49 protein-coding genes and 4 tRNA genes are annotated in these 50,680 nt (G+C 72.5%); 20 read left to right on the top strand and 33 right to left on the bottom strand.

Annotation, left to right across the window (positions count from 1 at the left end):
* Positions 1-84: 84 nt before the first annotated feature.
* The 9 genes from AB0N04_RS34405 to AB0N04_RS34365 all read right to left on the bottom strand — a co-directional run bounded on the left by AB0N04_RS34405 (position 85) and on the right by AB0N04_RS34365 (position 11,044).
* Entirely contained in the window at positions 85-720 is a 636-nt protein-coding gene (locus AB0N04_RS34405) for an XRE family transcriptional regulator (RefSeq protein WP_360222543.1), read from the bottom strand.
* Between the two features lie 98 nt (positions 721-818).
* Positions 819-2,552, bottom strand: a complete 1,734-nt coding sequence (locus AB0N04_RS34400; RefSeq protein WP_360222540.1) for a pyruvate dehydrogenase — start codon at positions 2,550-2,552, stop codon at positions 819-821.
* Between the two features lie 173 nt (positions 2,553-2,725).
* Positions 2,726-5,134, bottom strand: coding sequence for a glycosyl hydrolase family 65 protein (locus tag AB0N04_RS34395; RefSeq protein ID WP_360222537.1), 2,409 nt, complete (start codon positions 5,132-5,134; stop codon positions 2,726-2,728).
* Entirely contained in the window at positions 5,131-5,883 is a 753-nt protein-coding gene (locus AB0N04_RS34390) for a beta-phosphoglucomutase family hydrolase (protein ID WP_360222534.1), read from the bottom strand. Before AB0N04_RS34390 ends, AB0N04_RS34395 begins: the two co-directional genes overlap by 4 nt.
* Before the next feature lie 210 nt (positions 5,884-6,093).
* Entirely contained in the window at positions 6,094-6,894 is an 801-nt protein-coding gene (locus AB0N04_RS34385) for a VOC family protein (protein ID WP_360222531.1), read from the bottom strand.
* A gap of 214 nt (positions 6,895-7,108) precedes the next feature.
* Positions 7,109-7,558, bottom strand: a complete 450-nt coding sequence (locus tag AB0N04_RS34380) for an SRPBCC domain-containing protein (RefSeq protein ID WP_360222528.1) — start codon at positions 7,556-7,558, stop codon at positions 7,109-7,111.
* 133 nt (positions 7,559-7,691) lie between these two features.
* The gene (locus AB0N04_RS34375; protein WP_360222525.1) at positions 7,692-9,485 is read right to left on the bottom strand and encodes an LCP family protein; all 1,794 of its coding nucleotides are present in this window, start codon (positions 9,483-9,485) and stop codon (positions 7,692-7,694) included.
* A gap of 687 nt (positions 9,486-10,172) precedes the next feature.
* Positions 10,173-10,245 (bottom strand) — tRNA-Lys (locus AB0N04_RS34370).
* Positions 10,246-10,282: 37 nt separating this feature from the next.
* Complete coding sequence (locus tag AB0N04_RS34365; RefSeq protein ID WP_360222522.1) at positions 10,283-11,044, bottom strand: nucleotidyltransferase domain-containing protein; 762 nt, start codon at positions 11,042-11,044, stop codon at positions 10,283-10,285.
* A gap of 152 nt (positions 11,045-11,196) precedes the next feature.
* On the opposite strand from AB0N04_RS34365, the gene AB0N04_RS34360 reads away from it, so the two are divergent.
* A complete protein-coding gene (locus AB0N04_RS34360; protein WP_360222519.1) occupies positions 11,197-11,958 on the top strand; it encodes an SDR family oxidoreductase in 762 nt (253 codons plus the stop codon).
* 83 nt (positions 11,959-12,041) lie between these two features.
* Positions 12,042-12,737 (top strand): tyrosine-protein phosphatase, encoded by a 696-nt coding sequence (locus tag AB0N04_RS34355; RefSeq protein ID WP_360222516.1) that lies wholly within the window; start codon positions 12,042-12,044, stop codon positions 12,735-12,737.
* Positions 12,738-12,871: 134 nt separating this feature from the next.
* Here the strand turns inward: AB0N04_RS34355 and AB0N04_RS34350 are convergent, their stop codons facing one another.
* Both AB0N04_RS34350 and AB0N04_RS34345 read right to left on the bottom strand, forming a co-directional pair.
* Positions 12,872-13,333: an RICIN domain-containing protein gene (locus AB0N04_RS34350; protein ID WP_360222513.1), complete on the bottom strand. Its 462-nt coding sequence runs from the start codon at positions 13,331-13,333 to the stop codon at positions 12,872-12,874.
* Positions 13,326-14,492: a low temperature requirement protein A gene (locus AB0N04_RS34345; RefSeq protein WP_360222510.1), complete on the bottom strand. Its 1,167-nt coding sequence runs from the start codon at positions 14,490-14,492 to the stop codon at positions 13,326-13,328. The genes AB0N04_RS34350 and AB0N04_RS34345 overlap by 8 nt, the downstream gene beginning before the upstream one ends.
* Positions 14,493-14,704: 212 nt before the next feature.
* On the opposite strand from AB0N04_RS34345, the gene AB0N04_RS34340 reads away from it, so the two are divergent.
* Together AB0N04_RS34340 and AB0N04_RS34335 are read left to right on the top strand one after the other, a co-directional pair.
* A complete protein-coding gene (locus AB0N04_RS34340) occupies positions 14,705-15,799 on the top strand; it encodes a hypothetical protein (protein WP_360222507.1) in 1,095 nt (364 codons plus the stop codon).
* Positions 15,800-15,978: 179 nt separating this feature from the next.
* Complete coding sequence (locus AB0N04_RS34335; RefSeq protein WP_363365641.1) at positions 15,979-16,314, top strand: hypothetical protein; 336 nt, start codon at positions 15,979-15,981, stop codon at positions 16,312-16,314.
* 67 nt (positions 16,315-16,381) lie between these two features.
* On the opposite strand, the gene AB0N04_RS34330 is transcribed toward AB0N04_RS34335, so the two are convergent.
* The 5 genes from AB0N04_RS34330 to crcB (AB0N04_RS34310) all read right to left on the bottom strand — a co-directional run bounded on the left by AB0N04_RS34330 (position 16,382) and on the right by crcB (AB0N04_RS34310) (position 22,260).
* Entirely contained in the window at positions 16,382-17,212 is an 831-nt protein-coding gene (locus AB0N04_RS34330) for a TIGR02452 family protein (protein ID WP_363365640.1), read from the bottom strand.
* 266 nt (positions 17,213-17,478) lie between these two features.
* Entirely contained in the window at positions 17,479-19,800 is a 2,322-nt protein-coding gene (locus AB0N04_RS34325) for a DEAD/DEAH box helicase (protein WP_360220460.1), read from the bottom strand.
* A 1,253-nt stretch (positions 19,801-21,053) separates the two neighbouring features.
* Entirely contained in the window at positions 21,054-21,428 is a 375-nt protein-coding gene (gene crcB / locus AB0N04_RS34320; RefSeq protein ID WP_360220457.1) for a fluoride efflux transporter CrcB, read from the bottom strand.
* Positions 21,425-21,775, bottom strand: coding sequence for a DUF190 domain-containing protein (locus AB0N04_RS34315; protein WP_360220454.1), 351 nt, complete (start codon positions 21,773-21,775; stop codon positions 21,425-21,427). Before AB0N04_RS34315 ends, crcB (AB0N04_RS34320) begins: the two co-directional genes overlap by 4 nt.
* Positions 21,772-22,260, bottom strand: a complete 489-nt coding sequence (gene crcB / locus AB0N04_RS34310; protein WP_360220451.1) for a fluoride efflux transporter CrcB — start codon at positions 22,258-22,260, stop codon at positions 21,772-21,774. The genes AB0N04_RS34315 and crcB (AB0N04_RS34310) overlap by 4 nt, the downstream gene beginning before the upstream one ends.
* Before the next feature lie 70 nt (positions 22,261-22,330).
* Between crcB (AB0N04_RS34310) and AB0N04_RS34305 the strand changes: the two genes are divergently transcribed.
* From AB0N04_RS34305 to AB0N04_RS34270, 8 genes are all read left to right on the top strand, one after another.
* Positions 22,331-22,672: a metallopeptidase family protein gene (locus AB0N04_RS34305; RefSeq protein ID WP_360220448.1), complete on the top strand. Its 342-nt coding sequence runs from the start codon at positions 22,331-22,333 to the stop codon at positions 22,670-22,672.
* A gap of 148 nt (positions 22,673-22,820) precedes the next feature.
* Positions 22,821-22,893 (top strand) — tRNA-Glu (locus AB0N04_RS34300).
* A 55-nt stretch (positions 22,894-22,948) separates the two neighbouring features.
* A tRNA-Asp gene (locus AB0N04_RS34295) sits at positions 22,949-23,022 on the top strand.
* A gap of 27 nt (positions 23,023-23,049) precedes the next feature.
* A tRNA-Phe gene (locus tag AB0N04_RS34290) sits at positions 23,050-23,126 on the top strand.
* Between the two features lie 233 nt (positions 23,127-23,359).
* Positions 23,360-24,181 carry a hypothetical protein gene (locus tag AB0N04_RS34285; RefSeq protein WP_360220445.1) on the top strand — a complete coding sequence of 274 codons (822 nt, stop codon included), beginning with the start codon at positions 23,360-23,362 and terminating at the stop codon, positions 24,179-24,181.
* Positions 24,178-24,888: an SMI1/KNR4 family protein gene (locus AB0N04_RS34280; RefSeq protein WP_360220443.1), complete on the top strand. Its 711-nt coding sequence runs from the start codon at positions 24,178-24,180 to the stop codon at positions 24,886-24,888. Before AB0N04_RS34285 ends, AB0N04_RS34280 begins: the two co-directional genes overlap by 4 nt.
* A 34-nt stretch (positions 24,889-24,922) precedes the next feature.
* A complete protein-coding gene (locus AB0N04_RS34275) occupies positions 24,923-26,107 on the top strand; it encodes an NADAR family protein (RefSeq protein WP_360220440.1) in 1,185 nt (394 codons plus the stop codon).
* Positions 26,104-27,060, top strand: a complete 957-nt coding sequence (locus tag AB0N04_RS34270; RefSeq protein ID WP_360220437.1) for a hypothetical protein — start codon at positions 26,104-26,106, stop codon at positions 27,058-27,060. Before AB0N04_RS34275 ends, AB0N04_RS34270 begins: the two co-directional genes overlap by 4 nt.
* Before the next feature lie 76 nt (positions 27,061-27,136).
* Here AB0N04_RS34270 and AB0N04_RS34265 read toward each other — a convergent pair whose 3' ends face one another.
* The 4 genes from AB0N04_RS34265 to AB0N04_RS34250 form a co-directional block, all read right to left on the bottom strand.
* Positions 27,137-27,892: a hypothetical protein gene (locus AB0N04_RS34265; protein ID WP_360220434.1), complete on the bottom strand. Its 756-nt coding sequence runs from the start codon at positions 27,890-27,892 to the stop codon at positions 27,137-27,139.
* Positions 27,893-28,026: 134 nt separating this feature from the next.
* The gene (locus AB0N04_RS34260) at positions 28,027-29,235 is read right to left on the bottom strand and encodes a site-specific integrase (RefSeq protein ID WP_360220431.1); all 1,209 of its coding nucleotides are present in this window, start codon (positions 29,233-29,235) and stop codon (positions 28,027-28,029) included.
* Positions 29,235-29,423: a helix-turn-helix domain-containing protein gene (locus AB0N04_RS34255; protein ID WP_030459204.1), complete on the bottom strand. Its 189-nt coding sequence runs from the start codon at positions 29,421-29,423 to the stop codon at positions 29,235-29,237. The genes AB0N04_RS34260 and AB0N04_RS34255 overlap by 1 nt, the downstream gene beginning before the upstream one ends.
* A gap of 658 nt (positions 29,424-30,081) precedes the next feature.
* A complete protein-coding gene (locus tag AB0N04_RS34250; RefSeq protein WP_037600953.1) occupies positions 30,082-30,714 on the bottom strand; it encodes a helix-turn-helix transcriptional regulator in 633 nt (210 codons plus the stop codon).
* A 622-nt stretch (positions 30,715-31,336) separates the two neighbouring features.
* Between AB0N04_RS34250 and AB0N04_RS34245 the strand changes: the two genes are divergently transcribed.
* From AB0N04_RS34245 to AB0N04_RS34225, 5 genes are all read left to right on the top strand, one after another.
* Positions 31,337-32,383, top strand: a complete 1,047-nt coding sequence (locus AB0N04_RS34245) for a hypothetical protein (RefSeq protein WP_360220428.1) — start codon at positions 31,337-31,339, stop codon at positions 32,381-32,383.
* An 80-nt stretch (positions 32,384-32,463) separates the two neighbouring features.
* On the top strand, positions 32,464-33,093 hold the full coding sequence (locus AB0N04_RS34240) for an ATP-binding protein (RefSeq protein WP_360220468.1): 630 nt from the start codon (positions 32,464-32,466) through the stop codon (positions 33,091-33,093).
* A 121-nt stretch (positions 33,094-33,214) separates the two neighbouring features.
* Positions 33,215-34,162 carry a DUF2637 domain-containing protein gene (locus AB0N04_RS34235; protein ID WP_360220425.1) on the top strand — a complete coding sequence of 316 codons (948 nt, stop codon included), beginning with the start codon at positions 33,215-33,217 and terminating at the stop codon, positions 34,160-34,162.
* Between the two features lie 449 nt (positions 34,163-34,611).
* Positions 34,612-35,184 carry a hypothetical protein gene (locus tag AB0N04_RS34230; RefSeq protein WP_360220422.1) on the top strand — a complete coding sequence of 191 codons (573 nt, stop codon included), beginning with the start codon at positions 34,612-34,614 and terminating at the stop codon, positions 35,182-35,184.
* On the top strand, positions 35,181-36,941 hold the full coding sequence (locus AB0N04_RS34225) for a relaxase/mobilization nuclease domain-containing protein (protein WP_360220419.1): 1,761 nt from the start codon (positions 35,181-35,183) through the stop codon (positions 36,939-36,941). Before AB0N04_RS34230 ends, AB0N04_RS34225 begins: the two co-directional genes overlap by 4 nt.
* A 677-nt stretch (positions 36,942-37,618) precedes the next feature.
* Here AB0N04_RS34225 and AB0N04_RS34220 read toward each other — a convergent pair.
* From AB0N04_RS34220 to AB0N04_RS34165, 12 genes are all read right to left on the bottom strand, one after another.
* The gene (locus AB0N04_RS34220) at positions 37,619-38,029 is read right to left on the bottom strand and encodes an NUDIX hydrolase (RefSeq protein WP_360220416.1); all 411 of its coding nucleotides are present in this window, start codon (positions 38,027-38,029) and stop codon (positions 37,619-37,621) included.
* 53 nt (positions 38,030-38,082) lie between these two features.
* The gene (locus AB0N04_RS34215) at positions 38,083-38,730 is read right to left on the bottom strand and encodes a Sua5/YciO/YrdC/YwlC family protein (RefSeq protein ID WP_360220413.1); all 648 of its coding nucleotides are present in this window, start codon (positions 38,728-38,730) and stop codon (positions 38,083-38,085) included.
* Positions 38,731-38,826: 96 nt separating this feature from the next.
* The gene (locus AB0N04_RS34210; protein ID WP_360220411.1) at positions 38,827-39,591 is read right to left on the bottom strand and encodes a phytanoyl-CoA dioxygenase family protein; all 765 of its coding nucleotides are present in this window, start codon (positions 39,589-39,591) and stop codon (positions 38,827-38,829) included.
* Complete coding sequence (locus AB0N04_RS34205; protein ID WP_360220408.1) at positions 39,572-40,408, bottom strand: creatininase family protein; 837 nt, start codon at positions 40,406-40,408, stop codon at positions 39,572-39,574. The genes AB0N04_RS34210 and AB0N04_RS34205 overlap by 20 nt, the downstream gene beginning before the upstream one ends.
* Complete coding sequence (locus AB0N04_RS34200; RefSeq protein WP_360220405.1) at positions 40,405-41,196, bottom strand: class I SAM-dependent methyltransferase; 792 nt, start codon at positions 41,194-41,196, stop codon at positions 40,405-40,407. Before AB0N04_RS34200 ends, AB0N04_RS34205 begins: the two co-directional genes overlap by 4 nt.
* Positions 41,193-41,855 (bottom strand): HAD family hydrolase, encoded by a 663-nt coding sequence (locus AB0N04_RS34195; RefSeq protein WP_360220403.1) that lies wholly within the window; start codon positions 41,853-41,855, stop codon positions 41,193-41,195. Before AB0N04_RS34195 ends, AB0N04_RS34200 begins: the two co-directional genes overlap by 4 nt.
* Positions 41,855-42,295 (bottom strand): hypothetical protein, encoded by a 441-nt coding sequence (locus tag AB0N04_RS34190; protein ID WP_360220401.1) that lies wholly within the window; start codon positions 42,293-42,295, stop codon positions 41,855-41,857. Before AB0N04_RS34190 ends, AB0N04_RS34195 begins: the two co-directional genes overlap by 1 nt.
* Positions 42,292-43,341 carry an enolase C-terminal domain-like protein gene (locus AB0N04_RS34185; RefSeq protein WP_360220398.1) on the bottom strand — a complete coding sequence of 350 codons (1,050 nt, stop codon included), beginning with the start codon at positions 43,339-43,341 and terminating at the stop codon, positions 42,292-42,294. The genes AB0N04_RS34190 and AB0N04_RS34185 overlap by 4 nt, the downstream gene beginning before the upstream one ends.
* Entirely contained in the window at positions 43,341-45,350 is a 2,010-nt protein-coding gene (locus tag AB0N04_RS34180) for a hypothetical protein (protein ID WP_360220395.1), read from the bottom strand. The genes AB0N04_RS34185 and AB0N04_RS34180 overlap by 1 nt, the downstream gene beginning before the upstream one ends.
* A 29-nt stretch (positions 45,351-45,379) precedes the next feature.
* Complete coding sequence (locus AB0N04_RS34175) at positions 45,380-46,375, bottom strand: hypothetical protein (protein ID WP_360220392.1); 996 nt, start codon at positions 46,373-46,375, stop codon at positions 45,380-45,382.
* A 414-nt stretch (positions 46,376-46,789) separates the two neighbouring features.
* Positions 46,790-47,017 (bottom strand): hypothetical protein, encoded by a 228-nt coding sequence (locus tag AB0N04_RS34170; RefSeq protein ID WP_360220389.1) that lies wholly within the window; start codon positions 47,015-47,017, stop codon positions 46,790-46,792.
* Complete coding sequence (locus AB0N04_RS34165; protein WP_360220386.1) at positions 47,014-47,571, bottom strand: ATP-binding protein; 558 nt, start codon at positions 47,569-47,571, stop codon at positions 47,014-47,016. The genes AB0N04_RS34170 and AB0N04_RS34165 overlap by 4 nt, the downstream gene beginning before the upstream one ends.
* A 135-nt stretch (positions 47,572-47,706) precedes the next feature.
* Between AB0N04_RS34165 and AB0N04_RS34160 the strand changes: the two genes are divergently transcribed.
* From AB0N04_RS34160 to AB0N04_RS34150, 3 genes are all read left to right on the top strand, one after another.
* Complete coding sequence (locus AB0N04_RS34160) at positions 47,707-48,933, top strand: helix-turn-helix transcriptional regulator (protein ID WP_360220383.1); 1,227 nt, start codon at positions 47,707-47,709, stop codon at positions 48,931-48,933.
* A gap of 28 nt (positions 48,934-48,961) precedes the next feature.
* On the top strand, positions 48,962-49,435 hold the full coding sequence (locus AB0N04_RS34155) for an NUDIX hydrolase (RefSeq protein WP_360220380.1): 474 nt from the start codon (positions 48,962-48,964) through the stop codon (positions 49,433-49,435).
* A gap of 121 nt (positions 49,436-49,556) precedes the next feature.
* On the top strand, positions 49,557-50,480 hold the full coding sequence (locus AB0N04_RS34150; protein ID WP_360220465.1) for a phosphorothioated DNA-binding restriction endonuclease: 924 nt from the start codon (positions 49,557-49,559) through the stop codon (positions 50,478-50,480).
* 20 nt (positions 50,481-50,500) lie between these two features.
* Here AB0N04_RS34150 and AB0N04_RS34145 read toward each other — a convergent pair.
* On the bottom strand, positions 50,501-50,680 hold a 180-nt coding region (locus tag AB0N04_RS34145; protein ID WP_360220377.1), incomplete at its 5' end, for a hypothetical protein.

Below are 50,680 nucleotides of genomic sequence, written 5' to 3'. Positions count from 1 at the left end.
CCGACGATTCCCAAAAAGGACAACCGAAGCGTCAGTCAGTGGGCGAGTCAGGACCTCAGGCGATGCCATGGCCAATCCTCACTGTCAGTGGGTGGCTGCGGGGCCGCCGCCGAGGCAGAGTTCGCCGCCGGGGCTCTGCAGCAGGGTGTGGACGAAGAGCAGTTCGACGCCGGCCGGCGCGTCGGCGGCGATGCAGTGCGGGGTGAGCGAGTCGAAGTGGGCGGAGTCGCCGACGTCGAGCCGGTGGACGCGGTCGCCGAGGGTGAGCCTGAGCCGCCCCTGGAGGACGTACAGCCACTCCTCGCCGGGGTGGACCCGGACCACCGCGTCCTGCACGCCGGGCGGCACGTGCACCCGCAGCGCCTGCATGGCGCGGCCGGGGGCGCCGGCGCGGCGGTAGCCCCAGCCGCCGGCCCGGCCGGGGTCGATGGCGCCGCCGCGGACCACCGGGTCGGGTTCGGCCATGGTCTCGCCGAGGAGGCCCGAGACGGAGGTGCCGTAGGCGCGGGCGAGGCCGAGCAGGACGGGGAGGGACGGCTGGCGGCGGCCGGTCTCCAGCCGGGACAGATAGGCTGGGGAGAGCCCGACCCGCGCGGAGGCCACTTCGAGCGTCAGGCGGCTGCTGAGCCGGTGTTCCCGGAGGCGGGCGGCGAGGCCGGCCACCTCCTGGTCGTCGAGCTGGTCTCCCGGGGCGGGGGCCCCGGTCGGGCTGGTGGTCATGTGACCAGTGGACACCCGCCGTGCCGCTCGGGCAAGAATTTTGCCTCAGGGGCAAATCGCCTGAGGGCTCCGGCGTCGGGCCGCGGGCCGGACCGGCCTCACGGCCGCGGGATGTTGCGCAGGTTGCTGCGGGCCAGGTCGATCATGCGACCGACCCCGCCGGAGAGCACCGTCCGCCCGGCGGCCAGCGCGAAACCCTTCAGCTGGGCCGCGGTGATGTGCGGCGGGATCGACAGCGCGTTGGGGTCGGTGACCACGTCGACGAGCGCGGGCCCGGGCCGTTCCAGCGCCTCGGCCAGCACCTCGCGGACCCGGCCCGGTTCGGTCACCCGTTTCGCCGGGACGCCCATCGCCCGGGCGATGCCCGCGTAGTCCACGTCCCCGTTGTCGATCTCCGACTCCGGGTAGCCGGAGACCAGCATCTCCAGCTTGATCATGCCGAGCGCTCCGTTGTTGAAGACGACGGTCTTCACCGGCAGCCGGTGCTTGGCGACCGTGAGCAGCTCGCCGAGCAGCATGCCGATCCCGCCGTCACCCGCCATCGCGATGACCTGCCGCCCGGGGCAGGCGAGTTGGGCGCCGATCGCGTGCGGCAGGGCGTTGGCCATCGAACCGTGCAGGAAGGAGCCGATCACCCGGCGGCGCCCGTTGGGCTGCAGGTAGCGGGCGGCCCAGACGTTGTTCATGCCCGTGTCCACAGTGAACACCGCGTCGGCGGCGGCCACGTCGTCGAGCACCGAGGCGACGTACTCCGGGTGGATCGGCAGGTGCTCCTCGATGTCCCGGGTGTACGCGCCGACCACGTCCTCCAGCGCCCGGCAGTGCCTGCGCAGCATCCCGTCGAGGAAGGACCGGTCGGGCGAGGCCTCCAGCAGCGGCAGGACGGCCCGCAGGGTGGCCGCGACGTCCCCGTGGACGGCCAGCTCCAGGGCGCTGCGGCGGCCCAGCCGGGTGGCGTCGTGGTCGACCTGGACGGTGTGCACCTGCGGCAGGAAGGAGTCGTACGGGAAGTCGGTGCCGAGCAGCAGGACCAGGTCGGCGGAGTGCAGGGCCTCGTGGCAGGCGCCGTAGCCGAGCAGCCCGCTCATCCCGACGTCGTAGGGGTTGTCGAACTGGATCCACTCCTTGCCCCGCAGCGAGTGCCCCACCGGTGCGTTCAGGGCCTGCGCGAGCTCCATCACCTCCGCGTGCGCCCCGCGGACCCCCGCACCGCAGAACAGCGCGACCTTGCGGGCCGCGTTGAGCAGCCGGGCCAGCTCCTGCACCTGCGACCACGGCGGCGCGGCCACGGCCTGCTCGGTGAGGAAGTGACTGCTGCCGGTGGGCCCGGCCGCGGGCAGCGCGGCGACGTCCCCGGGGAAGGCCAGCACCGAGACGCCGTGCGAGCCGAGCGCGTGCTGGACGGCGATCCGCAGCAGCCGGGGCAGCTGGGCGGGGGTGGAGACCATCTCGCACCAGTTGCTGCAGTCGGTGAACACCCGCTCGGGGTGGGTCTCCTGGAAGAACCCGGTGCCGATCTGGCCGGACGGGATGTGCGAGGCCAGCGCCAGCACCGGCAGTCCGCTGCGCTGGGCGTCGTAGAGGCCCTGGACGAGGTGGGTGTTGCCGGGCCCGCAGGAACCGGCGCAGACGGCCAGCCGGCCGCTCAGCTCCGCCTCCGCGGCGGCCGCGAACGCGCCGGCCTCCTCGTTGCGCACGTGCACCCAGCTGATGCCCTCGGCCCGCCGGATCGCGTCCACGACCGGGTTGAGGCTGTCCCCGACCACCCCGTAGACCCGCTCCACCCCGGCCTGCCGGAGCACCTCCACCATCTGTTCGGCCACGCTCGCCACGGGTGCTCTCCTTCCCGCCGTTACCGCCGCCCGCCGCCCGCCGCCCGCTCGGGTGCCGGCGGCCGCCGGCTGCCACAGGACACCTGCACCCTCCGGCGGCCGGGCCCGGCCCGCACCCGGGGCGGGCCGAACAGGTGAGGCCGCCGCGGGGGCGGGGCGGGGGGGCGATCCGGCTACTCCGCCGCCAGGTGGTCCGGCGACTGCCCGACCTTGCCGGCGGCCACGCCCGCCTGCGCCTGGCGCCGGGCCGGCTCCCGGCCGGGCGGCTGCGCGCACCGCTCCTGGGCCGGCGGCACGGTGGTCGGCAGGGTCACCGGCTCCCCCGCCTTCACCTGCACCAGCTCGCCGTCGTGGCGCAGGTGGAGCACCTCGCCGCGGCGCAGCGTGTACGTCGTCCCCTCGTGGGTGATCCGGACGCCGAGCAGCTGCCCGCGGACCAGCAGCGAGAAGCCGAGGCGCATCAGTCCGGCCGGCAGCCGGGGCCGGAAGGACAGCGCCTCCCCGTGGTCGCGCAGCCCGCCGAAGCCGGCCACCAGCGCGACGCAGGCCCCGGCGAGGGAGGCCATGTGCAGGCCGTCGCGGGTGTTGCCGCCCAGGTCGTGCAGGTCCATCAGGGCGGCTTCGGCGGTGTAGTCGTAGGCGAGGTCGAGCTGGCCGACCTCGGCGGCGATCACCGCCTGGGTGCACGCGGAGAGCGAGGAGTCACGGACGGTCAGGCGCTCGTAGTAGGCGAAGTTGCGGGCCTTCTGCTCGTCGGTGAAGGCGTCGCCCCTGACCTGCATGGCGAGCACCAGGTCGGCCTGCTTGACCACCTGCTTGCGGTACAGGTCGAAGTAGGGGAAGTGCAGCAGCAGCGGGTACTTCTCGGGCGGGGTGTGCTCGAAGTCCCAGACCTGGTGGTGGGTGAAGCCGTCGGCCTGGGGGTGGACGCCGAGGTCCTCGTCGTACGGGACGTACATCGCGGCGGCGGCGTCCCGCCAGGCGGCGGTCTCCTCGGTGTCGACGCCGAGGTCGGCGGCCTCGCGCGGGTGGCGGACGGCGGCCTCGGCGGCGGCGCGCAGGTTCGACTGCGCCATCAGGTTGGTGAACACGTTGTTGTCGGCGACGGCGCTGTACTCGTCGGGGCCGGTGACGCCCTCGATGCGGAACCTGCCGGCGACGTCGTGGTGGCCGAGCGAGCGCCACATCCGGGCGGTCTCGACGAGGAGTTCGAGCCCGTACTCGCGCTCGAACTCGGCGTCCGCGGTGGCCCGGACGTAGCGGGCGACGGCGGCCGCGATGTCGGCGCCGATGTGGAACGCGGCGGTGCCGGCCGGCCAGTACCCGGAGCACTCCTCGCCGCGGATCGTCCGCCAGGGGAACACCGCTCCGGCCAGGCCGAGTTGGGCGGCCCGTTCGCGGGCCAGCGGGAGGGTGGTGTGCCGCCAGCGCAGCGCCTGGTTGACGGCGCCGGGCAGGCAGTAGGTGAGCACCGGCAGGACGAAGGTCTCGGTGTCCCAGAAGCTGTGGCCGTCGTAGCCGGGGCCGGTCAGCCCCTTGGCCGGGATGGCCCGCTCCTCGCTGCGGGCGCCGGCCTGCAGGACGTGGAAGACGGCGAACCGGACGGCCTGCTGGAGTTCGACGTCGCCCTCGATCTCGACGTCGCTGTTCTCCCAGAACTCCCGCAGGTAGTCGGCCTGTTCGGCGACCAGGCCGTCCCAGCCGGTGTACCGGGCGGCGGTCAGCGCGGCCTCCACCTGGTCCCGGACGGCGGGCAGCGAGCGGGTGGCCGACCACCCGTAGGACATGAACTTGACCAGCCGCAGCCGCTGCCCGGGCGCGAGCACGGTGGTGACGCTGACCCGGCACTGGTCCGGCGTGGCCTCCGCGACGGTGTCGAGCCGCTCGGGCCCCTCGATGAGGTGGTCCATCCCGGCGGCGACCCGGATGCCGCTGTAGCGGGTGCGGTGCACCAGGACGGCCTTGCCGTCCGCGGCGTGGTGCGCCTCGGACTGCAGCGGCGCCTCCAGGACAGCCGCGGCCCGCGGGTCCCCCTCGGGGCCGCCGGGCAGCTGCTCGTTGGCGACCAGCTCGGACTGCAGCACGATCCGCACCGGCTCGTCGACCGCCTCGACGCTGTACTCGACGGCGGCGACGGCCCGCTGGGTCAGCGAGACCAGCCGGGTGGAGCGCACCCGGATCGTCCGGCCGGCCGGGGAGGTCCACTCGGCCTCCCGGTTCAGCAGGCCCTCGCGGAAGTCCAGCCAGCGCCGGTGGCTGACCAGTTCGCCGTAGCGCAGGTCGAAGGGCTCGTCGTCGACCAGCAGCCGGATGATCTTGCCGTTGGTCACGTTGATGACGCTCTGGCTGGACTCCGGGTAGCCGTAGCCGCCCTCGCCGTACGGCAGCGGGCGCAGCTCGAAGACGCCGTTGAGGTAGGTGCCGGGCAGGCCGTGCGGCTCGCCCTCGTCGAGGTTGGCGCGCAGGCCGATGTGGCCGTTGGAGAGCGCGAACAGGGACTCGGCGCGGGCCATCGAGGTCAGGTCCAGCCCCTGTTCGACGATCTGCCAGGGGTCGACGGCGAAGTTGTCCAGGCCGGTCATGCGTCCTCCTCCGCCGCGAGCAGCTCGGCGAGGTCGTCGACGACCACGCTCGCACCGTCCCGACGCAGCTCGGCGGCCTGGCCGGTGCGGTTCACCCCGACCACCGCGCCGAAGCCGCCGGCCCGGCCGGAGGCCACCCCGGCCAGCGCGTCCTCGAACACGGCGGCGTGCGCGGGCTCGACGCCGAGCGTGCGGGCGGCGTAGAGGTAGGTGTCGGGCGCGGGTTTGCCGGGCAGGCCCTCGCGCTTGGCGACGACGCCGTCCACGATCACGTCGAACAGTTCCTCGATGCCCGCCGCCCGCAGCACGTCGTGGCAGTTGGCGCTGGAGGACACCACCGCGCTGGGCAGGCCGAGCGCCTGCAGCCGGCGCACGTAGGCGACCGAGCCCTCGTAGGGCCGGACGCCCTGCTCGCGGATCATCCGCAGCACGGTGTCGTTCTTGGCGAGGCTGATCCCTTGCACGGTACGGGCGTTGGGCGGGTCGGCGTCGGTCCCCTCGGGCAGGTCGACGCCCCGGCTGCGCAGGAACGTCCGGGTGCCGTCGAGGCGCGGGCGGCCGTCCACGTAGGCGTCGTAGTCGGTGACGGCGTCGAAGGGGACGAACTGCCCGCCGGTGCGCGCCGCTTCGGCACGCAGGAAGGTGTCGAAGGTGTCCTTCCAGGCCGCCGCGTGCACCTCGGCGGTCCGGGTGAGGACCCCGTCGAGGTCGAAGAGGAATGCGCGGATGTCGTCCGGTAGCCCCAGCATGGGTGCAGTCTTACCCGCGAACACGGGGAAGCCGCCCATTTCCCGGCGGCGCGTCGCGGAAGGGCGGCTTCCGGCCCGCCCGGCCGCGCCCGGCCCGGGACCGGGCCGGGGCCGGGGTCAGGACCGGGGCGGGGGCCGGGACGGGCACCGGGGTCGGGGGCCGGCACCAGGGTCGGGGGCCGGCATCGGGTGCGGGCGGCGTCGGCCGGATCAGGGCGAGTCGGGCATCTGCGCCTCGGCGGCCGCCGTCACCGCGAAGACCGCGCCCTGCGGGTCCGAGACCACGGCCATCCGGCCCGACTGCATGTCGAACGGCGGCTGGATCACCGCGCCGCCGGCCTTGACCAGGGCGTCGACGGTCGAGTCCACGTCGTCCACCGAGAAGTACGCCATCCAGTGCGAGGGCGTGCCCGTCGCCAGGTACCCGGCGACCGGCTGCATGCCGCCCACCGTGCGGTCGCCGACGTTCAGCGAGTAGTAGCCCTCCATGCCCTGGATGGTCGCCGGGCGCAGCCCGAGCGCCTGGTGGTAGAAGGCTCCGGCCAGGCCGGTGTCCGTGGTGTTGAGCTCGTTCCAGACCAGCGCTCCCGGCTCGTTGACCACGCCCGCGCCGATGAAGTCGACCTTCTGCCAGACGCCGAACACCGCGCCGGTCGGGTCGGCGGCGACCAGCATCCGGCCGACGGTGCCGACGTCCATCACCGGGTAGAGGATCGTGCCGCCGTGCTCGGAGATCGACCGGCTGCTCGCGTCGGCGTCGTCCGAGGCCAGGTAGGTGGTCCAGCCGACCGGCGGCAGCGGCTGGCCCTCGGGCGCGGACTGCGCCATGATCCCGGCGACCGGCTTGCCGTTGAGCGAGCACACGGAGTAGCCGCCGAACTCGGCCGGGCCGACCTCGCCCTGCCAGCCGAACAGGTCGCGGTAGAAGTCGAGCGCGGCCTGCTGGTCGCTCGCCATCAGATCGATCCAGCACGGGGTGCCGGGCTTGTACGGAGCGGTGACTACGGGCATTGCTGGGCCTCCCGGAGGCAGTGGTCGCCGGCGCGGTGGTCGTCGGGGCGGGCGGTCGTCGGGGCGGGCGGTCGTCGGGGCGGGCGGCCGTCGGCCGTCCGGTGCCGACCGTCCGCGCGAACGGCCGTACACGGCCACCATCGGCCCGCCACCGCGATCCCGCCACCGGACGGCGCCCTGCTGGGCGACCGGGCACGGAGCGACCACCGGGCGGTCACCCGGCGTCGTGCCGGGACGCCGTGACGAAGTACGGCTGCACCTTGCCGCTCTGCGCGTAGTCCTTGAGCCGGACCAGCAGTTCGGCCCAGGTGCCGGCGACCATCGGGACGCCCTCCTCGCTGCCCGGCTGCCAGCCGCCGTGCCGGAACAGCAGGCGGGTGCGGTCGGGCGCGTCGGGCTGGTCGGCGAGGTCCCAGCTGATCCAGGTGCCGGCCCAGTGCGGCGGGAAGGCGCCCGCGTTGGCCCACACCACCCGGTCGAGGTCGGCCCGCTCGCGGCGCAGCCGGAACGGCTCGGGCACCCCCGGGAAGTCGAACAGCAGGACGTCGCCCTCCCGGTCCACCGCCGTGGTCCACCAGCTGGTCAGCCCGTCGTGCGTGTTCAGCGCGGCGAGGACGACGGCCCGGGGCGCGGCGATGTCGAACTGCAGGGCGATCTCGGGCATCGGGTCCGCCTTTCGCTGGGCTGCGCGGCTCCCCCCGCCCCTCCTCCGGCCACCATGGCACGACCCCCGGGCCGACGCGCCCCGGAGGGCGCCGGCCCGGGGGTCGTCCCGGTGCGTCGCGGCGGGGCGGGCCTCAGCCGCCGCTGCCGTAGGTGGTGTTCGCGCAGATGTCGTCGTCCGCCGAGCGGGCGTCGTTGGTGACGGTGGTGGGCAGCGGCGCCGGGGTCGCCGGGGTGCCCGCGGCCGTGCCGCTCGCCGACGCGCCGGCCGCACCGGTGGCGGAGCCCGCGCCGTTGGCCGCGGCGAAGTCCTTGCCGACGATCACCGTCACGCCCGCCGAGTTGCCGGCCTCGACGCTGGCGCCCGGGAAGAGCGCGGCGACCTTGTCGGCGTTCGCCTTCTGCCCGGAGCCGTACTCGATCATGGTGGTCTTGTACTTGGTGCTCGCCGCCTGGCCGGCCGTGGTGGCCGTGAACTTGGCCGCCTTCAGCTGGTCGGTCGCCTTGCCGGCCAGGCCGTTGACGATCGTCCCGTTGTAGACCGCCACCTTGACCGTGGAGTTGCCGGCGTCGGCCGGCACCGGGGCGCTGGTGGGCGCGGCCGCCGGCGCCGAGGCTCCGGCGGAGGGGCTGGCCGCGGCGTCCGGCTGCTGGCCGGTGGCGTTCTGGCCGTCGATGGTCTGGTCGGCCTTGAGGGTGGCCCAGAGCTTGCCGGCGTCCGGCTGGACGAGGTCGATGTTGGCGTCCTGGGTGCGGTAACGCCACGGCGCCGTCACGAACTTGAGGTCGTGCATGTCGATGTTCTTCAGCGACAGGCCGAACGAGAGCAGCTTGTCCGCGGAGGACAGGCCCGGGTCGACGGTCAGCGACTTGGTCGCGGCGTCGGCGAGCGGCAGCAGGGTGGTGGGGCTCAGCCCCTCCTTCTTCATCTTGCTGGCCAGCGAGCTGAGGAAGGCCTGCTGGCGCTTCATCCGGCCGATGTCGGAGCCGTCGCCGATGCCGTGCCGCAGGCGCACGTAGTCGAGCGCCTTCTGGCCCTGGACGGTCTGCTTGCCCGCCGGGAGGACGAGGTCGCCCTTCTTCTTCAGGTTCGGGTTGATGTCGCCCTCGTAGATCGCCTTCGGCAGGCAGACGTCGACGCCGTTGACGGCCGAGGTCATCGCGGAGAAGCCGTTGAAGTCGACCACCATGGTGTGGTCGACCCGGATACCGGTGAGCTTCTCCACGGTGTTCTGGGTGCAGGCCGGGTTGCCGTCGTCGCTGCCGCCGGTGGAGAAGGCGGCGTTGAAGAGGTCGTTGCCGCCCTTGGTCCACTTGCCGTTGGGCAGCTTGCAGGGCGGTATCTGGACCATCGCGTTGCGGGGGATCGAGATGCCCACGGCGTGCTTGTGGTCGGCGTAGACGTGCAGCAGGATCGTGGTGTCCGAGCGGGCGCCGCCGTCCTCGCCGCCGCCGAGGTCCGCGTTGTTCTTGCCGCGGCTGTCCGAGCCGATCAGCAGCACGTTGACCGGCTTGTTGCCGTCCGCGTCGGCCTGCGCCTCCGGGGGGCGGTCGGTGGCGATGGCGTCGGCGTCGAAGGACTTGATGTTGGCGTTCAGCTTGAAGTAGATCGCGCCGCCGGCGCCCGCGATCAGCACCAGCACGCCGGCCGCCGACCAGGCGACGATCTTCTTCACGTTCTTCTTGGGCTTGCTGCTCTTGCGCGCCGCCGCCCGTCCGCCGCCGGCCGGTCCGTCCGGCTTGCCGCCCTTCCCGCCGTCCTTGCCGCCGTCCTTGCCGCCGCGGCCGCCGCCCTTGCCCTGAGCGGCCCGTCGGGCCTCCGCCCGGCCACCGGTGCGGGGCTGTGGCACGGCGCCGCCGCTCTCCGTGGTGAGCGCGCCGGGCGCGTCCTCGCCCCGGGCCGGGCCCTCGCCCCACTGACCTGACATGCGCGTACCTTTCACCGACGGAAGCGACGCCCCGGACGATCTGGCGCACCGCACACAGAGAGACGGTCGGGACCGCTCCCAGGTTGCACATACGAACGTAGGTACAAACCGACGAACGTGGCTTCCGATCATATTTAGGCCCGACGTGATCACCGACCTCCGGGCCACCACCAGCCCCGGGATCCGGCGTACAAGTGCCGGACAGAACCGTCGAAAACGCCCGATTCCGACGTGACCTACCCCACCCCCGGCCATGGCGCCGGAACACCCCCCGGCTCCGTTGCCCGCCCCAGCCCGCTGCCGTGCGTCACCGGCCGGTCGCGGCCCGGTCACGGGCGGGGGCGGGGCGGGGGCGGGGCGGGGGCCGGGCGGCGCGGGGCGGCGGGCCGCGGGAGGGGTGCGGCGGGCCCGGGCCGGGTGCGCGCGGAGGTGGCGGGCGGCGTGCGGGACTCCGGGGCGCGGGTCCGAGCGCGGCACGGGTCCGCGTACGGCAGCCCGGATTCCGGGGCGCGGCCGGTCCGGATCGCATCCGGACGCCCGGTTCGGGCGCCGCGCACCCGCGGCACCACCGCACCGGTCCGCTGACGGAGCGTCAGCGCGAGCCCCGTGGCGCGCGAACGGCAGCGCCCCGGCCGAGTGGCTCGGCCGGGGCGCTGCACCGCAGGTCGGAGACGGTTCGCTCACGTGTGGGCCACCAGGGGCTCGAACCCTGAACCTACGGATTAAAAGTCCGCAGCTCTGCCAATTGAGCTAGTGGCCCGCGGCCCTGGTCCCGGCTGGGAAGGGCCACCGTGATCCTACCCGGTGGGGCCCAGGGCTCCGCCAGTGGATTGCGCGGGCGCGCCGGGTCCGCGGGGCCCTTCCGGGGGCGCGGTGTAGTGGGCGGCGCGCACCCGGCGGAGCCAGGATTCGGCCGGGCGCGGGTCGGGCGCGGCGGGCAGGACGCCGGGGCGGGCGAGGCGGTCGGCGGCGTCCGCGATCAAGGACTCGGCGACGGCGGGCCGCTCCGCGATGCGTTCGCCGAGGTCACGGACGTGCTCGGGATCGGTGAGGCGGACGGCGTTGTGGCCGGTCTCGTGCAGGAGGACGGCCTGGCCGACCAGCCGGACGAGGTGCCGGGCGTGCTTGGCGGCCCGGCGGCGGGCCTCCGGATCGGTGCCGTCGCGGGTCAGCAGCTTGCGGAACTGCTGGTCCGCGTAACCGAGATAGGCCTTCCGCACGGCCGGAGCGCTGAGGAAGCTCGAGCGGATCTCGACCAGTTCCGCACCGAGCGGCGTGCGCACCTCGTACAGCTCCTCCGGCAGCCAGACGAGCTCGGAGGCGGTCGGGTTGCAGGACAGGGCCAGCCGGCACCACTTGGCGGCCTCGTGCAGGGTGACGTCGGGCCCGGTGGTCACCTGCGACTCCGCCGGGCGGTGCAGGCCGTGCAACTCCTCGGTGGGCACGGCGAACAGCCCGAGCCGGTCGACGTCCGAGCCGGCGTGCGCGAAGCCGTACGCGGTGGAGCCCACGACGCCGGACAGCAGGACCGGGCCGGGGGCGGCGGGTGCGGCGGACATCGGCGGTCTCCTCTGGTCCGGGCCGGGGCCGGCCGGGGCGGAGCTGCGCCCTCGCCGCGACCGGTACCGCATCCTCCCCGGTCGGGGCGCGCCGGGCGAGCGAATTCCGGTCCGGGGCCCGCCCGGAGGGACCGGCGGGTAGCGTACCGACCATGTCGACCACCACCTCCGACGACGTCCTGATCATCACCGGCGCCGGTCGCGGCATCGGTGCCGCCACCGCCCTGCTGGCCGCCCGGCGCGGCTACCGGGTCTGCGTCAACTACCGTGCGGACGAGGCCTCGGCGGCCGCCGTGGTGGACTCCGTCCGGGCCGCGGGCGGCACCGCGATCGCCGTCCGGGCCGACGTCAGCCGGACCGCCGAGGTGGAGCGGCTGTTCGCCACCGTGGACGCCGAACTCGGCCCGCTCACCGGCCTGGTGAACAACGCGGGCACCCTGGAGCGGCAGTCCCGGCTGGAGGACATCGACGAGGACCGGCTGAACCGCATCTGGGCCGCCAACATCACCGGCCCGTTCCTGTGCTCCGCCCAGGCCGTCCGCCGGATGTCCACCCGGCACGGCGGCCGCGGCGGCGCCATCGTCAACGTCTCCTCGGCCGCCTCCCGGCTGGGCTCGCCCAACGAGTACGTCGACTACGCGGCCGCCAAGGGCGCCGTCGACTCGATGACCCGCGGCCTCGCCCTGGAGGTGGCCGCCGAGGGCATCCGGGTCAACGCCGTCCGCCCCGGGCTCATCCACACCGACATCCACGCCCTCGGCGGCGAGCCCGGCCGGGTCGACCGGGTCGCCCCCGGACTCCCGATGCGGCGCGGCGGGCGGCCGGAGGAGGTCGCCGAGGCCGTCCTCTTCCTGCTCTCCCCGGCCGCCTCGTACACCACCGGCGCGTTCCTGGAGGTCTCCGGCGGCCGGTGACCGCTGCGGCGTCCCCGGCGGACGCCGAAAGGCCCCCTCCGGTTTCCTTCCGCCGACCCGCCCGCCGCCCGTACGGTGATGCCATGACCGACGCCTTCATCGACATCCCCGGTGTGCGCAACTTCCGTGACGCGGGCGGGATCGGCGCCCTCCGCCGGGGCGTGCTCTACCGCTCCGGCTCCTTCCACGACCTCACCGAGGAGGGCGCGCGGCGCCTCAAGGCCCTCGGTCTGCGCACCGTCCTCGACCTGCGCAGCCCGTTCGAGCTGGAGGTCTGGCCGGACCTGCGGCACGGGCTCGACCACGAGACCCTCAACCTGCCGACCCTGCCCGCCAACCGCGAGGACGTCGACCAGCCCTGGCCGGAGGACCAGGCCTCGCTCTACCCCTTCATGGCCGGGACGGCCGGCCCCTCCCTCGTCGCCGTGGTCCGCCACCTGGCCGCCCCCGGCACGCTGCCCGCCGTCGTCCACTGCGCCGTCGGCAAGGACCGCACCGGGCTCACCATCGCCGTCCTGCAGTCGCTGCTCGGCGCCTCCGAGGAGGAGATCACCACCGACTACCTGCGCTCCAACGTCGGACTCGGCCTCGACAAGGGCCCCCAGCCGTACGTCGACGAGACCGGCGCCGAACGCACCTCGCGCCCGATCAGCGCCGCGCTGCTCGACTCCTCCCTCTCCTGGATCACCGGCCGGCACGGCTCCGTCCCCGACTACCTGCGGGCCCACGGCGTGACCGACGAGGAGCTGACCGCTCTGCACGCCAACCTGTCGGGCTGAGCCCCGGCGGGCACGGCACGCGGCACCGGCGGCGGCCCGGCCCGGCCCGGCGGCACACCGACCCGGGCAGCACCGAGCCGGGCGGCCCCGGCCCTCAGCCCCGGCCCGCGGCCCTCAGCCCCGGCCCGCGGCCCTCAGCCCCGGCGCTCGAAGCGCCACCACTGGGTGGGCGAGTCGACGTCCTCCCACTGGTGGACGGCCCGGTCGGGGGCCGGGGCGGCGGTGAGCGGCTTGCCGCTGATGAAGCTGGTGATCGTGTAGGTGCCGGGGTCGTCCACGTGGGCCTCCAGCAACCACTCCTGGGCGCCGAAGGCGTTCGCCGACCACTGCTGGACGGGCACGCCGTCCTCGACCGAGGCGCCGGTGACGTCGAGGCGCTTGCCGCTGCCCGCGTTCTCCAGGTGGCGCAGCGCCCCGCCGGGGTGCACGGCGGTCAGCTGCCAGAGCTGGGCGTCGGAGCCGTCGTCGGCGCCCTGGCGGACCCGGGCGCCGCTGCGGCGGCTGCCGTCGGCCACCTCGAGCAGCAGACCGCTGCCGACGTTGCGGATCAGGTAGCGGCCGTCGGTGATCGCGGTCTCGCGCGCGCTGTCAGTCACGCTCGAAGTGTGCCACCGGGGACTGACGGAGCTCGTAGCCGAAGACCGCGGCGAGCACGGCGGCGGTGGCCGCGACCTGGACGAGCGCGGAGACCTCGGTGCCGAGCGGAACGGCGGCCACCACCAGGGCGGCGCCGGCCAGGCGCGGGGCGTTGGGCCGCAGGCCGAAGAAGCGGCGGACGGCGGTGTTGACCACCAGGTAGAGCGCGGTGCCGCCGGCCAGCGAGGCGGCCTGCGGGAGGCTCACCGGGGCCACCGGGTGGGCGACCGCGGACTTCACCCCGGCGGCGAACAGCAGCACGCCGAGCAGCAGGCCGAAGTGGCCGAGGTTGTAGACGGTGACCGCGGCCCGGTTGCGCTCGGCCGAGGGCAGCGCGGCCATGTGGTGCTCGGCGCGGGCGTCGTCGTCGTGCCCGAAGTACGCCCACCACAGGCCCACGCAGACGCTGAGGCTGAGCAGGGCGACGGCGATCAGCCCCGGGCCGAGGTCCGTGCTGCCGGCGCCGACGCCGATGGCGATCACCGACTCGCCGAAGGCGATGATCACGATCAGCCCGTGGCGCTCCACGAAGTGGTCGGCCCGCAGCCGGAACTCCGGCAGCCCGGCGAGCCGCGGGGTGACGAACTGCAGCGCGAAGGCCGCCGCCCAGAAGGCGAGTTGGACCGTGCCGGTGAGGTAGCCGCCGGTCACCACCAGGGCCCCGCCGACCAGGTTGGCCCCGCCCATCCGCAGCACCGGGGCGAGCGCCACCCCGGCGGCCGCGAACATCCCGGTGTGCACCGCGACCACCACCAGGTACGCCCAGCCGAAGGCGGCGCCGCTGCCCTCGAAGGCGTGCGGGACGGCCAGCGAGATGACCAGGAACGCGGCCATCGCCAACAGCAGCAGACCGCGCCGGCCGTGGGTGCGCGGCGGCATCGCGTTGGTGAGCCAGATGAAGGCGTCGTACATCCACCAGATGACCGCCAGCATCACCAGCACCTGCGCGAACCCACCGGGGGTGAGGTGGTGGACGAGGCTGCCGGTGAGCTGGGTGATGGTGAAGACGAAGACGAGGTCGAGGAAGAGCTCGAGCGGGGCCACCTTCAGGGCCGGCTCGGCCGCGGAGGCCGGGCGGGCCGTCACGCGGCGGGAGTCGAGGGCACGGGACGCGGTCACCGCGCGAGTATGCGGTACGGCGGCGGTGCCGCGCGGGGTTTTCCACCGAGCGGGCACCGGCACCCGCGGGAGTGTCCGGCGGGCCCGGCCGTCGGGCGTCCGGGGCGCCGCCACCCGGGGCGGCGACCGGGGGCGGCGACCGGCAGGGCACCGCCCGGAGGACCGGGTACCCGACGCCGCGGCGCGCCGCGCCGCCGCCTATGCTGCGGCGAATGTCCTTCGAGCAGATTCCGCCGCACCGTCAGCAACCCGCCCTCCTGGAGGCGGTGGCCGAGTTGGAGGCGGTGACCGCCGCCGGGGACGACGAGGGCTTCGGCCCCGCGCTGGGCCGGGTGGGCGGGCTGTTCGGGTCGGCCGGGCCGGCCGAGGTGGCCGCGGCCGGGCCCCGGCTGGCCGCGCTGCTGCCGGACGCCCCGCCGTTCCCCCGGGCCCACCTGGCGATGGTGGTGGGCGCCTGCGTGGAGAACGGCGCCGATCCGCTGGCCTGCGCCGGCCCGGTGCTGGCGGGCCTGCGCGGGGCGCTGGGCGGCGCGCAGCGGCTGGTGCGGCGGTGGGAGGAGACCGGCGGCGGCCCGCTGCCGGATCCGGAGGCGGACGATCCGTCCGAGGCGCACGACCGGATCGAGCACCGGGAGCACCTGGACGCCTGGCACGCCCACCTGGCCGTGGTCGGCTGGTGGACGCTGCACCTCTGGCAGCAGGCCGCCTGGGCGGTGTACGCGCACGCGGCGGTGCGGACCGAGGCGCGGGCCTCGGGCGTCACCGGAGTGCTGCTGGAGCTGTTCGGCCGGTACTCCGGCGGGCAGCACGAGTTCAAGGGCCTGGCCCACCTGGCGCTGGTCCTCGACGACGAGCCGCTGCTGGTCCTGCACCGCCCCACCGGCGCCGGCTTCCTGCTGCGGATGGACGGGCTGAGCGACACCTTCCAGCTGCACACCCTGCTGGCCGACGTGCTGGTCGGCGGCGGCCACCTGCCCGGCCCCCGGCCGGACCCGGAGGTGGCGGCGCTGGCCCGCACCGCCGTCCTGGACGGTCGCCGGGTGATCGCGACCGGCGCGTTCAACCTCGTCGCCCCGGACGGCTCGTGGCTCTGGAACGAGGGCACGCCGAGCGACGTCCCGGTGGTGGACGGCGTGCGCACCCTGGTGCTGGACCCGCTGCCCTACGAGCGCAGCTGGTCGGCCGGGCGGTTCATCCAGGAGCTCCCGGGGGACCTCCGGCTGGAACGGGTGCTGCCCCCGGCGGAGGCCGCGCGGCTGCTGGCCCGGATCGCCCCGGCGCAGTCGGCGGAGCAGGCGTTCCGGTAGCGGCGGGCCCCGCTCCCCGGGCCCGGACCCACTCCGGCCGGGGCCCGAAACGGGGCAGGGCAGGACCGGACGGGACGGGACGGGCGCGCGGAACGGCCGGGCGAGGGGCGGGATACGGCCGGGTTAGGGTCGGGAGGCGGAACAGGAAGTCGGAACAGCCCCTACGAGTGGAGTCCCCCATGGCGAAGGTCCCGAACGTGCTCGTCTCCGCCGCGCCCGCCGCGCTGACCGCGGCGAGCGGCCTGGTCGGCGGCTACGGCGTCGCCCGCTGGAGCGGCCGGCGCGAGCTGGGCGGCGCGGTGCTGGCGGCCGCCGGTGCCGGGGCGGCCGCGCAGTGGCGCCGCAGCTCGGGCCCGGCCACCGCGGCGGCGCTGACCGGCCTGTACGTGGCGGCCTTCGGCGGCTCCCACCCGCTGGCGAAGAAGATCGGCGCCTGGCCGTCCGTCCTCGCCGTCACCGCCGTGGTCGCGGCGGCCTCGACGGCCGCCACGGCGCTCTCCGCCCGCCGCCGCTAGGGCCCGGCCCCCGGGCGGCGCGGGCCCGCGGGGGTCACAGACCGGGGGGGGCGGCGCGCGGCGGGCGTCATCGCACCGCCGCGCCGAACCGCTCCGCGAAGGCGGCCCGGTTCGCCGAGACCGGTGAGCGGTCCCAGACCGCGAACACCACCCGCTCGAAGGCCGCCCCGTACCGGGCCAGCGCGCCCTCGAAGGCCTCGGCGACCTGCGCCGGGTCGTTGCGGAACACCCCGCAGCCCCAGGCCCCGAGCACCAGCGTGCGGACCTCGTGCCGGGCCGCCGCCGCGAGCACCCGGACGGCCCGCTCGGCGAGCACGCCGCGGACGTCCACGCCGGCCGAACGCCGCTCCAGCTGGCCGGCGTTGGGCGCGGGCGAGGTCAGGAAGGTGACCGGGTAGGGCCGGGCCAGCAGCTCGCCGCGCCCGTCCCTGATCACCGGGACCGCGGGCGAGACGATCACCCGGTGGCTGTACCGCAGGTCGGTCGAGGCCCGGTGCGCCTCGTAGTAGTCGGGCGCCTCCAGCAGGCAGGTGTACAGCAGCGCGCTGCGGCACAGGTCCTCCTCCTGGGCGCGGGCGCCGCGCAGGTAGCCGCCGCCGGGGTTGCGCGCGGAGGCGAAGTTGAGGACCCCGACCGGGCCGGCCCCGCCCTCGACCAGGCGCCGGGCGGCCTCGATGCTGCCCTCGGCGGTGACCTCCACCGCCCCGCGCGGCCCCGGCCCCGGATCGCCGGCGCGCAGCAGCGCGGCCAGCCCCTCCGGCGGGTACGACACCGTCCCGGCCCGGGCCGCCGCCAACTGCTCCCCCACCGACACGGGTTCGCCCCCGGACGCCCGGTAGCTCCCCCGCTCGGCGATCTCCTCGTTCCTCCGTGCCACGTCGTGCAGTCTGCTGCTCATGGCCGCGACGCTACGGGACTTCCGCCACTCCGCGCCACAGGTTATTCTCACTCGCAGAACAACACCTCCGGGGGCACGAGGGAGGTGTCGGGGGCACCGGGGGGTGTCCGGGGGGCCGGGGGAACGCGAAGGGCCCGCTCCAGTGCATGGAGCGGGCCCTTCGTGCGTTCCTCCCGGCCGGGGCCGGCCGGCACGGGCGTCCTGCGCCCGGCCCGGCCGGCCTCAGCCGCGGCCGTCACCGGTGGCGGACCACCGGCCGTACGGCGTCAGTTCTTCCAGCGCGGCTTGCGGTCGTCGCGGTTGAAGCCGCCGCGGTCGCGGTCGAAGCCACCCGAACGGGCGCCGCGGTCGTCACGGTCCCGGCCGCCGAAGCCGCCGGAGGCCTGCGGGCGGCCACCGGAGCGGTGGTCGTCCCGGCGGGCGAACGGACGGCTGCTGGCGCCGCGCTCGTCGCGGTCACGGCCGAAGGCCGGACGGTCGCCGAAGGAGCGGGCCGGACGGTCGCCGAAGGAGCGGCCGCCACGGTCGTCACGGTCACGGTTGAAGCCACCGCGGTCACGGTCGAAGCCGCCGGAGCGGGCCGGACGGTCGCCGAAGGAGCGGCCGCCACGGTCGTCACGGTCACGGTTGAAGCCACCGGAGCGGCGGTCGTCACGGTCACGGTCGAAGCCGCCCGAACGGGCGCCGCGGTCGTCACGGTCACGGCCGCCGAAGCCGGCGCGGTCGCGGTCGAAGCCACCGGAGCGGCGGTCGTCGCGGTCGCGGCCGCCGAAGCCGCCCGAACGACGGTCGTCACGGTCACGGTTGAAGCCGCCGGAGCGACGGTCGTCACGGTCGCGGTCGAAGCCGCCCGAGCGGCGGTCGTCGCGGTCGCGGCCGCCGAAGCCGCCCGAACGACGGTCGTCACGGTCACGGTCGCGGTCGCGGCCGAAGGCCGGACGCTCGGTGCGCGCCTCGCGGTACGACGGGGTGCGGTCCTCGGCCTGCGGCGCGGCGGCCGCGGCGGTCGCCTCGGCGGCCGGGGCCTCCGCGGCGGCGTCGTCGCCGGCCTCGGCGGCCGGGGCCTCGTCCACGATGCCCAGGTCGGCGCGCTCGCGGGCGGCGCGGGCGGCCAGGCGGTCGGCCTCCTCGCGCAGCTCGGTGGCGCGGCGCTGCGCGCGCTCCAGCTGGCGGGTCATGTCGGCGAGCTCACGCTCGGCGGCACCGGCGATGTTGGCGGCGCTCTCGGCCTGGACCTCGGTGAGCGAGCGGGCGCCGGTGATCTTGGCGACCTCGGCGTCGAAGGCGTGGTCCAGGATGTGGCGGCTGGCGTCGACGCCCGCGTCCTCCATCAGGCGGAAGACGCCGCGGCGCTGGTGCGGCAGCACCAGGGTGACGACGGCGCCGGAGCGGCCGGCGCGGGCGGTGCGGCCGGAGCGGTGCAGGTAGTCCTTGTGGTCGCCGGCCGGGTCCACGTTGAGGACCAGGTCGATGCCGTCGACGTGGATGCCGCGGGCGGCGACGTCGGTGGCGACGACGACGTTGACGTAGCCGTCCTTGAAGTCGCCGAGGACGCGGGTGCGGGCGCCCTGGGTCATGCCGCCGTGCAGCGCGTCGGCCTTCACGCCGGCCTCGATGAGCTGCTCGGCGACGCGGTCGGCGCCCATCTGGGTGCGGACGAAGATGATCGTGCGGCCCTTGCGGGCGGCGATCGCGTTGGTGATCGGCGCCTTGTCCTTGGGCTTCACCACGAGGATGTGGTGGGTCATGGTGGTGACGGCGCCGGCCGACGGGTCGACCTCGTGGGTGACCGGGTTCTTCAGGTAGCGCTTCACCAGGGTGTCGATCTCGTTCTCCAGGGTGGCGGAGAACAGCAGGCGCTGGCCGCCGGCCGGCACCTGGTCGAGGATCTCGGTGACCTCGGGCAGGAAGCCCATGTCGGCCATCTGGTCGGCCTCGTCGAGCACGACGGTCTGGACGTCGTCCAGCTTGGCCGAGCCGCGGTTCAGCAGGTCGCGCAGGCGGCCCGGGGTGGCGACCAGGATGTCGACGCCGCGCTCCAGCGCGTAGATCTGGTTCGACATCGAGGTACCGCCGCAGACGACCTTGAGACGCAGGCCGAGCACCGAGCCGAAGGGCTCCAGGGCGTCGGCGACCTGCATGGCCAGCTCGCGGGTCGGGACCAGGATCAGGCCGCGCGGGTGCTTGGCGCGGGTGCGCTCGCCGTCGGCGAGGCGGGTCAGCAGCGGCAGGCCGAAGCTGAGGGTCTTGCCGGAGCCGGTGCGGCCGCGGCCCAGCACGTCCTTGCCGGCCAGGGCGTCCGGGATGGTCGCGGCCTGGATCGGGAAGGGGGTGGTGACGCCGCGCTTGGCGAGGGCGCGCACGACGTCGTCGTGCAGGCCCAGGTCGCCGAAGGTGATGGTGGGCTCGGCGGCCTCGGCGGTGTCGTCCGCGTCGGTGGCGTCCGAGTCGGCGTCGGCGATCCCGGCGTCGATCAGCTCGACGTCGGCGAGGTCGACGACCTCGGTGGTGGTGTCGTTGGTGTCGGTGACATCGGCGGCGGACTCGCTTGCGGGCATGGCGAAGCGGGCGTCGTCAACGAGAGACATGCAAAACCTTCCGGAAGTGGCACGCGCCAAAGTCCGGGGTTCTGTTTCACAACCGCCTCTATGCGGTCAGCCACGGATCGCCGGAACGCGCCAAGGGCGCCAGATGGAAATAGGGCGCCAGTCAAATGGATCAAACGAACGATCTACCACCATAGAGGAACCTCGGGATCAGAGGCAAATGCCCTGGCCAGCTCGCTAATGCCCACCCGCGCGCGGGCTCGGGGCCGAGGAACCGGAGTTACCCGCAGAGGGCTCCGTGGCCGGTGGGGCGGTGGTGGCGGGTGCGCTGTGCTCGGGCTCGGGGGACGTCGACGGGTGGCTGCTCAGCGTCGCCGACGGCGTGCCCGCCGCACCCCCGCCACCGTGCCCGTCACCGGTGCCGCCCGTCCCGCCGGAGCCGCCCGGGCCAGCGGTGGTGCCGCTGCCGGCCGCCCCGCCGGGGCCGGCCGTCGAACCGCCCGTACGGGGCGCGGGGCTGGCGCTCACGCCGCCCGCCGCACCGTTCACGCCGGTCGCACCCGGCGCGGTGTCCATGGCGGGCGCCGCCGGGACCGGGACCACGCCGGCGGCCGCGCCGGTCACGCCCGGCGCCACCTCGCCCGCCACGGCGGCCGTGGCCCCGCTCGGCGCACTCTCTCCCGGCGAGCTCCCCGGGCGCTCCGGGCGCCCCGACACGCCCCCCGGGTGCCCGGCGCCGGGCGAGGCCGACGGCCCGCCCGTCGCCCCCGGCCTCCCGGCCGGACCGGCCTGACCGACCGGCGCCACACCGTGCTTCTCCTCCGTCGCCCCGCCCGGGCCCACCGACATGCAACCCGTCAGCCCCAGCCCGGCCACCGCCAGCACCGCCGCGGCCCGCACCCCGCTCGACCGCCGGACCACCGCGCCCGGCACCGCCCGCCCCGCCGCCAGCTCCCGCAGCGGGGCCGCGCCCCGCGCCGGAGCCACCCGCGCCGTCCCCGCACGCACCGCCGCCCGAACCGCCCGCACCGAAGCCACCGCACTCACTCTCCACCGCCCCGCCCGGGCCGCCCACTGCCGCGCGGCCGCTTCCGGTGCCCAACGCGCACCCGCCCCGGCGGGACACGGGCGGCACGCCAGGAAGCCCCCGGGCGGGCCCTGCGGGGCGCGTGGGGCCAGCGGGGCCCCGCGGGAACCGGGACGGGGCCGGAGGCGCGCCGGGGCGGCCTGCAGGGCCTCCGGAGCGCCGGGGCCCGCACGGCCCCGCAACGGCGGGCCTCCCGGGCCCGGCCGGATCAGCCCCAGAGCGCCGAGGCCAGCCCCGCCCCCGCGTACACCGCGGCCAGGCCCACCGCCAGGCTCCCCGCCGCGTTCGCCAGCGCGTACCGCCCGGAGCCGGTCTCCACCAGCCGCAACGTCTCGTACGAGAACGTCGAGTAGGTCGTCAGCGCCCCGCACAGCCCCGTCCCCAGCAGCAGCTGGACCTGCGAGGACGCCGCCCCCGCCGCCACCGCCCCGGTCACCAGGCCCAGCACCAGGCAGCCGACCGCGTTCACCGTGAACGTCCCCCACGGGAACACCGAGTCGTGCCGGGCCTGCACCGCGCGGTCCGTCAGGTACCGCAGCGGCGCGCCGAGCAGCGCGCCCGCCACCACCAGCAGCCAGTTCACCCCGCCGCCCCCTCCCGCCCCACGTAGCGCACCACCTCGCAGCGGTCGAGCACTACCAGCCCCTCCGCGACCAGCCCGTCCAGCTGCGGCAGGAACGCCCGCACCCGCTCCTCCTCGTCCACGATCACCACCGCCACCGGCAGGTCCTCGCTCAGCGACAGCAGCCGCGCCGTGTGCACCAGCGACGACGCCCCGAAGCCCTCGATCCCCCGGAACACGCTCGCCCCGGCCAGCCCGGCGGCCCGCGCGCGGTGCACGATCTCGCTGTACAGCGGCCGGTGGTGCCAGTGGTCGTTCTCACCCACCAGCACGGTCAGCCGCAGCGCCGGCCCGCTCAGCCCGCTCACCGCGCGCCCCCTCGGCGGGTCAGACGGCGCGTCACGCCGGCCGCCGCCCACACCGCGCCGAGCGCGGCCACCAGGGTCAGCCCCAGGTACGTCAGGCCGAGTCCGAGCCGCCCCGCCTCCAGCAGCCGCCGGACGTCCACCGCGTAGGTCGAGAAGGTCGTGAACCCGCCCAGCACCCCGGTGCCGAAGAACGGCCTCAGCAGCGGGTGCACCGGACGCCCCTCGGTCACGGTCACCAGGAAGACCCCGATCACCGCGCAACCGACCACGTTGACCAGCAGCGTCGTCCACGGGAACGCCGTCGGGCCGTCGGGCCGGAGCAGCCCGGCCGCGTACCGCGCCAGGGCCCCGATCGCCCCGCCCGCCGCGACCACCGCCACCGCGGGCCCCTGCCCGCGCAGCACCGGCGGCCGCCCGCGCTCCGCCCCGCCGCCCCGCGGCCTGGCTCGCGCCGGGCCGTCCACCGTGCCGTCCGAGGTCGCCATGGGCCCATCAAACACCGGCTCACGCCACCTGGCACACCGTCACCCCAGACCCGACAATGATCCGGTGGAGATGACCCGGGAAGAGTTCGAGACGCTGGTCAGCGACGCCCTCGACCAGATTCCCCCGCAGCTCGCGGCCATGATGGACAACGTCGCCGTCTTCGTCGAGGACGAACCGGACGCCTCCGACCCGGAGCTCCTCGGCCTCTACGAGGGCACCCCGCTCACCGAGCGCGGCGAGTGGTACGCCGGCGTCCTGCCCGACCGGATCATCATCTACCGCGGCCCCACCCTCCGGCACTGCGAGACCCACGAGCAGGTCGTCGAGGAGGTGCGCACCACGGTGATCCACGAGGTCGCCCACCACTTCGGCTTCGACGACCACGAACTCGACGAGCTCGGCTGGTCCTGACCGGCTCCCCGCCCGCCCCGGACCGGCCGCGCCCCGCGCCCCGGCCCGCCCCCGACCCGACCGGCCGAAACCCGTTTTGGCGATCCGCCCGGCATCCCATATGCTTCTCGACGTCCCCGAGCGCTGGAAACAGCGGGACAGGCCGCAAGCCCTCATCGTCTAGTGGCCCAGGACGCCGCCCTTTCAAGGCGGTAGCACGGGTTCGAATCCCGTTGGGGGCACGCAGTACCGTAGTAAAGTGCAGTGACGCAAGACCTGAGTGGGAAACCACTTCTAGGTCCCGTGGAGCAGTTGGTTAGCTCGCCACCCTGTCAAGGTGGAGGTCGCGGGTTCAAGTCCCGTCGGGATCGCTCGTCTCGCAAGAGACGGTGCAGTACGGCCAGGTAGCTCAGTTGGTACGAGCGTCCGCCTGAAAAGCGGAAGGTCGCCGGTTCGACCCCGGCCCTGGCCACCAGCCCTGACCAGGCACGATGCCCCTGAAGCAGCTCGCTTCGGGGGCATTTTCGTGCCGTTTGACGCCAACGCTGACGCCAACGGCCCCGAATCGCTCTGGATCTGAGCAGCCAAGATGGCTGGTCCCGGCAATGGGGGCACGTGACGCCGATCACAGGATGCTGCTCCGCAGGGGTGGCCGGCGTCGGCAGAATCCCGTTGATCCCCTCCAGCCGAGGCTGACACGATCGCCCGGTGGTAACTCCGGAGGACCTCGTCGGTCGGCAAGTGCAACGCGTGACGTGCTCGTGGTTCCACGCCCGCGACGGCGGTGGCGAGCCCGAGCTGTTGCACATGTGGCTGCACGTGGAGGGCCTCGGCCCGGTCCGATTCCACACGCTGGACCACATACTCGATCTCCGGATCGAAGAGCCCCACGACTCCTACGACATGGACATGCTCGGGCATGTCACGGTCAGCGACGCACCGGACGAGTTCCCTCTCGCGCCGTTGGCAGGCAGCGAGGTCGTCTCCATCCAGCACATCCGACAGCGGTCCATCGACAGCCGCGTCGGCGTCAAGGTGACGTTCCAGGTTGGAAGTGTTCGGATCCTCGCTCTGGCTGATGATCTGGTCGTCACGGCAGCCAGGCTGCCGGGGGGCTGGGAAGACGACCTGATTCTTGATCCACCGGACACCGACCCGGCGTCCGAGGCCATGCTCCGCATCCTTGCGGAGCAGACTCAGGTCTGCAGGGCGGCACGGGAGGCAGTACTTACAGGCGGTGCCTGCAGGATCGGGGACGGAGTGGTCCCCGCGGAGGTGCTGGCCGGTACTTACGCTGTCCGGCTCGAACACACCAGGGCCGCGAACATCGAGACTATCGGGCTGCCCGAGACCGTGGCGGCCCTGAGGGAGCACGGCGCTCAGCCGGTCCAGCTGGGGTCCATCGACAGTCCGGACGGCTCATGGCACTTCGTGGTCTTCCTCGCCGCTGACGGTTCGCTGGCAGCCTGCACGGGCGTTCGAAAGATCAGTCCCGAAACAACCGGGGATCATGGGGAGACTCGATCATGACGGGCAATGCACAAGGGGCGGAGATCGCCGACTCAGGAGTGGACTGGTCGGGAGTTCGTGAGCAGGTTCTGGCCCTGCGGGACGCCCCGTTCGCGGGTGAGGTCTTCGGGGCTCGTTGGCAGGGTTTCGGGCATGACTTCCTGGTGGAGCCGCCCCTCAGCGAGACCGAGCTGGCGGAAGCCGAGGAAGAACTCGGCGTGTCCCTTCCGCCGGACTACCGCACCTTCCTCCTCGAAGTGGGCGCGGGCGGAGCGGGCCCTTTCTACGGGGTCTTCCCTCTGCGGCGTGACGAGCAAGGCTGGCACTGGTTGGACGGCAAGGTCCGAAGCGACAACACACACCTGGGGAAGCCGTTCCCTTCCACGGAGGAGCGGGCTCGCTGGGCAGAGGAACTCGACGCTCGCGAGCCCGTCAAGGACCGCTTCGCCGACGAGCAGTCCTATCTCGCGGCGTACCGCGCCTGGGACGACAAGTGGGAGAAGCTCAACGACGAGATGACCGCCGGGGCGGTATGTCTCAGCCACGAGGGATGCGGCTACTACACATGGCTCGTCGTGACCGGGCCAGAGTGTGGCACCCTCTGGAAGGACCTGCGGGCCTGCGACGGCCCCCTCCAACCGCTCTCCGCTGCCGGTCACCGCGTCAGCTTCAGCGAGTGGTACCTGGACTGGCTGGCCAAGGCAACCAGCCAAGCTCGCGGTCGGTGAGTTCCAAGACAGCCCCACCGAGTAGCGTGCACCCATGACGTGGCGGGGACCGACGTATCGAACGGTGGACGGGGAGAGAATCGACGGGGCCTGGTGCCACGTCTGGCAGCGGAGTCGATGGGATACCGAGTACTACCTCGACGACCTGATCGTCTTCGCGGACGGCGCCGTCAGGTGTCAGGACCGGACTGACCTGGCCGGCCTGGAGAAGCTCCTGGCCTCGGGCCGAATCTCCGTGACACGGCCCGGCGCTCCCGCTCTTCCTGACGAACCCTCGAAGTGGCGCTCCCGCCGCGGTGAACCGTTGACCCCGGAGGGCTTCCTGAGCGAGGTCGCCGACAAGATCGAGGAACTCAACGGCCGACCGACCACCAGGCAGCGCTGCTGGGAGGCGATCCGCCGCTACCAGCAGGAGCCCGAGGAGCGGAATCGCGAGCTCCTTCGAGACGCCTACCTGGCAGTCCCAGCTCACCGCAGGATCTATGTGCTCGGCGACATGGACCTTCAGGACCGCCCCTTGCGCATCCTGCTCACCGACCTGGGTGAGGCCGTGGACGGGGATGGCCCGGTCGTGACGGCGGGCATGCATCAGGAGTCGCTGGACTACTTCCGCCGCGGGGACGAAGGCGTGGCCCGCGAGCAGGAGAGGCGCGCTGTCCAGTACGCCGACGATCCGAGCGGGCCCGGCCAGGCGGCCGTCATCTCCCATCAGACCGTCTACCCGCAGGGCTGGCCCGAGGCGCTGGGCCTGTTCGTACTCCGCAACGACTACCCGGCGCAGATCACGTTCGCCGGCGAGACCTACCCGTCCGTGCTCCACGGCTACTGGGCCATGTCGGCTGCCGACACGGCCGATCACCGGCTGATCCAGGAGATGCCGTCCGGGCGGGAGGCACAAGACCTGGGCGGCCGGGCGGTCCAACGAGCGGTCTGGCCTGCCGTCCGGCTCGCGGTCATGGGCGGCCTGCTGCGCGCGAAGTTCACCCAGCACCCCGAGCTCGCCGAGATCCTGCTTTCCACCGGGGACGCGACGATCAGCTACACCGGCTTCTCGGACTCACCCTTCTGGCGGGACGCTCCTGACAGCCGCGGGCGGAACTGGATGGGCCGTCTCCTTGAGCTCGTCCGGTCCGAACTCCGCGCCAAGCAGTCGTTCGGCGACCACCGCGATCCCGGGAGTTCAACGGTGGCCGGGAATTCCACGAAGTCGCAGATATGACGGGTACCCACGACGGCCAGCTGCCGGCGGCAGCGCCGAAGTCGACACCCGCGACCGGGAGCACCCGTTCGGGGGAGGTCGACGACCGGGACTTGGCCGAGCACCTGGCGATCCAGGCGTTCATCGAGATCCGGTACCTGGCCAGTCGCGCTCGGCGGCTTCCGGAGGAGCTCCCGTCCGACGACGCCCTCGACCGCATCAGGCTCCTGGCCGACCTGGGCCACAACCTGCCCGTAGGAACCCGGCCGCGCGCTCGACGTCCCGCCCGTGGGACGCACGACGGCAGGCGGGAACGGGCGATGAGGGAGCGGCCGATGAGCTGGCTCTGGAACACTGCCGGCCCGGAGAAGCGAGCCTGGATCGTTTCGCAACTCGAGAAGGCCGGACTCTGTTGGACTCCCCCGCCTCCGCTCCCGACCCCGCGCACGGGAGTCTCCCCGCTCAGCGCGCGGCAACGCCTCGGCCTGCTGGCAGGCTGGCCGGTGAAAACCCCTGCCGGCCGTCGGCCCCTGCCCCGCGAGGCGCGGGTCCTGAAGGCTCTGGACGACGACGCGGTCTTCGCCCTCCACGAGGAAGCCGGGTGCCTGCGGCTCGGCCTGGGCGGGAGCAGTCCGTGGTTCCAAGCTCACCTCGCGCCCAGCGGGCCCCACTACCTGCTCCCCGATCCGGCCGACTACTACTGGCCGGACCCGGAGGCGGGGCGACGCTGGTGGCAGTGCCGCATGCTCCTGACGATGATCGACGGCGAGCAGGTCACCAGCATGCTGGCCGTACTTCCCGAGACCTTCATTGCCCTGCCCTCAACAGTGCCGCGCTTCAGACAGCGTCATCTCGCCCACATCGCCCGCGCCACCGAACGGGACACCGGCCTCTGGGGCCGGGACCACAAGACGCACTGCGGCCCGGAGCACTGCGGATACGTCCCCGCCGAGGAGGAGACCGCCTCGACGTGACCGCCTGGTCATGCAGGACTGGTTCCACCCAGTCGTCGCGCTACGGGGAGGGGCCGACAGCTCAAACCCATGCCGGTCACCGCCGGTCGACCACGATCAAGGTGCCATCGGGACCGTAGGTCAACATCCGCGGCGGCCCCATCCTGCTGACGGCTGCCCGCCGCACGGCCTCCTTCTCCGCTGGCGTGGGCCCACCTGGCGCCGTGAGGTGGAAGCCTCGCAGTGCCACCTCGTACGGGTCGATGTCGTCGAGCTCCGGCATGCCCTCCAGCACGAAGCCGAAGAAGGCGCGCAGTACCTCCTCTCCGAGTTCGAGGGGGTGGAACGCCAATGGGTACGGGTCCTGTTCGCCCCACGCCTCGTCCAGTTCCACGGGGTGCTCCCCGGCCCAGAACGGCGTCTCGAACGCGAAGCGCTCGCCGATGTCCTCCACCACCCCGCTGTCGGGCGAGAGACTGAGCGAGCGGACCAGCCGACCGTCCTCCCAGACCGCGAAAGCCAGGAAGTCCACCACGCTGTGCATCCAGTGCACGACGAGCCGACGCCCCGCGCTCGCATCGATCAGATGCTGCGGCAACCGTGAGGGGTAGTCGCCCATCCAGTGCCGGTCGCAGACAACGTCCACTCCGGGGAAGCTGCCCAGGTAAGCGGTTCCATCCGGCGGGTAGGTCGCGTCGCCGAGCTCGCACTCGCCCGCTTCCTCGACCTCCCACCCGGGGTAGAGGCGGCCGACCAGCTCCGCAGTCCGCTCCGGATCCGCTTCCGCCAGCAGCCGCAGCGGGCCGGACGAAGCAGCATCCATGTAGACGAGCAGCCCGGTCTTGGCTCCCACGTGTCGGCCCCTCTCCAGAACGATGACCCCGATTCAGGGGCAGGCCGCAAGCTACCAACCACGTAGGACACCGGTGCCCGGCAAGACCTGGGTCTTGCCGGGCACCGAACGAACTGATGAGCCAGAGCGCGAGGCTAGGAGAGCGCCTCCCCGAGGCGGCTCAAAGCCTTGAGGCGCTCGGCCAGGGAGGCGTGCGCGTAGACCTTCATGGTCACGCCGACGTCGCTGTGACCGGCGATCTCCCGGACGATGTGCGGGGGCACGCCGAGGTCGAGCAGCAGGGTGATGCAGGTGTGGCGGAGGTCGTGGAAGCGGAGGTCGTCCAGGCCGAGGCGACCGCGGACCGCGTGCCAGCTGCGGCGCAGGTTGTCCGGCTCGTACGGGGTGCCGATCCGGGACGGGAAGACGAGGTCGTTCTCCTGCCAGTCCATGCCGGCGGCGGCGCGCTCGACGGCCTGACGCTCCCGGTGGTCCACCAGGGCGGCGAGGACCGGCGCGGGCAGCGGCAGGGTGCGCTCGGAGGACAGCGTCTTGGGCAGGACGAGTCGCAGCTCACCCTCGACCCGCTGGAGGTTGGTGCTCACCGTGAGGGTGCCGCGCTCCAGGTCGACGGAGCTCCAGCGAAGGCCGAGCAGCTCGCCCCGGCGCATGCCGAGCATCAGTGCGAGCACGTACAGGGTGTGCAGGCGGTGGCCGCTCAGCTCCTTGAGGACGAGCTTGGCCTGAGCGGTGGTCAGGCCCTTGCCGATCCGGTAGTCGGGCGCGGGGACCTTCACGAGCTTGGCCACGTTCTTGTGGATCAGCTCCTCTCGGACGGCGTGCTCCAGCGCGTTGCGGAGCACGGCGTGCACGGACTGGATCATCCGCGCGGACAGCAGCCGCTTGCAGCACTCGCCTGCTGCACAGCAGATCGGCTTGGGCCGCTGCGCGTCCCAGCCGCCCTTGCAGCACTGGCACTCGGCGCGCACCCGGTTCAGCCAGACGCGGACCTCCTGGGCCCGCAGGTCGCGCAGTCGCTTGGTGCCGAGGCCGGGTATGAGGTGGACGCGGGCCACGCTCTCGTAGCCCTGGTAGGTCTTGGGCCGTCGGTTGGGCAGGACCTCCTCCGCGAGCCAGTAGTTGAGGTACTGGCCGACGTTGGAGTCGGTGTCGGGCAGCGGGATGCCGTTGATGGCGTCGGCCTGCAGCTCGACGAGGGCGTTGTGGACCTCGTCCCAGGTCTTGCCGTAGATGGAGACCCGCTTGCGGAGGCCGGAGGTGGTGATCACGTAGGCGCGGCCGTGGTAGCGGCCGTCCTTGCGCAGGGTGATGCTGCCCGCGCCGTTGGGGTTGCGCTTGGCCATCAGGCTGCCACCTCCGCGAGCTCGGCGACGAACGTCCGGACGGCGGCGGCCGGGACGCGGCGGGAACGGCCGATGGTCACCGAGGGCAGGCGACGGGTGCGGATGAGGTCGTAGACGGTGGAGCGGCCGAGCTGGAGCTGGGCCATGACGTCCGGGATGGTCAGCAGGAGCTGCTCGTGCGGGGCCATGGGGTCGGCCGCGCCGGCCGTAGCGGCGACGGGTGCCGAGGCGAGGACCGGACCGCCGAGCGAGCCGGCGGCTTCGGCGGAGGTGAGCGACGGCGGCGCCGGGACCTTCGGCGAAGCAACGATCGAGAGTGCCATGCTAGGGACAGGACCCTTCAGTTGGCGGGCGCGCGAGCGCCCAGGTGCGGAGGGCTCTGGCCCGGCAGGGGCGAAAGTTTGGCGACTGGACGCCTCTGCCGGGAACAGGAGAGAAGTCCCGACCGGCCCCGGTGCGGGGCGGCGGGTGACTGGGAAGAAGCTGTCGGCCCGAAGGCGGCACCGGGACGTGGTCACCGGCGACAGCGTGGATGGACCGTCAGATCGGTCTGTGGGCCGCGCTCGCGGCGGGCATGGCAGGTACGGCGGGACGGCCGAGGATGACCTCGGCCTGCGCGGGGCCAGTGGCAGTCTGGCCGACGGCATGGCGACGCGTGGACAGCACGCGGTTCCTTCCCCGGTGGTTGGTGGGCGGCAACCCGGCACCGTGGTTGATCGTCGTGGATGGGCGTTTCACGCGGTTGGTAGCCGCAGTGGGGTGTGACAGTAGCTCTGGATTCCGGCCGCACCAAATGGCACGGCGACGGCCGAGGGGTGCTCGGGCGGTCGGCCCGGAACGGGCTCGTTACTGGGCGGTCTCCGAGGACTCCAGGTAGGCGAATTCATCAGGCAGCGCGGGGGGCACGACCTCCAGTTCGCGCATGCGAGCACGCCAGTTGCGGAGGGACTGGATGTCTCGTGCGTGAATCCTGTCGAGCTCGGCGACCATGTCGAGGAACTTCGCTCGGTGCTCGGGATCTCTGGCCAGGGCTGCCTCGCGGCGCTTCTCCTCGCCCAGCTCGCGGCTAAGCATCGCGACCGAGACGAGGATGCCGTGCTCGCGGAACATGTTGAGCACGGTCTGCGTGGGCGCCTTCATCGCCTCCTCCCGCGACTCACCAGTCACCCAGGCCACCGCGTCCCACATCGACACTTCCCGCCCCGGCAGCACCTCGATGGTGGGGGCGGTACCGAGAGGGAAGAGCATGGTGATCGGGGGCACTCCGAGGACCTCTGCAAGGACGAGGAGCTCGGCAACATCGACACTGGCCCGCCGGCCGCTCTCGAGGTTGGCGATCACGGTGCGCGGGATCGGGTACCCGAGCGCGGCGCAAGCGTCGGTGACGTCCTGGGCGCTCAGGCCGAGCTCCTTGCGCCGAGCTCGAAGAGCGTCGGCGACGCGGGCTGTCACCTTGGACGGCCAGTCGGTCTGTGTCATGGATGCAAAATTAGCTCCGATTGTGTGTCGCCGCAAGTCCGTGGTAGGGATTGGGGCACCGACTTCCCGACCTGCCGGACGAGGTGAGCCCATGACTACACAGGAAGACCGGCCTGCTGTGTTGCAAGCCGAAGCCGAGTTCCCCAGACCTTCGCGCGGTGGCGCCTTCCGTCGCGCCAGCGCGTAGCCGAGCGGGCTCGCGCCCAAGCGCTGCCGGGAGACCGTGTCGACCAGCCTCGCGACACCGGGCGGACCGCCCTGTCTGCCGTGAGCGGATGGGGCCACTTCGCGTTGGATCTTCGAGGGGGCTCGACATAGTGTCGAGCTCGCGCCGCCAAGCGGACGGTCGCTTCAACATCCTCTGCACGGCTGGCAGTTGACCAGATCTGCTGCGGCCTCACCGAAGGGGCCGCCCACCAACACCGAGGCCCTCGGTGCTACCAACACCGAGGGCCTCCACGGATCCCCTAACCGCCCATCCACGACGATCGACCGCGGTGACCGGATTGCCGTCCGAAATGTCACCGGGGAAGGAATCTCCGTGCCCCAGCGTACGACGCCGCGTGCCGCCAGTGCACGCCTTGTCTCGCACGCCTTCTCCCCGAAGGCGGGGTGGTAGGCCATGGCGCGCATCCGCACCATCAAGCCCGAGTACCCCGTCTCGGAAGACCTCGCCTCGGTCTCCCTGACCGCCGAGCGCACGTTCGTCTGCCTGCTCACCCAGGCCGACGACGAGGGACGCCACCGCGACAACGCGGCCGTCCTCAACGGCGCCCTGTGGTCGCTGCGGTCCGAGCACACCGCGCTCGACACCGAGGACGAGCTTCGCCAACTCGCCGAGACCAGCCTCATCTGCCGGTACACCGGCTGCGACGGCCGCCAGTACCTGCACGTCACCAAGTGGCACGAGCACCAGAAGATCTCCCACCCCACCCCTTCGCGCCTGCCCGCCTGCCCCGTCCACGAGCCCGCGGGCTGGTGCGGCAAGTGCAAGGCCAAGGGCCAGGGCTGCGCGCGACCGGCTCCGGAGAGTTTCCGGAGCCTTCCGGAACCGCTCCCGGCCCTCGCGGAGACCGTCCCCGCCCAGCGGCCCTTCTCCGCCGACCCCGATCCCACCCCCGCAGCGGCCCTGCCGGTGCCCGATGCGGCAGATCCGAGCGAAAGTGCAGGTCAGGCGGCTTCTCCGGAGTCCCTCCGGAGGGCTCCGGAGAACGTCGTGTCTGGACCATGGACCTTGGACCATGGATCTACCCCTGAAGGGGGCGGCGGCGCCGCGCCCACCCCGGCACCCTCGTCGGCAGCACCCGACCGGAACGGCCCGGTCCTGGTCGGCACGCCCGCCGGCAAGGCGTCGGTGAACGCGGGCGACCTGGTGGCCGAGTACGTCGCCACCTGCCCGAAGCCGGTACCGGCCAACGTGCGCGGGCACCTCGGCAAGGTCATCAAGGACCTGATCGACGGCGGCACCGGCGACGACGACATCCGCGCCGGGCTGCGGCTGTACGCGGCGAAGCCGATGAGCCCGAGCGTGCTGCCGAGCATGGTCCACGAGGCGATCAACGCCCAGCCCGCCGGGCCTGCCCGCGCCGGGCAGAGCGCTGCCCGCGCGCCGTACCGGCCCTTCGCCAACCCGGCCGACGCCCGCGACTACTACGAGGGGGACCTGTGACCAGCCTGCCCAGCCCCCGCCGCACCGGCGAGCGTCGCGAGCCGCAGCCGGCCTCCGGCGCCGTCCTGCGCCTGGAGCGAATGCTGGCCGCCAAGGGCATCGACCCCGACCGGCCGCTGCCCGACACCGACCAGCCCTCCACCGCGTTGGAGCTCGCCGACCGCCGCATCCCGCCGCGCTACCGCCTGGCCGTTGCCGACCACCCGGAGGTCACCACCTGGGTCCAGCAGGTCACCCTGGCCTGCCGACCCGGCCCCGGCGGCACCCCGGGCATCGCCCAGGGGCCCTCGCTCCTGATCGCCGGACCCACCGGCTCGGGCAAGACCCACCAGGCGTACGGGGCGATCCGCAGCCTGCTGAAGGCCGGTGTGCGTCTGCGCTGGACCAAGCTCACCGCCACCGAGCTGTACGCCTCCCAGCGGCCCCGCCATGGCACCGACACCGAGCGGGAGATGCGCGATCTGATGACCTGCTCGCTGCTGGTCCTCGACGACCTCGGCGCTGCCAAGGCGTCCGAGTGGACCGAGGAGCTCACCCTGCGGCTGGTCGACCACCGCTACGAGCACCTGCTCCCGACGATCTTCACCATTAACCTGGCGCCCGGCGAGATCAAGAACGCCCTCGGCGACCGCACTGCCTCCCGCCTGGCGGATATGTGCGAACGCGCCATCCTCACCGGCACCGACCGCCGCAGGCGAACTGCCGCCTGACCGGCGCCGCTGCCGCCAGCGCACCCCGGCCGGTGCGCCGGCCTCCCCGAACTTCACCCCACCACCGCCTCGCCGCTTCGCCACGCCCGCCTGCGGCGAGGCCGCCCCTGGAGCACCACTCTTGACCGCCATCGCGATACCCCCTGCCCACACCCCGTCCGCCCGGGTCACCCTCTGGGACCGCCTCGCCGTCGGTTTGCTCGGCGTCCTCGGCTTCGTCCTGTCCTACGACGCGCTGCGGCAGATGGCCGGCGCGACCCACGTGCGCGGACCGCTCACCTACCTGTTCCCGATCATCATCGACGGCTTCATCGCCTACGGCGTCCGAGCCCTGCTCGTCCTGCGCGACGCCCGCTGGCCCGCCCGCGCCTACGCCTGGACGCTCTTCGCCGGAGCGACCGCCACCAGCGTCTGGGCCAACGCCCTGCACGCTGTCCGCCTCAACGAACTGCCCACCACCGGCAGCGGGCTGAGGCTCACCGACACGGTCGTCGGTGTCCTGTCCACCCTCGCCCCGCTCGCCCTCGGCGGCGCCGTCCACCTCTACATCCTGATCGCCCGCCACGGCCACGACACCGCAACCGCCACCGGTGAGCAGAAGGCCCTTCCGCGCACCGAGGCTTCTGCCGAGCCGGTGACCGCCAACCCTGTACCGGAGTTCCGGCTGGAACGGGCGGAGGACCGCAGCGACGAAAACGCGCTCCTGACACTCCTGTCCGCCGCCGGACTTCTGCCCGCCGAGTGGCGCGACGCGCTGCCCGACCCCGAACCGGCAGAAGCCGACGACCGACCGGCCGATGCCCCGGACCCCCAGACCGAGGCCGCCGAAGGTGCCGCCGGGGCGGAGAACAAGCCGATCGGGCGTCCACCGGGCGCGCCGATGGAGCGGCTGCTGGAGGTGGGCCGCGCGGCGGTCGCCGCCGAGGGCCGTCTCACCCGCGCGATCGTCGAACAGGCCGTGCGCGACGCCGGCCTTCCGCTCGGCAGTACCCGCCTCACCGAGCTGATGCGCAAGCTCCGCGAGGAGCAAGCCGACGAACAGAACCCTCCGCACCTTGAGGCCGACTGACCGGCCCTGGTGTCCGGCTGACCGGCCCGGTCGGTCAGCCGGACACCGACTTCTGCCGACCCACCGCCGCACTCGGCAGAAGGCCACCGCCGCCCGGTCACTGCACCCGGCCGGACTCGACTCGCACCGCGGACACCAGTCCCACGCGGCGTCCGGTCCCGGGAAGGCCGCGCCTGACACGTCGCCCATACCTGCGAACTCCGGCGCGGCCAAACCGGCAACCACCCGGACACTGCCCACCCGCACTCCCACCAGCCCGAATCGCCAGCCGCCACCGAGGAACGACACGCGTGAACGCCGTCCGACGAACCCTGCACAGCCTGCTCGGGAAGCCTGTAAGCTCCCAGGACCGCACCGGAGTTGACCGCCTCCCTGCCCCTGGCGGAGCAAGCGAGTGCGTACGGGGCCCCTACGGGGCCACGTACGCGGACGTCCCCGCCCAGGAGGGCGTGGACGGGCCGGTGCTGCCGAGGGCGGCAGCACCGGAGCTTCACCGCGAGGGCGCGGCGAAGCAGGAGAAGCCCACCAACACGCCGTCCGAGCCCACCGCCGACGTGCTGACGCTCCCCGTTGCCAGCTCTTCCGCGAGCACCGCCCGCCGCGCACAGCGCGCCCCGAAGCGTCGCCGCCGTGACCCCGATAACCCCTTGCCGAAGAAGGTCGGCTTCCGCTGCACCGAAGCCCAGAAGGCGCGTATCGAGCAGCTGGCCGCCGCAGCCGAATTGAACGTTGCCGCCTATCTGGAGCGCAAGGCGCTGGCCGACGACTTCGCCGGCATCACCACCCGCGACGAGCAGTTGGAGCGGGCCATCGTGGCGCTCGACGCGGCACGCGGCCAGCTGGCGCCGGTCGGCAACAACGCCAACCAGATCGCCTACCGGCTCAACGCCGGCATCGGCGTCGAACCGGGACCTGCGGCAGCCGTCCTCGACGGGGCCCTGGCCCTGGTCGCCGAGGTCCGGGCGGCCGTCGCGGAGGTCGACGCTTCCGCCATGCGCCTGGCGAAGGCGAAGCGCCGATGATCAGCAAGCCCATACGCGGGTCCAAGACGCACGGCGCGCTCAAGTACCTCTTCGGTCCAGGCAAGGCCAACGAGCACACCGATGCGCACATCGTCGCGTCCTGGGGCGGCTTCGCTCCAGACCCCGGCCGCGACCCGGGCGACCCAGATGCCACCCTGGTCCAGCTCCGCGACGCGCTCGACCTGCACGTCGTCCGCTACGGCAAGCCGGTCACCCAGCACGTCTACCACCGGCCCGTGCGGGCGGACCCGACCGACCGCATCCTCAGCGACGAGGAGTGGGGCACCATCGCCCGCCGGATCGTGGCCGCCTCCGGGATCGCACCGGACGGCGACCCGAACGGCTGCCGCTGGATCGCCGTGCGCCACGCCGACGACCACATCCACATCCTCGCGACCGTCGTCCGGGCGGACCTCACGCAGGCCCGCCTGCGCGGTGACCAGTACCGCGTCGAGACCGAACTCACGAAGATCGAACGCGAGTACAAGCTCAAGGACCTCTCCGACACCCGCACCCGCGAGTACCGGGACGCGATCCCCAAGCGCGCCAAGGGCGCGGAGTTGCACAAGGCCCAGCGCCTCGGCCAGGAGGGCACCGACCGCGACCGCCTGCGCACCGCCGTACGCCAGGCCCTGGCCGGGGCTGCGGACGAGGAGGAGTTCACCGCCCGGCTCGCTGCCAAGGGCGTGCTCCTCGCCGCGCGCCGCGCACCGTCCGGCGACGTGACCGGCTACAAGTTCGCCCTCCCCACCGGCGACGAGAGCGCGCCGATCTGGTTCTCCGGCAGCAAGCTCGCCTCCGACCTCACCCAGCCGAAGATCCAGGCCCGCTTCGCCCTCGGCGTCGACGAACCCGCCTTCCCCACGCCCGACCCCCGCACCTGGCCCGCTGACGGCCGCCACCGGGCCAGCACCACCATCGAACGCGCCTACCCGGCCTTCGAGGACGACCAGGACGCCGCGCGCGCGGAGGCGGTGATCCGAGGCGGCCTCGAAGTCCTCGACACGCTCGCCGCCACCAGCCCGACCCTCAGCAGGAAGGAACTCCACCAGGCCGCACGGGCCTTGGAGTACACCCGCACCGCCCACAACCGCGCCGCCGGCACCGACCTGCGCGCGATGCGCTCCGCCGCCCGCGAACTCCTCTACGCCGGGCCCGCCACCGGCCGGGGCGAGGACGGCACGGCCGCCGCCACGGCCCTGGCCAGCCTCGTCCTGCTCGCCATCGTGATCGCCAAGTGGCACGCCGCCCAAGGCCACCGCCACCAGGCCGACGCCGCCCGCACGGCGGCCGACCACCTGCGCGCCGCCTACACCCGGCACGCGGCCAAGCCGATCGCCCACCTCACCCTCGAAGGCCACCGCCTCCCCAAGCCCGACCACGACCGGCAGGCCGACGCCGTCCGCCGCACCCTGCCCGCCGACCAGGCCACCCGCCTCCTCGCCGAGGAGAACTGGGCAGCCCTCGCCACCACCCTCGCCCAGGCCGAAGCCGCCGGCCACAACCCGGCCACCCTGCTCACCAACGCCGCCGGGCGCCGCGAACTCGCCACCGCCGACTCACCCGCAGCCGTCCTCACCTGGCGCATCCGCCGCGACGCCAACCTCCCCGCCCCCGCACCGGCCGCCACCCCCGACGAACTGCGCACCAGGGCAGCCCGCACCCGCACCACCAGCCGCACCACCAGCACGCCGGCTACCCCGGCCATCACACCGCCGACGCCGGTCGCACCCGACCAGGTGCGCCGAACGCGCTGACCACCCAGGTGGGCGGGTGCGGAGCCTCCGCCCCCGCCCACCAGCCACCGATCCTGCCCAGCATGGACGTCACCCGTCACCCGTCAGCCGCTGCCGAAAGCCAAGACCAGCCGAAGCAGACCGCCGGGATTCCCTGCGGAAATCCGGCGGCCGGAGCGCCACAACTACCCTGCAGCAAGGCGACGGTGTCGATTCGATGTCCTTCTCGCTGGGAGGGATCCATTCCGGCAGCGCACGTCGTATGGTCCCTTGCTGCCCCGCTGCCGACCCGAAGGGACCGCATGACCGACTACGACCACGACTTCTACAACCCCGCCCCCGAACCCGCGCGTGCCGTCATCCGCGCCGTCCCGCACCCCGCCGAGCTCAACCCGCGCGGCATCACCATCACCTGCACCGGCTGCGGCGCCCGCCGCGACTGGCTCCTCCTCGCCGTCCACGACCAGATCTTCGTCCGCTGCCGCTGCGCCCACGAATGGCCCGAGCCCGACCTCACCCGCGCCGACTTCGACCGGCACTACGTCGAACCCGAGCACGAATGGGACGACTTCGACACCGCCATGAGAGCCCTCGCCTTCGACGGGATGATGGCCGGAGCGATCTGGAACGAGGAGGCCGGGTGCGGGGTCGCTACCGAATCGGTGGCGACCCCGCGGCAAGCATGTCCGGCGGCGCGATTAACCGAGGGACGCGCCGTCCAGGTATGCCTGCACGGGCTCGAAGATCCCGTAGGGCACGTACGCGGGGATCTCAGCAGGAGAGACCCAGGCGACCTCGGCTACTTCGTCGGGAGCCGCAACCTGCGCCTCTCCGGTCTGGGCCGCGCAGGCTACGTAGAACAGCCGCCGCCCGGTCTTCGGGTGGACACGCTCGCCCAGGAGCCTGACGGCTGCCACGTTCAGGCCGGTTTCCTCCCGGGTCTCACGGACGGCGGCCTGCAACGGCGTCTCCCCGGCCTCGATCTTGCCGGCCGGGAACTGCCAGGACAGCTCCCCCTCGCTGACCAGGCGCCGCACCATCAGCACGCGGCCCTTGTGAACCACAATCGCAGCGGCGATACCGGGCACCCCGTCGGACGTCTGCGTCACGCTTACTCCTTCCGCGAGAGGTGGCGCCGAGCTCGGAGCATCGATGGCTCCGTTCAGGAAAGAATCTCGCGTCCGAGTACCGCTTCGACCGCGCGTTCGTGAACGAGTCCGGCCCGGACAAGGCGTGCGTCAGCGGTCGAGCAGTCGATGATCGTCAGGTGGTTGGCGGCCGGGCAGACACCGCCGTCCAGGATCACGGTCGCTTTGACGCCCGTGAGGCTCAGGAAGTCGGCGACCTCCTCGGGCGAGATCGCCGGCCCGCGCGCGTCGATGCCCGCATCCCCGGAGATGTTGACAGTGGTCGCGGCGATGGGCGTGCGGGTCAGCGAGGCCAGCATCCCGAGTGGGCCCGGGGAGTTGGTGACGAGGGCGGGAGTACCGACGGCAGAGTGCCGAGCACCCTCGTCGGCGTCACGCCACGGCAGGAGGAGGGCCAGATCGCCCGGCCAGAATGCCTCCGCCAGCCTGCGGGCCTCGTCGGAGATCACGAAGCGTTGTTCGCAGTCCGCCAGGGACGGGGTGACGAGGACGAGGGACTTGGCGGTGGGCCGCCGCTTGCCTTCGAAGATGCTCCGGCAGGCGGGCGCGTTGGTGGCGTCGGCACAGATCATGTACCAGCGCGAGGTGGGGACGATGACCAGCTCGCCGGCTTCGAGGGCGCTGGCGGCTCGGTCGAGCTGGTCGGTTGGGATCTGCTGCATGAACACTCCGCTTTCAAGATCGGCGAGTTGGATCAGGTCTGGCTCGGCAGTAGTGCTTCCAGCGGCCGGCCGGCACGAGGGGACTGCGGGAGGTTCCTACGAGGACGCCTCGGCCTGGTGCAGCCCGGCGAGACCCGGGTAGTCCAGCCATGGGTCCCGCAGTGACTGGAGTCGGTGTTCGGCATGGGCGACGTGCGACACGCGGAAGTACGCCATGATCCGGGGTTCGCGGCTGAGATTGCGGCCCACGGCGTGCGGCACGAGGTGGTGCATGAGCAGGACGTCTCCGGGTGCCCCGAGGAACGGCGTGCCGGTCCGGGCGTCGACGTCCGGGGGGACCTGGTCGGTGATACGGAGGGACCACTGGTCGCGGAACCACTCGGACATGGTCAGGTGTCCGCCGGACTGGTAGCGCAACGCTCCGCCGGTCGGGTCCGTGATGTCCGAGAGCACCACGCCGACGAGGAGCGAGAAGGTCCGCAGTTCGTCCGGATCGAGGTGGGGGCAGGCGACGCCGTCGACGTGCATCGCCTTCTCGGGTTGCGACTGGGGGAGCTGCGACTCGGGGATGCGGACCTGGATCTGCGTGGTTGAGACGGGCTGGAAGTCTCCGAGCAGCGCACCAGCGAGAGCGGCTGCCCCGGAGCTGGAAAAGAGGCCCAGCAGATCGGGGTGGCCGCCGAGTTCAGGGGCGAAGGTGCGCTGGGTGTAGGAGTGGATGAGGGCAGGGTCCATCGACTCTCGGAGCCAGTCGTCGACGAGCGCGCGAGCGCGCGCGACGAGATCGGAGCCAACGGCGCCGCGCTTGATGAGCAGGCCATCACGTATGAAGGCGCTCTTCTCAGCAGGGGTGAGGGCCATGGGAACTCCTGACGAAGGCGGGCCGCTCCGGGCGGTGAGGGAGAAGCTGGGTGAGGACTCCGGCAGCCGAGTCCAGGGCGCTCTCGACGATCGCGTGGCCGATGTCGGGGGACGCTGCTCGCGGGTCGCCACCGATCACCCCGCAGGCCGCGATGGCGCTGTCGCCGGAGTTCCACGGCCACGTCGCCCCACGGTCGAGTACCCGACGGTCGATCTCCCCGCGCCGCTCTCCGTCGGCACTGAAGTTCACGGGGAGACGGTCGAGATGGACGTCCTCGGGGGCGAGGGCGAGCATGAGCGAGGTCTCGCGGTGGCCGGCGTGGATCTCCGGCAGCTCGCCCTCGGCTCGGAAGGCCGACAGCGAACTCGGGTGGATCACACAGGCGGCGAGCCCGTACCGGTCCTGCAACTCGTAGAGTGCGGCCTCCAGCACGCCGCGGTTGCCACCGTGGCCGTTGACGATGAGAAGACCCCGGGCCGGGGTGGATCGGACGTAGCCGCCGACCACCGCGTCGAGCAGGGACATGAAGCTCGCCACCCGCAGCGAGACCGTCCCGGGCGCCCAGATGTGCTCCAGCGACAGGCCGTACGGGATCGCGGGCAGCGCCCACAGGTCGTGGTGGTCACCGTAGCGCTCGACCAGTCGGGTGGTGAACTGCTCCGCGATGACCGTGTCCGTGTTCAACGGCAGGTGGGGGCCGTGCTGTTCGACGGAGCCGATCGGCAGGCACAGCACCGATCCGGCACCGAGCTCGGCAGCGACGTCCGGGGCGGCAAGCCGACCGTACTGCCGAGCCGTTGCTGCGGCTGGCGTCATGTCTTGCTCCGGCGGCCGATCCGGATGAGGAACTCGTTGTCCTCGAGGAAGGTGTCGTCGCTGCTGTGCTCGGCGAGGACGGCCCGGACGGCGGTCTCGAACTCGGCGAGTCGATCGCCGAAGAGATGGGGTGCGGCGAAGCTGGTCGAGTAGAGGTAGCCGAGGATGCCATCGGTGGTCCAGGTGCGCTGGACCGGCACCCGGATCTCTTCGACCTGGTTGAACGGGGATTCCTCCATGATTTCGCTGTAGGGCCGGTTGTGGTGCTTGAAGGTGCTGCTGCCGGCCCGGCGCTCCTCCCCGAGGAACTCCTGGACGACGGCACGCACGGACTGCTTCCAGGGGCTGTCCGCCGCCCAGAAGCTGTTGTCCCCGAAGATCGCGACCGCGCCGTCCGGCGCGACCTGGTTGTCGAGGAGCGCGAGGACGGTGGCCTGGTCGAGCCAGTGGAAGGCCCGGCAGATCGTGACGAGGTCGGCGAGCCAGCCCGCCGGAGGCGTGAAGTCCTCGGCCGTGGACTCGACGAGTGCCAGGGCAGTCCCGTCCGGCAGTGCGGCGCGGAGAGCCGACTCCGCCGCCGCGAGCATCTCGCTGTCGTTGTCGATCGCGATGATGTCGTCGAACCGGTCCAGCAGGGCCTCGGCGACCAGGCCGGTACCGGTGCCGACGTCCAGGAGTCGGCGAGGGCTGCTCTTCGGAGCGGCCTGGTCGAGGACGGTGGCGACCTCCTCCGGGATGCCCGGGCGGTACTGGCGGTAGTAGCCGACGGTGCCGGTGAACAAGCTCATGGAAGCCTCCGTGCGAGTAGATGACGTACGTGCTGCACAGCATCAGCGAGGTCGTTGGCCACCAGCACGCCGTGTCCAACGAGTGATGATTCGTCAGGAACCGTACGCCCGTGGGACACCCACACGGCGCGCAGTCCCGCGGCCATGGCTCCCCGGACGTCGCACTCCCAGTCGTCGCCGACGTGGATCATCTGCGAGGGCGACACCTGGTGCGAGTCGGCGACCGCCCAGAAGGCGCGGCGGTCCGGTTTGGCGTAGCCGGTACGGCACGAGGGGAAGTGGCCGCTGACCCATGGGGACAGGAGCTTGAGGAGTCGCTCGGGGTCGGCCTCCGTGCACGTGACGTTGGACAGCGTCACGAGGGTCGCCTCCCGGCTGAGTTCCTGCAGCGCGTCGACCGTCCCCGGGAACAGCACGAGCGGGGCCACCGGAAGGTCTCGGGGGAAGGCCGACGGCTCGATGCTCAGGGCACGGCACACCCGGTCGACCACCGCATCGGTGATCTCGGGCGCGGTGTGCAGGACGTCGCGCATGATGCGTCGGGCTTGCTGCGGGCCGAGCGGCGAGGCGGCAGCCAGGTGGGCGGCGAGACCCGGTCCCTGCGCGTTCCCCAGCGTGCCTCCGATGTCGAGGCTGATCAGCGATCGGACAGGCGCCATCAGGCGGCCTCCAATCCGGTGACGGGCAAGGCGGAGACGATCGCCTCGATGCGCGCAGTACGGATCGACTCCGTCGTGGCCTCACCGAGGAAGGTGAGCGCGTACCGCATCTCCGCCTGGTCGAGCGCGTCCAGGTTGCGTCCGTGCCTCTGGGCCGCCTCCGCGAGGTCCGTCGGGATGGTGCGCGGACGCAGTCCGTGCGGCAGGTGAAGCGTGCCCGACCAGACGGGCGCCGGCACCGCCACCGGATGCATCGGCCGCAGGACGGTGACGTCGTCGAGGCTGATGATGCGCACTGGCGCGCGCCCATCGCCGAGGTCGAGTTCGCCGGACAGGAAGGTGTCGTGGCCGTCGAGGCGGTGGTCGAGTACGAGGAGGGGGCCCTGTTCGTCGTGCCGGGTCGTGCCGCGGACGGGAAGGCTCTCGCTGCTCCGGGTCATTGGGGTCTCCGTGGTTGGGTACCGAGGCCGGGGGTTCGGGGCGAGGGGAGATGGCCGTGGTCGGGTGTCCAGGGTTCGGCGTAGAGGGTCTGGCGGCGGGGCTCCCACTGACGGCGGTACTCGACGGCGGGCACGGCGTCGGGGAAGGCCGCCGCCAAGTGGATTCCCGGCACCATCGAACGGCCGTGGGGGTAGACGGGAACGCCGACCTTGCGAGCCGCCGCGGTGATCTCGACGGCTCGGGTGAGCCCGCCACACCCGACGACGTCGATGGTGAGCGCCTTCGGTCTCACCTGGTCGAACAGCATGGGCAGGTCTTCGTCCGGCCGCAGTCGCTCCCCTACGGCCACGGGCAGGCCGGCGTTGGCAAGGCGGTGGTAGATCCGCAGGTAGTGCTCCGGCAAGGGGTCTTCCAGCCAGGTGAGTGCCGGGTTGTCGAATCGCTTCGCGAACGCAGTAGCGAGCTCGGGACTCCACGTTCCGACCGCGTCGACGGCGAAGCCCTTGCCGAGGATCTCGGCTGCCCGGTCCACGGACTGGAGAAGGTGACTCGCTTCGGTGGCGGTGGTGGCATCCGGTCGGCGCCGGAGACCCCACTTGGTGAAGGCCCAGCCTTCATCAGCGACTTGGGTCGGGACACCCGGCGCGGGAGGGCCGCTGAGATCAACGCGGAGCCACGAGGCGTACGCCGGTACGGACGAGCGGCTCGCTGGCGGGGCCAACAGGTCGGCTACCGGCCGATCGGCCAGACGTCCGTGAAGATCCCACAGAGCACAGTCCACTGCTCCGACGGCCCACTCGGCCACACTGCCGACCAGTCCGCCGGCCGCGACCTGCAGTCGGGCTCGGTGGCCGTCGTGGTCGGTCACGAGGTGACCGATCGCAGCGTAGGACAGCGCGTCGACAGCGCGGCCGACGGGCTCGCTGACCGGGCCGTACCAACCTGTCCGGCCGCCGCCGTGCACGGTGACGAAGACGGTGTCGTCCCCGGCAGCGGCGCCTGCTCCGACCAGCATCGTCTCGACCTTGTCGATGGTGACGTCCATCAGAACGCCACCTCCTGCGAGGCGGTCAGCTTGCGGGCGGCCTGGAGCAGACCGGCCGGGTCGAGGCCGAGTTCACCAGCGAGTGCTGCCTGGGACATCGGCCCGGGGGGCTCGCGCCAGCCGATGACTTCGACGGGACGGCCGAGCCGTCCGGTGAGAAGTCCCCAGACGGCAGCCGGGTGGCCCAGCGTGGCCACGAGGACCGCAGCGTTCTCGCCGAGGTACGTCACTGTCTCGGCCGCCGACAGGCCCCTTGGCCAGACCTGCGGATCTCCGAGGACCGTCAGGTCCAGCACGCCTACGACGCGAATCCGGCAGCCCAACTGGGCCCGGATCACGGGAACCGCCGCTGTGGTGACCTCCGCAGGAAGATCGCCTGCAACCAGGATGGTGAGTTCGGGCTCGCCCTCATCGCTCAGGTGGGGCCAGACTGCCAAGCCCCGTGCCAGTTCCTGCTCGATGGTCTCGTCCGGCTGCCGTACCGTCGCGTGCTTGCCTGCGATTACCACGTTGACGCCGCCAGTCGACGCCAGTGCCTCGTCCAGGACGACGGCCGCCCGCGCGGGATCCGCCGGCGTCAGCACCCGCACGGCCGGATCGCATGTCGCCAGCAGGGCAGTCGCCAGAGAAGGATCGCCGTGCGTGTAGACGTTGTGCCACCCGTACGAGGTCAGCAGCAGGTTGAGGCTCGGTGCGGGGGCTCCGGCGGTGAGCCGACGGTGCTTCAGGTGACCGACGACTCCGGAGGTCAGGAGCGGCGCGAAAGCCTCGTAGGACACCAGGACACCGCGTCGGCCACCGGCGAGCCAGCCGCACAGCCACCCCAGCAGGACCTCCTCCGCCAGGACCTCGGACACCCACGACTCGTCCTGAAGCGCACCGAGGCGGTTCGAGGCGAGCTCATCGGGGCTGAAGAGACGGAAATCCCCTGCAGCGGCATGGCTCCGAAGCACCTGGCCCACGGCGTGCCCGAAGTCGCCGCCGGGCCAAGTCCGACGGGACCCGGGCTGGACCGCGGTCAACCGGGAGAGCGGGGCCGCCGGGTGCCAGCCTGCCGTTTCGAGCGCGCCAGCCAGCTCTCCGGTCGGGCGTCCGTCGGTGTCGAACAACTCCGCCGGCCGGTACGAGGCGAGCCACTGCTCCAGAAGCTCTCGCTGGCCGCCGTCTTCGCGCGCCAGGCCCAGCGGTGTCTTGTGGGTGCCGGGTGTGCCGACCAAGGACCGGCCCTCGATCTGCTCCGGCCCGCTCCAGCCTTTCACGCATCGCAGGAAGACGGCCGTACGCACACCGCCCACGACCTGGCCCACGGACTCCAGGAGGGCCTGCCGGAAGCTCTCGTGCTCCTCGCGCGAGGCAGCGGACACGTGCACCACGCGGCTCTGCCAGCCCAGCCCGGCCGCGTATCCGGCGAGTTCCCCGTCCGTCATCGCTCCCAGCAGGGACCGGTCGCCCATGCGGAAGCCGTTGACGTGGACGATCGGGACCACCGCACTCGCGGGCAACGCCCGTGCCGCGAGCCAGGAGGCCGCCGTGGTGGGCGTTTCGCACTCGCCGTCCCCGATGATCGGGAGAACGACCCGGTCAGGCGCGTCCAGTGCGAACCCGTGGCCGAACGCCAAGGCACCACCGAGACAGCCCCCGGGAGCCGTCCCCGCTGCGAGCAGAGGGTGAACCTCCGACCCGAGGCCATCCACCTCCGGAAAGTCGTGGGCCAAACGCGCCAGGCCCGCAGCATCCCGGGAGTACTGCGGACGTACCGAGCCGAGCTCTCCCGACAACCACGCGAAGGCCAGCTGCACCACACCCGCATGGCCGGCACCGAGCACGGGGACGAGGGTCCGGCCGGAAGCCGCCTCCCCCGCTGCGAGCGCCGTGTGGGCAAGGGCCCACGCGGTCCCCGGCACCGTTCCCCAGTGGCCCGCCGGTCGGCGCTTGATGTGGTGGGCTCGCAAGGGCTCCGCCAGGAGCACGTTCTCGTCGAGGTGCAGGAGCACCACCGACACGTACACGGCGGCCCTCCAAAGCACATCAGCCCGGCTCAGCACGGGGGCACCAGGCTCTCGCCGTCGAAGGTGAAGTACCACAGCGGCCGGTAGCACTCCCAGGCTGCCGGACGGAGCCCCGTCGGGCTCACGATCCGCTCGATCTCGCGACGCGCTCGGAGGTAGAACTCCAGTGAGTCCGACCCACCGGCCCGCAGGCCAGCCATGATCGAGTTGTGCGCCTGATAGACCTGGAAGTTCGGGAACTCGGTGACGAACGGCATCAACTTGGACACCCCGTCGCTGAGTTCCGCGAGGCTGTCCAGACCGACTATGTAGGTGAACGACGTGGCATGACCGGCCGCCATCGCCCGCCGGAGGACCTCGGGCATCTCCTCGGCCGTCAGCACCGCCTTGCTGGCCTTGAGCAGCAGGTCCCGCCGGCTGAAGCACTCGGCGGTCAGCCGGAGCACGAACGGCGCCACGCGCTGGGCCAGTTCTTCGAAAGCGCCGGTGCTCCGGATCACCGAAGTGAGGAAGCCGATCCGGGCGCCGATTCCGTGAGCGCTGAGCACCTGACGCAGTCCGATCAGATGGTCAACGGCAGCCCGCTCGCGCTCGAAACAGCCGGTCGACACGGTGACCTCGCGCAGTTCGGTCAGGTCCCGGTGAGGGTGCTGTTCGACCATGGCGGCGAGCAACTCGGTCAGCTCCCGTTCCTCGGCGAGCCGGGGGTCTGCTGCCGCCTCCAGCGTGTTCGGGCAGAACGCGCACCCCACGCAGCGGCTGCGGGCGTTGGGGTTGAGCGTGGCGGCGCGACCGTCATCCCGGAAGTACCCGCCGACCGCCTCGTCGGCGGCGACCCGCTCGACGGTGGCGATCGGGCTGCCGGCCAGCATGAGGTCGTCGCCCTCCAGCCTGAACGGTGACGCCTCGGCGTTGAGCGGGACGATCACCATCCACGAGATCTCGGGCCGTGTGGCCATGCGCACTGCGACCCGGGCCCGGTGGCGGGCGTGGACGGAGGAGATGCCGAACAGGTTGATCGCCATGAGCAGTGCGTCCTCGACCGGCACGCAGAAGCGGTCCGCCAAGCGCTCGACGTGCGGGAGGGTGAGTGCTGCTGTTGATGAGTCTCCAAGGACTACCGTCATGATCCGTTCTCCGTCGGTGTCTGGACCCAGCCTGGGATGAGTCGTCTGCCTGTGCGCCGTGCTGGACACGCCGTCCTCCCCAACGCCGTCTGGGAGGATCGACCGGTGCGGGCCTGCCGGGTTCCGTCCGGCAGGCCCGCACCGGTCTTCCGCCTAGCGGCCCGGGTAGGGCGGCTGCGGGGTCGGCGGTGCCGGCGGCGGCGGGGGAGGTGGCGGCGGAGGCTGCGGCGCCTCCAGGCGAACGCTGGTGGACGTCATGGCTGTGCTCCCTTCTGATCAGTGGTGCGCGATGGCCGGGGCCTGGCGTCGTTGTCAGGTCCCGGTTTCGACCGCGGGCTCACGCAGTGGCTCGCGATCGGGCTCGTAGTCGGCCGCCAGGGCGAGGCCGGAGTGATCAGCGCTGAGCTGGTGTTGTGCGGTGACTCCGAGGAGCGTCAGAACGATCAGGTGGCCGAGTGCCCAGAGCCAGGCGAGCGCGGCGCCCAGCGGGTCGTGGTGCGCGCCCCGGTGTCGGGCCGGCGGTGCCTGGTGGGCGTTCACGCCGCATCTGCTCCGACTTCGGCCCAGACGACCTTGCCGCCGCCACCCTCCTCGACGCCCCAGCGCTGGCACACCGCCTCGACCAGGAACAGCCCACGGCCGTGCTCCGAGGTCGACTTGGAATGTTCAAGACTGGGCAGCTGCGGGCTTCCGTCCGAGACCTCGATCCTCAGCCCGCAGGGGCAAGGAGCGAGGCGAACGTCGAAGCAAGCGCAGTCGGCCGCGGCACTGTGCAACACGACGTTGGCCGAGAGCTCGGAAGCAATCAGCTCGGCATCGTCGATCAGCAAGGCGTTGAATCCCCAGGCGTCCGCGATCCGCCTCACCGACGTCCGGATCAAGGGCACGGAACGGGCGGACAGGACGAACCTCATCTGTACCGAGACGCACCGGACTTCTTCGATCCGTGTGCTTCGCGCGGGCACACTGCTGTCGCCCAGGACGAGGCTGCCCAGTGCCCGATGGCTGTGAGGACGCTCAGAGTCCGGGAGGAGCGTGACCGCCTCCTCCGTGGCGGGTGCAATGGCCTGTCGGCCGCGACGTTCCATCGCCATGTGCCCCTCCTCATCTCGTAACAGGCGGCTCATCAGCGCTGCTTGATGGCACGTCAGAACGCTAGGAGGATGGATGCAGCGGAACCCGGAAAATTCTTCCGGGGTAAGGAAACCAAGCAGCGCCAGGCTGGGGGCATGCGAGGAATGACCGAGACGCTGAGCATCGGGGAGCGCGTCGCCTGGTACCGCCGCCGCCGAGGCATACCGCAGGAGGTACTGGCCGGCCTCGTCGGGCGGACCGCCGACTGGCTGAGCAAGGTCGAGAACGGCCGCATCGAACTCGACCGCCTCTCGGTGATCAAAGCGCTGGCGGCTGCGCTCGACGTACAACTGGGCGACCTGCTGGTCGAGCCGTCCCTCATCGACTGGAGTACCGACGGCCGGGGCGGCGCGGTGCCGAAACTGCGCGAAGCACTCACGGACTACAAGCACATGTCGCCGTTACTGGCGTCCGAGTCGACGGATCCGCCACCCGACCTGGAGATCCTGCGAGCGGAGGTCGGTTCCGCCTGGTCGGCCTACCAGGACGCCCGGTACGCGAGGGCCACCCGTCTCATCCCAGAGATCCTCGCCGACGCCCAGCGCGCTGTCCGTGCCTACGACGGCGAGAACCAGCTGAAGGCCAAGGCCCTGCTCGCGATGGCGTACCAGGGCGCGGCCATGGTGCTGACGAAGATAGGGGAAGCCGATCTCGCCTGGATGGCCGCCGACCGCGGTCTTACTGCCGCGCAGGAGTCGGGCGACCTCGTCGTCACCGGCTCCCTGTTCCGATCGGTCTCCCACTGCCTCCTCTCCAGCGGCCGCCTCACCGCAGCGCGGGACCTGGTGGCGGACTCAGCGGGCTATCTGGAGAGTGGCCTTGCGGACGCCTCGCCGACGTACCTGTCGATCTACGGGACCCTCTTCCTCGTCGGCGCGGTGACCGCCGCCCGGCTCGACGACCGGGCCACGGTGAGCGCGTTCCTCGCCGAGGCGGACCAGGCCGCACAGCGCCTGGGCCACGACGCCAACCACATGTGGACGGCCTTCGGGCCGACCAACGTCGCCATCCACCGCATCTCTACGGCCATGGAACTGGGCGATGTCCAGGTCGCTGCGGACCAGGGGCCGCGCGTGGACTCCTCCACCCTGCCGCTCGAGCGGCGTGTCCGGCACACCCTCGAAGTGGCCCGCGCCTACAGCGCGCAGAACCGGACGGACGAGGCCCTCGCCCTGGTACTGGACGCCGAGGAACTGGCCCCGGAACAAGTCCGCTACCACTTCATCCCCCGGCACCTGGTGACCACCTGGGTCCGGCAGCAGCGCGGCAAGCCGAGCCACCAGCTCGCGGGCGTGGCCCAGCGGCTGCGCATCGTGGGGTAGTCCGGCGAGGACGGCTACAGTCATGGTCATGAGCGACTCCGACGCACCCGAGGCCGTTGCCCAGCCGCGCACCGCCGCCGGCGTGCTGTTCTTCGACGAAGCTGACCGCGTGCTCCTGGTGAAGCCCACCTACAAGCCGGGATGGGAGATCCCGGGCGGCTACCTCCACCCCGGTGAGACCCCGAGCGAGGGCGCGGCCCGCGAGGTCAAGGAGGAGCTCGGTATCACCCCGTCCATCGGCCGCCTCCTCGTCGCGGACTGGGCGCCCCACCCGACCGAGGGCGACAAGCTGCTCTTCGTCTTCGATGGCGGCGTCCTCCCCGCAGAGGAGCGCGCTCAGATCAACCTGGACGGAGTGGAGATCGGCGAGTACGCCTTCCACGCCGCCGACCAGATCGACGAGCTCCTCATCCCTCGCCTGGCCCGGCGGGTCCACGCCGCGATTGACGCACGATCCCCCGCTGCAACCTCCTACTTGGAGAACGGGGTGCCTCGCTGCTGATCCAGGTGCCCGGACGGTTCGAACCTGAAGGTTCGACTCGACTACCGATCACCCTCGTTGAGTGCAGATGCTGGACGCCAGAACGGAGTTGGCGTCGGCGCCACGAACTACGCTGACGGTCATGGATTGGCTGGATCGGGTGACGAAGCTGCGGCAGTGGACGAACAACGAGGTCCGCGCGCCACACAAGCCGCTGTTGCTGTTGTACGCCCTCGGCAGCTTCCAGCAGGACACCGACAGCGAACTGCGTTACAGCGTGGTCGAGGAGGAGCTGAAGCGGCTGCTGGTCGAATACGGGCCGCCGAATCCCACGACGCCCGCGTACCCCTTTCACTATCTGGTCAATGACGGTGTATGGGAGGTTCGGACCGACCACGGGCCGGGAAGTCCGGGAACCGGTATCCGGCTCCTCCGGTCCAGTGGTGCCACCGGCAGGCTCGTTCCGGAGTTGCGGACAGCGCTCACCAGGGAACCTTCGTTGCTTGGGCGGCTGGCCCGAGTATTGCTGGACGTCAACTTCCCGCCGTCGCTGCACACCGATCTCTGCAAGGCCGTCGGTCTCGACCTGGAGCTGGCCGAGACCGCGCCCGTGGCCGGCCTACTGGGTGAAGCGGAGACCGCTGCACGACGGCAGCGGGACCGCCGGATGCGCGAGCTGGTCCTGACGGCATACGAGTTCCAGTGCGCCTTCTGCGGCTACGACGGGATGCTCGGCGCCAGCAGCGTCGGGCTGGAGGCCGCGCACGTGCGGTGGTGGTCCTACGACGGGCCGGACGAGGTCGACAACGGCCTGTGCCTCTGCTCGTTGCACCACAAACTCTTCGACAAGGGCATCCTGGGCCTGGGCAAGGGGCACCGCATCCTCGTCTCGCAGCGCTTCGTCGGCCGTAGCGAGGCGAGCCGGCAGCACGTGCTCGCGCTGGCAGGGCAGCCGGTAATAGGCCCGCAGTTGGGCGTTCCATCCGTCGCCGACCGGCATCGCGAGTGGCACGCCCGACAGGTCTTCCATGGTGCGCCCCGGACGCCTGCCGGAACGCTGGCCTGACTGGAGACAGGTGACCGGCATCAGTCCATCGCCGCCCGCCACGCTCCCTGGACCGCTGCAACCAGGTAGTTGCGATCTTCCCTCTGGGCTGCAATCGCGTCATGTCCACTGACAGTGAGGATTGGCCATGGCATCGCCTGAGGTCCTGACTCGCCCACTGACTGACGCTTCGGTTGTCCTTTTTGGGAATCGTCGGTCTC

The organism is Kitasatospora sp. NPDC051702 (assembly GCF_040681575.1).
Taxonomy (GTDB): domain Bacteria; phylum Actinomycetota; class Actinomycetes; order Streptomycetales; family Streptomycetaceae; genus Kitasatospora.
The sequence above is the reverse complement of the archived record's forward strand: the minus strand, read 5'-3'. Positions and strand labels throughout refer to the sequence as shown.

Excerpts from the sequence above, each read along its gene's own strand:
- AB0N04_RS34395 (WP_360222537.1), bottom strand. The coding sequence starts at position 5,134 with ATGACCGGCCTGGACAACTTCGCCGTCGACCCCTGGCAGATCGTCGAA.
- AB0N04_RS34160 (WP_360220383.1), top strand. The coding sequence starts at position 47,707 with ATGCGAGGAATGACCGAGACGCTGAGCATCGGGGAGCGCGTCGCCTGG.
- AB0N04_RS34275 (WP_360220440.1), top strand. The coding sequence starts at position 24,923 with ATGACGTGGCGGGGACCGACGTATCGAACGGTGGACGGGGAGAGAATC.
- AB0N04_RS34390 (WP_360222534.1), bottom strand. The coding sequence starts at position 5,883 with ATGCTGGGGCTACCGGACGACATCCGCGCATTCCTCTTCGACCTCGAC.
- AB0N04_RS34380 (WP_360222528.1), bottom strand. The coding sequence starts at position 7,558 with ATGCCCGAGATCGCCCTGCAGTTCGACATCGCCGCGCCCCGGGCCGTC.
- AB0N04_RS34240 (WP_360220468.1), top strand. The coding sequence starts at position 32,464 with ATGCTGGCCGCCAAGGGCATCGACCCCGACCGGCCGCTGCCCGACACC.
- AB0N04_RS34175 (WP_360220392.1), bottom strand. The coding sequence starts at position 46,375 with ATGGCGATCAACCTGTTCGGCATCTCCTCCGTCCACGCCCGCCACCGG.
- AB0N04_RS34165 (WP_360220386.1), bottom strand. The coding sequence starts at position 47,571 with ATGGCGATGGAACGTCGCGGCCGACAGGCCATTGCACCCGCCACGGAG.
- AB0N04_RS34190 (WP_360220401.1), bottom strand. The coding sequence starts at position 42,295 with ATGACCCGGAGCAGCGAGAGCCTTCCCGTCCGCGGCACGACCCGGCAC.
- AB0N04_RS34195 (WP_360220403.1), bottom strand. The coding sequence starts at position 41,855 with ATGGCGCCTGTCCGATCGCTGATCAGCCTCGACATCGGAGGCACGCTG.
- AB0N04_RS34205 (WP_360220408.1), bottom strand. The coding sequence starts at position 40,408 with ATGACGCCAGCCGCAGCAACGGCTCGGCAGTACGGTCGGCTTGCCGCC.
- AB0N04_RS34340 (WP_360222507.1), top strand. The coding sequence starts at position 14,705 with ATGTCCTTCGAGCAGATTCCGCCGCACCGTCAGCAACCCGCCCTCCTG.
- AB0N04_RS34385 (WP_360222531.1), bottom strand. The coding sequence starts at position 6,894 with ATGCCCGTAGTCACCGCTCCGTACAAGCCCGGCACCCCGTGCTGGATC.
- AB0N04_RS34325 (WP_360220460.1), bottom strand. The coding sequence starts at position 19,800 with ATGTCTCTCGTTGACGACGCCCGCTTCGCCATGCCCGCAAGCGAGTCC.
- AB0N04_RS34360 (WP_360222519.1), top strand. The coding sequence starts at position 11,197 with ATGTCGACCACCACCTCCGACGACGTCCTGATCATCACCGGCGCCGGT.
- AB0N04_RS34335 (WP_363365641.1), top strand. The coding sequence starts at position 15,979 with ATGGCGAAGGTCCCGAACGTGCTCGTCTCCGCCGCGCCCGCCGCGCTG.
- AB0N04_RS34375 (WP_360222525.1), bottom strand. The coding sequence starts at position 9,485 with ATGTCAGGTCAGTGGGGCGAGGGCCCGGCCCGGGGCGAGGACGCGCCC.
- AB0N04_RS34215 (WP_360220413.1), bottom strand. The coding sequence starts at position 38,730 with ATGCAGCAGATCCCAACCGACCAGCTCGACCGAGCCGCCAGCGCCCTC.
- AB0N04_RS34405 (WP_360222543.1), bottom strand. The coding sequence starts at position 720 with ATGACCACCAGCCCGACCGGGGCCCCCGCCCCGGGAGACCAGCTCGAC.
- crcB (WP_360220451.1), bottom strand. The coding sequence starts at position 22,260 with ATGGCGACCTCGGACGGCACGGTGGACGGCCCGGCGCGAGCCAGGCCG.
- AB0N04_RS34200 (WP_360220405.1), bottom strand. The coding sequence starts at position 41,196 with ATGAGCTTGTTCACCGGCACCGTCGGCTACTACCGCCAGTACCGCCCG.
- AB0N04_RS34330 (WP_363365640.1), bottom strand. The coding sequence starts at position 17,212 with ATGAGCAGCAGACTGCACGACGTGGCACGGAGGAACGAGGAGATCGCC.
- AB0N04_RS34365 (WP_360222522.1), bottom strand. The coding sequence starts at position 11,044 with ATGTCCGCCGCACCCGCCGCCCCCGGCCCGGTCCTGCTGTCCGGCGTC.
- AB0N04_RS34355 (WP_360222516.1), top strand. The coding sequence starts at position 12,042 with ATGACCGACGCCTTCATCGACATCCCCGGTGTGCGCAACTTCCGTGAC.
- AB0N04_RS34155 (WP_360220380.1), top strand. The coding sequence starts at position 48,962 with ATGAGCGACTCCGACGCACCCGAGGCCGTTGCCCAGCCGCGCACCGCC.
- AB0N04_RS34150 (WP_360220465.1), top strand. The coding sequence starts at position 49,557 with ATGGATTGGCTGGATCGGGTGACGAAGCTGCGGCAGTGGACGAACAAC.
- AB0N04_RS34210 (WP_360220411.1), bottom strand. The coding sequence starts at position 39,591 with ATGGCCCTCACCCCTGCTGAGAAGAGCGCCTTCATACGTGATGGCCTG.
- AB0N04_RS34245 (WP_360220428.1), top strand. The coding sequence starts at position 31,337 with ATGGCGCGCATCCGCACCATCAAGCCCGAGTACCCCGTCTCGGAAGAC.
- AB0N04_RS34255 (WP_030459204.1), bottom strand. The coding sequence starts at position 29,423 with ATGGCCCCGCACGAGCAGCTCCTGCTGACCATCCCGGACGTCATGGCC.
- AB0N04_RS34280 (WP_360220443.1), top strand. The coding sequence starts at position 24,178 with ATGACGGGCAATGCACAAGGGGCGGAGATCGCCGACTCAGGAGTGGAC.
- AB0N04_RS34270 (WP_360220437.1), top strand. The coding sequence starts at position 26,104 with ATGACGGGTACCCACGACGGCCAGCTGCCGGCGGCAGCGCCGAAGTCG.
- AB0N04_RS34305 (WP_360220448.1), top strand. The coding sequence starts at position 22,331 with ATGACCCGGGAAGAGTTCGAGACGCTGGTCAGCGACGCCCTCGACCAG.
- AB0N04_RS34225 (WP_360220419.1), top strand. The coding sequence starts at position 35,181 with ATGATCAGCAAGCCCATACGCGGGTCCAAGACGCACGGCGCGCTCAAG.
- AB0N04_RS34250 (WP_037600953.1), bottom strand. The coding sequence starts at position 30,714 with ATGACACAGACCGACTGGCCGTCCAAGGTGACAGCCCGCGTCGCCGAC.
- AB0N04_RS34260 (WP_360220431.1), bottom strand. The coding sequence starts at position 29,235 with ATGGCCAAGCGCAACCCCAACGGCGCGGGCAGCATCACCCTGCGCAAG.
- AB0N04_RS34185 (WP_360220398.1), bottom strand. The coding sequence starts at position 43,341 with ATGGACGTCACCATCGACAAGGTCGAGACGATGCTGGTCGGAGCAGGC.